At 62.0% G+C, this 57,528-nt stretch carries 47 protein-coding genes, 1 tRNA gene, 1 pseudogene and 1 riboswitch (2 of these 50 running past the window's edge); of the genes and pseudogenes, 24 read left to right on the top strand and 25 right to left on the bottom strand.

Features of this window, described 5'->3' with window-relative positions:
- Both O1Q03_RS19055 and hda read right to left on the bottom strand, forming a co-directional pair.
- On the bottom strand, positions 1–598 hold the 5' portion of the coding sequence (locus O1Q03_RS19055) for an HAD family hydrolase (RefSeq protein WP_269505383.1). Its footprint begins 80 nt before the window's first position; the window shows 598 of its 678 coding nt (coding positions 1–598); its start codon is at positions 596–598; the stop codon falls past the left edge of the window.
- 11 nt (positions 599–609) lie between these two features.
- On the bottom strand, positions 610–1,344 hold the full coding sequence (hda, locus tag O1Q03_RS19050; RefSeq protein WP_014897999.1) for a DnaA regulatory inactivator Hda: 735 nt from the start codon (positions 1,342–1,344) through the stop codon (positions 610–612).
- Between the two features lie 250 nt (positions 1,345–1,594).
- On the opposite strand from hda, the gene purM reads away from it, so the two are divergent.
- Positions 1,595–2,650: a phosphoribosylformylglycinamidine cyclo-ligase gene (gene purM, locus O1Q03_RS19045; RefSeq protein WP_269505380.1), complete on the top strand. Its 1,056-nt coding sequence runs from the start codon at positions 1,595–1,597 to the stop codon at positions 2,648–2,650.
- A gap of 69 nt (positions 2,651–2,719) precedes the next feature.
- Positions 2,720–2,809 (top strand): annotated as a pseudogene (locus O1Q03_RS19040) (DUF4440 domain-containing protein); the annotation flags it as partial.
- A 22-nt stretch (positions 2,810–2,831) separates the two neighbouring features.
- Here O1Q03_RS19040 and miaA read toward each other — a convergent pair.
- Positions 2,832–3,806, bottom strand: coding sequence for a tRNA (adenosine(37)-N6)-dimethylallyltransferase MiaA (miaA, locus tag O1Q03_RS19035; RefSeq protein ID WP_269505379.1), 975 nt, complete (start codon positions 3,804–3,806; stop codon positions 2,832–2,834).
- Positions 3,803–5,788, bottom strand: coding sequence for a DNA mismatch repair endonuclease MutL (gene mutL / locus O1Q03_RS19030; RefSeq protein WP_269505378.1), 1,986 nt, complete (start codon positions 5,786–5,788; stop codon positions 3,803–3,805). Before mutL ends, miaA begins: the two co-directional genes overlap by 4 nt.
- Before the next feature lie 172 nt (positions 5,789–5,960).
- Between mutL and O1Q03_RS19025 the strand changes: the two genes are divergently transcribed.
- A complete protein-coding gene (locus O1Q03_RS19025; RefSeq protein WP_269505376.1) occupies positions 5,961–6,644 on the top strand; it encodes a DedA family protein in 684 nt (227 codons plus the stop codon).
- 93 nt (positions 6,645–6,737) lie between these two features.
- Here O1Q03_RS19025 and O1Q03_RS19020 read toward each other — a convergent pair whose 3' ends face one another.
- A complete protein-coding gene (locus tag O1Q03_RS19020) occupies positions 6,738–7,550 on the bottom strand; it encodes a mechanosensitive ion channel family protein (protein ID WP_269505375.1) in 813 nt (270 codons plus the stop codon).
- 12 nt (positions 7,551–7,562) lie between these two features.
- Between O1Q03_RS19020 and O1Q03_RS19015 the strand changes: the two genes are divergently transcribed.
- Both O1Q03_RS19015 and O1Q03_RS19010 read left to right on the top strand, forming a co-directional pair.
- Entirely contained in the window at positions 7,563–7,742 is a 180-nt protein-coding gene (locus O1Q03_RS19015; protein WP_269505374.1) for a hypothetical protein, read from the top strand.
- A 42-nt stretch (positions 7,743–7,784) separates the two neighbouring features.
- Complete coding sequence (locus O1Q03_RS19010; protein WP_269505373.1) at positions 7,785–8,567, top strand: SDR family NAD(P)-dependent oxidoreductase; 783 nt, start codon at positions 7,785–7,787, stop codon at positions 8,565–8,567.
- Here O1Q03_RS19010 and O1Q03_RS19005 read toward each other — a convergent pair.
- The gene (locus O1Q03_RS19005; RefSeq protein WP_269505371.1) at positions 8,558–9,523 is read right to left on the bottom strand and encodes a hypothetical protein; all 966 of its coding nucleotides are present in this window, start codon (positions 9,521–9,523) and stop codon (positions 8,558–8,560) included. The two genes, O1Q03_RS19010 and O1Q03_RS19005, sit on opposite strands and share 10 nt — an antisense overlap.
- Before the next feature lie 718 nt (positions 9,524–10,241).
- Here O1Q03_RS19005 and O1Q03_RS19000 point away from each other — a divergent pair.
- The gene (locus tag O1Q03_RS19000) at positions 10,242–12,296 is read left to right on the top strand and encodes a capsular polysaccharide biosynthesis protein (RefSeq protein ID WP_269505370.1); all 2,055 of its coding nucleotides are present in this window, start codon (positions 10,242–10,244) and stop codon (positions 12,294–12,296) included.
- Here the strand turns inward: O1Q03_RS19000 and O1Q03_RS18995 are convergent.
- Positions 12,238–13,569, bottom strand: coding sequence for a capsule biosynthesis protein (locus O1Q03_RS18995; protein ID WP_269505368.1), 1,332 nt, complete (start codon positions 13,567–13,569; stop codon positions 12,238–12,240). The genes O1Q03_RS19000 and O1Q03_RS18995 overlap by 59 nt on opposite strands.
- Positions 13,570–13,693: 124 nt before the next feature.
- Here O1Q03_RS18995 and O1Q03_RS18990 point away from each other — a divergent pair, with 124 nt between their 5' ends.
- From O1Q03_RS18990 to O1Q03_RS18945, 10 genes are all read left to right on the top strand, one after another.
- Entirely contained in the window at positions 13,694–15,787 is a 2,094-nt protein-coding gene (locus O1Q03_RS18990) for a glycosyltransferase family 2 protein (RefSeq protein WP_269505367.1), read from the top strand.
- Between the two features lie 75 nt (positions 15,788–15,862).
- The gene (locus O1Q03_RS18985; RefSeq protein WP_269505366.1) at positions 15,863–16,975 is read left to right on the top strand and encodes an ABC transporter permease; all 1,113 of its coding nucleotides are present in this window, start codon (positions 15,863–15,865) and stop codon (positions 16,973–16,975) included.
- Positions 16,976–16,994: 19 nt separating this feature from the next.
- Positions 16,995–18,110: a polysaccharide biosynthesis/export family protein gene (locus tag O1Q03_RS18980; protein ID WP_269505394.1), complete on the top strand. Its 1,116-nt coding sequence runs from the start codon at positions 16,995–16,997 to the stop codon at positions 18,108–18,110.
- A gap of 11 nt (positions 18,111–18,121) precedes the next feature.
- Complete coding sequence (locus O1Q03_RS18975) at positions 18,122–18,937, top strand: ABC transporter permease (RefSeq protein ID WP_269505365.1); 816 nt, start codon at positions 18,122–18,124, stop codon at positions 18,935–18,937.
- Positions 18,937–19,593 carry an ABC transporter ATP-binding protein gene (locus O1Q03_RS18970; RefSeq protein ID WP_269505364.1) on the top strand — a complete coding sequence of 219 codons (657 nt, stop codon included), beginning with the start codon at positions 18,937–18,939 and terminating at the stop codon, positions 19,591–19,593. The genes O1Q03_RS18975 and O1Q03_RS18970 overlap by 1 nt, the downstream gene beginning before the upstream one ends.
- A gap of 51 nt (positions 19,594–19,644) precedes the next feature.
- A complete protein-coding gene (locus tag O1Q03_RS18965; RefSeq protein WP_269505363.1) occupies positions 19,645–20,199 on the top strand; it encodes a hypothetical protein in 555 nt (184 codons plus the stop codon).
- 33 nt (positions 20,200–20,232) lie between these two features.
- On the top strand, positions 20,233–24,348 hold the full coding sequence (locus tag O1Q03_RS18960) for a glycosyltransferase (RefSeq protein ID WP_269505362.1): 4,116 nt from the start codon (positions 20,233–20,235) through the stop codon (positions 24,346–24,348).
- 18 nt (positions 24,349–24,366) lie between these two features.
- Positions 24,367–25,281, top strand: a complete 915-nt coding sequence (locus O1Q03_RS18955; RefSeq protein WP_269505361.1) for a glycosyltransferase family 2 protein — start codon at positions 24,367–24,369, stop codon at positions 25,279–25,281.
- Between the two features lie 141 nt (positions 25,282–25,422).
- Positions 25,423–26,337, top strand: a complete 915-nt coding sequence (locus tag O1Q03_RS18950; RefSeq protein ID WP_269505360.1) for a heparin lyase I family protein — start codon at positions 25,423–25,425, stop codon at positions 26,335–26,337.
- 424 nt (positions 26,338–26,761) lie between these two features.
- Positions 26,762–27,988, top strand: a complete 1,227-nt coding sequence (locus tag O1Q03_RS18945) for a glycosyltransferase family 61 protein (protein WP_269505359.1) — start codon at positions 26,762–26,764, stop codon at positions 27,986–27,988.
- Positions 27,989–28,237: 249 nt separating this feature from the next.
- Here O1Q03_RS18945 and O1Q03_RS18940 read toward each other — a convergent pair whose 3' ends face one another.
- The 9 genes from O1Q03_RS18940 to O1Q03_RS18900 all read right to left on the bottom strand — a co-directional run bounded on the left by O1Q03_RS18940 (position 28,238) and on the right by O1Q03_RS18900 (position 44,399).
- Complete coding sequence (locus O1Q03_RS18940) at positions 28,238–29,404, bottom strand: nucleotide sugar dehydrogenase (protein WP_269505358.1); 1,167 nt, start codon at positions 29,402–29,404, stop codon at positions 28,238–28,240.
- Positions 29,405–29,457: 53 nt separating this feature from the next.
- Entirely contained in the window at positions 29,458–30,816 is a 1,359-nt protein-coding gene (locus O1Q03_RS18935; protein ID WP_269505357.1) for an aminotransferase class I/II-fold pyridoxal phosphate-dependent enzyme, read from the bottom strand.
- Positions 30,817–30,821: 5 nt separating this feature from the next.
- Positions 30,822–38,492, bottom strand: coding sequence for a type I polyketide synthase (locus O1Q03_RS18930; protein WP_269505356.1), 7,671 nt, complete (start codon positions 38,490–38,492; stop codon positions 30,822–30,824).
- Positions 38,493–39,082: 590 nt separating this feature from the next.
- Complete coding sequence (rfbD, locus tag O1Q03_RS18925) at positions 39,083–39,985, bottom strand: dTDP-4-dehydrorhamnose reductase (RefSeq protein ID WP_269505355.1); 903 nt, start codon at positions 39,983–39,985, stop codon at positions 39,083–39,085.
- 8 nt (positions 39,986–39,993) lie between these two features.
- The gene (rfbC, locus tag O1Q03_RS18920; protein ID WP_269505354.1) at positions 39,994–40,545 is read right to left on the bottom strand and encodes a dTDP-4-dehydrorhamnose 3,5-epimerase; all 552 of its coding nucleotides are present in this window, start codon (positions 40,543–40,545) and stop codon (positions 39,994–39,996) included.
- Entirely contained in the window at positions 40,530–41,423 is an 894-nt protein-coding gene (gene rfbA / locus O1Q03_RS18915) for a glucose-1-phosphate thymidylyltransferase RfbA (RefSeq protein WP_269505353.1), read from the bottom strand. The genes rfbC and rfbA overlap by 16 nt, the downstream gene beginning before the upstream one ends.
- Before the next feature lie 11 nt (positions 41,424–41,434).
- Complete coding sequence (gene rfbB, locus O1Q03_RS18910; protein WP_269505352.1) at positions 41,435–42,496, bottom strand: dTDP-glucose 4,6-dehydratase; 1,062 nt, start codon at positions 42,494–42,496, stop codon at positions 41,435–41,437.
- Positions 42,497–43,081: 585 nt separating this feature from the next.
- Positions 43,082–43,915: a class II glutamine amidotransferase gene (locus O1Q03_RS18905; RefSeq protein ID WP_269505393.1), complete on the bottom strand. Its 834-nt coding sequence runs from the start codon at positions 43,913–43,915 to the stop codon at positions 43,082–43,084.
- Between the two features lie 154 nt (positions 43,916–44,069).
- A complete protein-coding gene (locus tag O1Q03_RS18900) occupies positions 44,070–44,399 on the bottom strand; it encodes a carboxymuconolactone decarboxylase family protein (protein ID WP_043189451.1) in 330 nt (109 codons plus the stop codon).
- Positions 44,400–44,528: 129 nt separating this feature from the next.
- Between O1Q03_RS18900 and O1Q03_RS18895 the strand changes: the two genes are divergently transcribed.
- Complete coding sequence (locus O1Q03_RS18895) at positions 44,529–45,476, top strand: cupin domain-containing protein (protein ID WP_269505351.1); 948 nt, start codon at positions 44,529–44,531, stop codon at positions 45,474–45,476.
- Between the two features lie 326 nt (positions 45,477–45,802).
- Here the strand turns inward: O1Q03_RS18895 and O1Q03_RS18890 are convergent.
- The 9 genes from O1Q03_RS18890 to O1Q03_RS18850 all read right to left on the bottom strand — a co-directional run bounded on the left by O1Q03_RS18890 (position 45,803) and on the right by O1Q03_RS18850 (position 52,378).
- A tRNA-Lys gene (locus O1Q03_RS18890) sits at positions 45,803–45,879 on the bottom strand.
- Positions 45,880–45,992: 113 nt separating this feature from the next.
- The gene (ybgF, locus tag O1Q03_RS18885; protein ID WP_269505350.1) at positions 45,993–46,742 is read right to left on the bottom strand and encodes a tol-pal system protein YbgF; all 750 of its coding nucleotides are present in this window, start codon (positions 46,740–46,742) and stop codon (positions 45,993–45,995) included.
- A gap of 19 nt (positions 46,743–46,761) precedes the next feature.
- Positions 46,762–47,274: a peptidoglycan-associated lipoprotein Pal gene (pal, locus tag O1Q03_RS18880; protein ID WP_269505349.1), complete on the bottom strand. Its 513-nt coding sequence runs from the start codon at positions 47,272–47,274 to the stop codon at positions 46,762–46,764.
- A gap of 17 nt (positions 47,275–47,291) precedes the next feature.
- On the bottom strand, positions 47,292–48,587 hold the full coding sequence (tolB, locus tag O1Q03_RS18875; protein ID WP_269505348.1) for a Tol-Pal system beta propeller repeat protein TolB: 1,296 nt from the start codon (positions 48,585–48,587) through the stop codon (positions 47,292–47,294).
- 109 nt (positions 48,588–48,696) lie between these two features.
- Complete coding sequence (gene tolA, locus O1Q03_RS18870) at positions 48,697–49,773, bottom strand: cell envelope integrity protein TolA (protein WP_269505347.1); 1,077 nt, start codon at positions 49,771–49,773, stop codon at positions 48,697–48,699.
- The gene (gene tolR, locus O1Q03_RS18865; protein WP_269505345.1) at positions 49,770–50,219 is read right to left on the bottom strand and encodes a protein TolR; all 450 of its coding nucleotides are present in this window, start codon (positions 50,217–50,219) and stop codon (positions 49,770–49,772) included. Before tolR ends, tolA begins: the two co-directional genes overlap by 4 nt.
- A gap of 10 nt (positions 50,220–50,229) precedes the next feature.
- On the bottom strand, positions 50,230–50,907 hold the full coding sequence (gene tolQ / locus O1Q03_RS18860) for a protein TolQ (protein ID WP_034182824.1): 678 nt from the start codon (positions 50,905–50,907) through the stop codon (positions 50,230–50,232).
- Between the two features lie 130 nt (positions 50,908–51,037).
- Entirely contained in the window at positions 51,038–51,523 is a 486-nt protein-coding gene (gene ybgC, locus O1Q03_RS18855) for a tol-pal system-associated acyl-CoA thioesterase (protein WP_269505343.1), read from the bottom strand.
- Between the two features lie 108 nt (positions 51,524–51,631).
- Positions 51,632–52,378 carry an SDR family oxidoreductase gene (locus O1Q03_RS18850; protein ID WP_269505342.1) on the bottom strand — a complete coding sequence of 249 codons (747 nt, stop codon included), beginning with the start codon at positions 52,376–52,378 and terminating at the stop codon, positions 51,632–51,634.
- A gap of 180 nt (positions 52,379–52,558) precedes the next feature.
- Positions 52,559–52,659, top strand: a riboswitch (ZMP/ZTP riboswitch).
- Positions 52,660–52,796: 137 nt separating this feature from the next.
- On the opposite strand from O1Q03_RS18850, the gene glyA reads away from it, so the two are divergent.
- The 7 genes from glyA to O1Q03_RS18815 form a co-directional block, all read left to right on the top strand.
- Positions 52,797–54,044, top strand: coding sequence for a serine hydroxymethyltransferase (gene glyA, locus O1Q03_RS18845; protein WP_269505341.1), 1,248 nt, complete (start codon positions 52,797–52,799; stop codon positions 54,042–54,044).
- A gap of 6 nt (positions 54,045–54,050) precedes the next feature.
- On the top strand, positions 54,051–54,530 hold the full coding sequence (gene nrdR, locus O1Q03_RS18840; protein ID WP_006754597.1) for a transcriptional regulator NrdR: 480 nt from the start codon (positions 54,051–54,053) through the stop codon (positions 54,528–54,530).
- A gap of 153 nt (positions 54,531–54,683) precedes the next feature.
- Positions 54,684–55,247, top strand: coding sequence for a GspH/FimT family pseudopilin (locus O1Q03_RS18835; protein ID WP_269505392.1), 564 nt, complete (start codon positions 54,684–54,686; stop codon positions 55,245–55,247).
- Between the two features lie 20 nt (positions 55,248–55,267).
- Positions 55,268–55,678 carry a hypothetical protein gene (locus O1Q03_RS18830; protein ID WP_269505391.1) on the top strand — a complete coding sequence of 137 codons (411 nt, stop codon included), beginning with the start codon at positions 55,268–55,270 and terminating at the stop codon, positions 55,676–55,678.
- Positions 55,662–56,501, top strand: coding sequence for a PilW family protein (locus O1Q03_RS18825; protein WP_269505337.1), 840 nt, complete (start codon positions 55,662–55,664; stop codon positions 56,499–56,501). The genes O1Q03_RS18830 and O1Q03_RS18825 overlap by 17 nt, the downstream gene beginning before the upstream one ends.
- A 110-nt stretch (positions 56,502–56,611) precedes the next feature.
- Positions 56,612–57,157 (top strand): hypothetical protein, encoded by a 546-nt coding sequence (locus O1Q03_RS18820; RefSeq protein ID WP_442865812.1) that lies wholly within the window; start codon positions 56,612–56,614, stop codon positions 57,155–57,157.
- Positions 57,154–57,528: the 5' portion of a type IV pilin protein gene (locus O1Q03_RS18815; protein ID WP_269505336.1), read on the top strand. Its footprint extends 78 nt past the window's final position; 375 of the gene's 453 nt are visible here — the first part of the coding sequence; it begins with the start codon at positions 57,154–57,156; its stop codon lies off the right edge, out of view. Before O1Q03_RS18820 ends, O1Q03_RS18815 begins: the two co-directional genes overlap by 4 nt.

The raw sequence follows: 57,528 nt of genomic DNA, 5'->3' as shown, positions 1-57,528 counted from the left end.
CGGTGACTTTCTCGAGCAACGGGATGTCGTTGTGCGAGTCGCTGTAGAAGTAGCTGTGTTCGAAGTCGTCCCAGCGCTTGCCGAGCGACGCGAGCCACGCTTCGGTACGCACGATCTTGCCTTCGCGGTAGCTCGGCGTGCCCGTGGGCCGGCCGGTGAACGGCGAATCGGGATGCCCGTCGGTGGTTTCGACCTCGCATGCGATCAGCGTGTCGACGCCGAATGCGGTGGCGATCGGACGCGTGATGAATTCGTTGGTCGCGGTCACGACGCAGCAGAGGTCGCCGGCATCGAGGTGCTTGCGCACGAGTTCGAGCGCGGCGGGCGTCATTGCGGGACGGATCACTTCATGCATGTACTGCTCGTGCCATTGCGCGAGTTGCGCACGCGAATACTTCGCGAGCGGCGTGAGCATCGCGCACAGGTACGCATGGATGTCGAGCTTGCCGGCCTTGTAGTCGGCGAAGAACTGATCGTTCTGACGCGAGAAGCTTTCCGCGTCGACGATGCCGAGCTTCACCATGAAGCGGCCCCATTCGTGGTCGCTATCGGTCGGGATCAGCGTGTGATCAAGGTCAAAGAGTGCCAGATTAGTCATGGAAGCGCATTTTACTCGAAGCGGTTCGGGCCTGTGCCCGGTGGTGCGATGTCGTCGCCGGGACGGGCCAGCATCCGGCGCAGCAGCGGCAGCGTGACGGCGCGTTTCTGCTCGAGCGAGAAGCGGTCGAGCGCGTCGAGCAGCGCCATCAGGCTCGGCATGTCGCGGCGGAAATGGGTGAGCAGGTAGGCGGCGATGTCGTCGGTGAGCGCGATGCCGCGCTCCTTCGCCGCGAGCTTGAGCACGGCGATCTTGCCGGCATCCGACGGCGGCGACAGGTGGAACACGAGCCCCCAGCCCAGACGCGTGCGCAGATCCTCGCGCACGTCCAGCGCGAGCGGCGCCGCGGGGCCTGCCGCGACGAACGCGCTCGACGGGTGCGCGCGGACCTCGTTGAACAGGTTGAACAGCGCGACCTGCTGCGCGTCGCTCATCCGGTCGCAGTCGTCGATCGCGTAGATGCCGATGCGCGGGTCGAACGTGAACGCGCCGAGCGGGCTTTGCGGCGTGAGATAGCGCGCGTAGCCGTACGACGCGTCGCTGACGAGCGCCTGCAGCAGGTGGGTGCGGCCGCTGCCGGGCTCGCCCCAGATGTAGAACGATCGATCCGGCACGGGCCCCGCCGCGAGTGCGAGGTCGAGCTTCTGGAGCCGCGAGATGAGCTCGTCGTTCTCTTCATTCATGATGAAGTTGTCGAACGTGGCGGGCGGCGGCGTGCCGAGATCGAGCGTCAGTTGACGGGACACAACAGTCACAATGCGGGTCGGTTGAAAAAACGCGTGCCATACGCCGGGCACGCGCGCGGGGATGCCGTTCGGGTGTCTGCACGCGCGGCCGTACGCACGGCGGCACGCGCGTTTCGGCGCGGCTCGCGTAGCGATGAAAACGGGGACGTGTCGACCAAGATGCAATCCCTGACGATTCGGTGCTGGGAATTCCGGCCAACGGGCCGGCTTCGGGTAAAATCGCATTTTACCGACCTTCTCGCATTCCCCCATGAATCCTCCGAAATCCGCTCCTGACGCTCAGGGTCTGTCCTACCGCGACGCAGGCGTCGACATCGACGCGGGCGACGCCCTCATCGACAAGATCAAGCCTTTTGCGAAGAAAACCCTGCGCGACGGCGTGCTCGGCGGCATCGGCGGGTTCGGCGCGCTGTTCGAAGTGCCGAAGAAGTACAAGGAGCCCGTGCTCGTGTCGGGCACCGACGGCGTCGGCACCAAGCTCAAGCTTGCCTTTCATCTGAACAAACACGACACCGTCGGCCAGGATCTCGTCGCGATGAGCGTGAACGACATCCTCGTGCAGGGCGCCGAGCCGCTGTTCTTCCTCGACTACTTCGCGTGCGGCAAGCTCGACGTCGACACGGCCGCAACCGTCGTCAAGGGCATCGCGCACGGCTGCGAACTGTCGGGCTGCGCGCTGATCGGCGGTGAAACGGCCGAAATGCCGGGCATGTACCCCGACGGCGAATACGACCTGGCCGGCTTCGCGGTCGGCGCGATCGAGAAGAGCAAGATCATCGATGGCAGCACGATCGCCGAAGGCGACGTGGTGCTCGGCCTCGCATCGAGCGGCATCCACTCGAACGGCTTCTCGCTCGTGCGCAAGATCATCGAGCGCGCGAACCCCGATCTGTCCGCCGATTTCCACGGCCGCTCGCTGGCCGATACGCTGATGGCGCCCACGCGCATCTACGTGAAGCCGCTGCTCGCGCTGATGCAGAAGCTGTCGGTCAAGGGCATGGCGCACATCACCGGTGGCGGCCTCGTCGAGAACATTCCGCGCGTGCTGCGCGAAGGCCTCACCGCCGAACTCGACCAGAACGCATGGCCGCTGCCGCCGCTGTTCAAGTGGCTGCAGGAGCACGGCGGCGTCGCCGACGCGGAAATGCACCGTGTGTTCAACTGCGGGATCGGCATGGCCGTGATCGTGTCGGCGGCCGATGCCGACGCCGCGATTGCCGACCTGACCGCCGCCGGCGAACAGGTGTGGAAGATCGGCACCGTGCGTGCGAGCCGCGAAGGCGAGGCGCAGACGGTCGTGGTCTGACGCAACACGCAATGCATGCAGCAGGGAAAGCCGCTCGGAGTCGATCCGGGCGGCTTTTTTTCGGGGTGCCGCTCCGGTCATACGCTGACGATTTTCCGCAAGAAGGATGGTCGCCGGCAGCTGGCGCGGGATGCGAATCTCGTGACGCTCGTGCACTGAGTCGTGCACTGGAGCGCGTGCGTCAGGCTGTTGCGCGGCCGTCGAGCACGCGTTCGAGCGCATCCAGCGCGTGCGCCGTCGCGTCCGGCGCAATGCAGTCGACGACGATCCGCTCCGGCATCGCCCGCAACCACGTGATCTGCCGTTTGCACAGCTGGCGCGTCGCGAAGATGCCCTTGTCGCGCATGGTCCGGTAGTCGGTGTCGCCGTCGAGGAATTCCCATGCCTGCCGGTAGCCGACGCAGCGCATCGACGGCAAGCCGAGGTGCAGATCCTCGCGGCGACGCAGCCGTTCGACTTCGTCGATGAAGCCCGCGTCGAGCATCGCGTCGAAGCGTTGCGCGATGCGCGCATGCAGCGCCGCGCGGTCCGACGGTTCGAGCGCGACCGGCACGAAGCGGTAAGCCGCGGCCGCATCGTCCACGGGGCGCGGCGCGGCGAGCAGCGCCGACATCGGCTGCCCGCTCAGCATGAACACTTCCAGCGCGCGCTGGATCCGCTGCGAATCGTTCGGCGCGAGGCGCGCGGCGGTGGCGGGGTCGACCTGCGCGAGCCGTGCATGCAGCGCGGGCCAGCCGTCGCGCGCGGCGTCGGCATCGAGTTCCGCGCGCACGGCCGGATCGGCGGTCGGCAGGTCGTTGAGCCCCTGCGTCAATGCCTTGTAGTACAGCATCGTGCCGCCCGCGAGCAGCGGCGTGCGGCCGCGCGCGGTGATCTCGCCGATCAGGCGCAGCGTGTCCGCGCGGAAACTGGCCGCCGAATACGAGTCGGCCGGGTCGATGATGTCGATCAGATGATGCGGCACGCGCGCGCGCTCGTCGCGCGTCGGTTTCGCGGTGCCGATATCCATGTCGCGGTAGACGAGTGCCGAATCGACGCTGACGATCTCGATCGGGCGGCGCGCGGCGAGCGCCAGCGCCGCGGCCGTCTTGCCCGAGGCAGTGGGGCCGAGCAGGCAGGCGATCGTCGTCGGTTGGATCTGCGGTGAAGCGTTCATTGCCCGCGTAGGAAGAGGCGGTCGAGATCGTTCAGCGTGAGCTGATACCACGTCGGCCGGCCGTGATTGCACTGGTCCGCGCGTTCGGTCGCTTCCATCTGGCGCAACAGCGCGTTCATCTCGTCGAGCGTCAGGCGCCGGTTCGCGCGCACCGCGTGGTGGCACGCGAGCGTGCCGAGCAGTTCGTGCTGGCGCTCGGTGAGCACGCGCGAGCCGCCGAATGCGTGCAGGTCGGCGAGCACCGCGCGCGCGAGCGACTGCAGGTCTGCATCCTTCAGCAACGCGGGCACCGCACGGATCGCGAGCGTCGTCGGCGACAGTACCGCGAGGTCGAAGCCGAGCGATTCGAGCGTGTCGCGCTCTTCCTCGACCGTGCCGATCTCGACCGGCGTCGCCGTCATCGAGATCGGCAGCAGCAGCGACTGCACGGCCACCGAACGGTCGGCGAGCGCGTTCTTGAACTGTTCGTACAGGATCCGCTCGTGCGCCGCGTGCATGTCGACGATCACGAGGCCGTGCGCATTCTGCGCGAGCACGTAGATGCCGTGGATCTGGCCGAGCGCGAAGCCTAGCGGCTGCTCGTCATGCGGGCTGGCGGCGATCGGCGATGCGGTGAAGCCCGGCAGAGGCGCGGCCGGCGCACCGGCCGAATCGTGCGCGACGACGGTCGTGCCGTCCGGCGTGCCCGCGCCCGTATCCTTGCGGCCGAACAGCGCGTCGTAGAGTGCGAGCGGCTGCGCGACGGGCAGCGTGCCCTGCGTCATGCGCGCCTGGCGCATCCACGTGTTGCCCGCCGACGATGACGACGACGGCGACGAGAAGCCGCTGGCGCCCGAGCCGGTGGCCGCGCCCTGGCCGAGCGGCGTATTCAGGAACGACGCGGGGCCGGCGGGCGCCGGTTCGAGATGCGCGGCATGGCCGCCCGCGGTGGTTTCCGGCGACGCGCCCGCATGGCGGGCCAGTGCGCGCTGCACCGCGTGGAAGACGTATTGGTGGATCGAGCGCGAATCGCGGAACCGCACTTCGATCTTCGACGGGTGCACGTTCACGTCGACGGCTTCGGGCGGCAGGTCGAGGAACAGCACGTACGACGGGTAGCGGTCGCCGTGGAGGACGTCCTCGTACGCCGCGCGCACCGCGTGCGTGAGCAGCTTGTCGCGCACGAAGCGGCCGTTGACGAAGAAATACTGCTGGTCGGCGCGGCCGCGGCTCGCGGTCGGCAGGCCCGCGCAACCGTAGACGGCGAGCGGCCCGGCCTGCTCGTCGAGCGGCAGGTGCGCGGTGGCGAAGCTGTCGCCGAGGATCTTCGCGACGCGCTGCGCGGGCTCCGTCGCGTTCCAGTGCTCGACGGCCTTGCCGTTGTGCAGCACGGAGATCGCGACGTCCGGCCGCGCGAGCGCCGCGCGGCGAATCATTTCGAGGCAATGGCCGAACTCGGTCTGCTCGCTTTTCAGGAATTTGCGGCGCGCGGGCGTGTTGAAGTACAGCTCGCGCACCTCGATCGTCGTGCCCACCGCGCCGGCCGCCGGCGACAGCGCGCCGGTGGTCGCATCGATCTTCGTCGCATGCGCGACGTCGGCCGTGCGGCTCGTGATCGACATCTCGGCGACCGATGCGATCGACGCGAGCGCTTCCCCGCGAAAACCCAGCGTGGCGACCGCTTCGAGCTCCTCGAGCGAGCGGATCTTGCTGGTCGCGTGGCGCATCAGTGCGAGCGGCAGCTCGTCGGGCGGGATTCCACAGCCGTCGTCGGTGATCGAGATGCGCTTGACGCCACCTTCTTCGAGGACGATGCGCAGCGTCGTCGCGCCGGCGTCCATCGCGTTCTCGAGCAGCTCCTTGACGACCGACGCCGGGCGTTCGACGACCTCGCCCGCCGCGATCTGGCTGATCAACTGGTCGGGCAGGGGCTGGATCGCGCGCAGCGGGCGCGGAGCGGGGGCGGGCGCGGCGCCCGCGGCCGTTTCGGTGATTTCGGACATGGCCGAATTATAACGAGGCGGCGGATGCCTGCCGGCGCAGCCGACCGTTACGTTTTTTCACGGAGCCTTAAGGTAGTTTCGGTATCATGGCTCCGTGGCGCGCCCCGCCTTGTGTGGCGGGCACCTTCGCCTTTTCGGCCGCTCCGGCCCTTTCGCCTTCGAGGAATCGCATTTGGATACGCTGCTTCATTTCGTCAATCTGGTCCTGCACATCGACGCGTTCCTCGGCGATTTCATCCGGCAGTACGGCGCATGGGTGTACCTGGTGCTGTTCCTGATCGTGTTCTGCGAGACCGGCCTCGTCGTGTTGCCGTTCCTGCCCGGCGATTCGCTGCTGTTCATCGGCGGCGCATTCGCGGCGTCGGGCGACATGAACGTCGGCGCGCTGATCGTGCTGCTGCTGGTCGCGGCGATTTCCGGCAATACCGTGAACTACCTGATCGGCCGCTGGATCGGGCCGAAGGTGTTCAATACGCATATCCCGGTGCTCGAGCGCTTCCTCGATCGCGCCGCGCTGCAGAAAACCCACACGTTCTACGACAAGCACGGCGGCAAGACCATCGTGCTCGCGCGCTTCATCCCCGTCGTGCGCACGTTTGCGCCGTTCGTCGCGGGCGCGTCGTCGATGAGCGCCGCGCGCTTCCAGCTGTTCAACGTGATCGGCGCCCTGTTCTGGGTGCTGCTGCTGGTGCTGCTCGGCTACTTCTTCGGCAATATCCCGTTCATCCGTCAGTATCTGAACGTGATCGTGCTGGCAGGGATCGGCGCGGCGATCGTGCCGGTGGTGCTCGGCGGCCTGTGGAAGATGGTGCGCGGGCGGCACGCGGACCCTACGCAGAAGACGGGCGGCCGCTGACGCGGCGCGTTTCTCTTCGGCGCATCAAAAGCGTGGCGGGTGCCACGCTTTTTTTTCGCCTTCGATTCCGGCAATTGCCGATGGGCCATGCCGTCACGCGTTGCGGTGGGAGAGCGGCGTTTCGGGCGTCGGATATCCGGCCTCGCGGAACGTCTCGAGGATCACGCGGTTCGTGTCGCAGTACACCTGCCAGTAGTTCTCCGGCTGCGCGGACGGGCGCACGAACAGCAGCGGGCCTTCCGGCGTGAACTGCAGCACGCCGATGTCCGGTGCCGGCGTTTTCATCACGTTCGGGATCAACTGGATCTGCGTCTTCAGGCGGTTGATCGCATCGGCCGCATCGACGCCGTTCGCGATCTTCGCGGTCAGGTCGACGCGGCGATGCGGCGTCGCGCTGTAGTTCGCGATGTTGTCCGAGAAGATCTTGTTGTTGCCGACGATCGTCACGACGTTGTCGGCGGTGATGATCGTCGTGCCGAACAGGCCGAGCTCCTTCACCGTGCCGGTGACGCCGCCCGCGCTGATCACGTCGCCGATCTTGAACGGGCGCAGCACCTGCATGAACACGCCGGCGGCGAAGTGGGCGAGCAGGCCGCCCCACGCGGTGCCGATCGCGAGGCCGAGACCGGCGAGCAGTGCGGCGAACGACGTGGTCTGCACGCCGAAGATCTGCAGGATCGCGAGGATCAGCAGGATCGTCAGCAGCACGCCGACGACCGAGGTCAGGTAGTCGGTGAGCGTCGGGTCGACCTTGCCGCTGCGGCGCACGACCCTGCCGAGCAGGCCGGTGCCGATGCGGATCGCCCAACGGCCGACGAACCACAGCACGATCGCGGCAAGGAGATTCAGGCCGAAGTCGAGGCCGCGGGTCATCAGGAATTGCTGGGCGGTTGCCAGGTTCGGCATGGGAGCTCCTAAATGGAAAGGGCCGGCTGGCGGCTTTTTGGACCGATGGTTATAACCGAAGAGAAGGCGCTCGATGATGAAAGAGTGTTAAAGGCCCGGCGCAAAAAAGCCCGCATTGCCCGAATGTCGAATGATCGTTTGGGCAAAATATTCCATGAACGGTGCGCGCGTTCAGTGGTGCATGCCGGATAATGCTGCCGAAATTGTCACTATCCAAAGCCTTAATTCTCGATCATGGCGACACAAAAAAACGGGGTTCCGCGCTGCGTGCTGATTACGGGTGCCACGGGCGGCATCGGTTCGGCGCTGGCGGAGGAATACGCGCGAGCCGGTACGGCGGTGCTGATTCTGCACGGCCGCAATACCGCGCTGCTGCAGCGGGTGAGCGATGCGTGCACGGCGCTCGGCGCGCGCGTCATCACGGCCGCATTCGACGTGCGCGACCACGATACGCTGCGCAACTGGGTCAGCGAGATGAGCGAGACCGAAGCGCCCGATCTCGTGATCGCCAATGCCGGCGTCAATATCAACACCGGCCCCGGGCATCAAGGCGAAGCGTGGGATGACATGCACCGTCTGCTGGACGTGAACGTCAAGGCCAGCATGGCCACCGCGCATGCCGCGATGCCCGCGATGCGCGCGCGCCGCGGCGGCCAGATCGCGCTGATCAGTTCGCTCGCCGCATGGCGCGGATTGCCCGAGACGCCGAGCTACAGCGCGAGCAAGGCCGCGGTGAAGGCGTACGGAGAGGCGATGCGCGACGGGCTGGCAGCCGAAGGCGTGAAGGTCAACGTGATCATGCCCGGCTATGTCGAATCGCAGATGTGCTTCGATATGCCGGGCCCGAAGCCGTTTTTGTGGAAAGCGCCGAAGGCGGCGCGCGTGATCCGCGTCGGCCTGAGTACCAATCGTGCGCGAATCAGCTTTCCATTCCCGCTGAATCTCGGGTGTTTCCTGCTGGCCGGATTACATCCGGCCGTGTCCGGCTGGTTCCTGAGCCGGCTGGGTTACGAGTAAGCGTGAGCTTGCTCGGGCGCGGTGCGGATCATCCCGATCGGCGCCGCCTGCGCGGCAGGACGCTGCAACAGTGCCTGTGCGGCCACGCGCAGTGCATGAAGGCGGCTCGGGTCGCCGGCCAGCGCGCATAGCGCTTCCACCCAGCTTTGCGGATCGTTGTCGAGCAGCAGGCCGTTCTCGTCGTGCCGAATCACCTCGCGATACGGGCCGGCGGCGGCATACAGCCCTACGGCCCGGCAGCGCGCGATGTCGTAGGCCTTCACATGCGCGCGGGCCGCGTTGAATTCCGACGGCAGCAGCGGGGCGAGGCCGATATGGCCGTCGAGCAGCCGGCAATGGCCGCGGTAGTTTGCCCAGTCCATCGGATGCACGACCCGTGTGCGCGGCAGGCCGCGATACAGCACGTTCACCGCATGCGAGCCGATCAGCTCGAAATGGACGTTCGAACAGCGCGCGAGCACTTGCGCGATGATCGGCTGCAGCCACGAGATCTCCGCTTCGTGGGCGGCGCTACCGTGATAGAACACGAGGATCGGCGATTCCGCCGATGCATTGCGCACCCGCTGCGTGCGCGCATCCTCGGGCAGCGCGCGCGGCGTCACGAGCGTTGCCGCACGGTCCGGATAGCGATCGCGCAGCGCCTGCGTCGAAAACCAGTATTCCGTCGCGAGGTCGCGGATGTCCTCGGTATGCGCATGGCAATACTTGCGGAGTTTTTTTACGTACGGCCCCGGCAAGCCGTTCCACGACCGTGGATGCAGCAAGTCGTCGTCCATGAAATAGACGATGCGTGCCAGTTGCACGCGATGAATGCGCAGCGCCCGCGCCCATCGCGCATTCAGGTAGCGGATGATGATGACCGCCGTCCCCGGTGCGAGATCGCCCGGCTCCGGAGCCGCGCTGTCCAGGTTCCTGTAGACGATCGGCAGCCCGAGCTCCCGCAGGCGCGGCAGCACGTAATAATCCGTGGACGGATTTTCGCCTTGATGCAAAACCAGCCAGCGCTGCACCGCCGTGTTGTGACGGAGGTGAGACGGGCCGTGCGCCAATTTTCGGTATAGGAGCCTGCGCAACATCAGGATTTAAATACGTGTGGTTGGTCGGTGCGCATCGTCGCAGCTCATGGTGAATCGGTCCCGACATGAGCTGCGACTTTGTTTTTTGGTGGTTCAGGGATTTTAAAGACATTTGACTGTGCGTGCATTACCAAAGATTTCAAATTTAAATGGGGCCATCGTCGTAACGATTTAAATCCGCAAACCGACGGCGTTTATGCAGGTGGTGCGACGCGGTGTCGCGCGTGCCGCTCGGGGCCGGCCAGCGGCGGGAAGGCAGCTTCCGAGTGAATAAATCGGATTTCCGGCGGCGTCGAGCGGCCAGCCCGCTAAAATACCGGCCACGAGCTGGCCGGGTAGCGGCGAACGGTGGACAAGTACGATGCGATTGCGCGAGCAGCGCGGCGAAATGCGCGCCAATCACGTGAATTGTGTCCACGATGAGCAATGCTGCTGCCGCCGTCGGGCTGCGTGAAGCGATACTCGACTGCCCGCTCGACATGAAGAACCATGAGCACACCGATATTCCATCATTCCGGCTTCGCGGCAAAACCCTCCGCTTTCGGCAATTGCCGGATCGCGCGGGCGCTTGCGGCCATATTTGTCGAGGCTCGTGTCTTTGACTGATTTTTCTGTTGCCCGGGGCGAAGTGGCCGGACAGGCGCTGCCCGATGCGTTGGCGGGTTCGCGGCCGATTGCCTATACGCAGGCGCCCGGCGTGAACCGCATCCCGACGCTCGCCGCGTTGCTCGACGATTTCCAACTGCACTACCGGTCCGTCGGCCAGCCGGTGGCCGGCGCGGGCGTGCTCGCCTGGGGGCGCCGTCCGAGCGCAATGGCAGCGCAGCGCTATGCGCAGAAGCACGGCCTCGCCGTCTATCACATCGAAGACGGCTTTTTGCGCTCCGTCGGACTCGGCAAGGACGACCCGCCGCTCGCAATCATTTTTGACGATGTCGGGCTTTATCTCGATGCGAGCCAGCCGTCGCGGCTCGAGTCGCTGATTGCACAGCCGTTGCGCGACGACCAGATCGTGCGGGCTCGCGCGCTGGCCGCGGCGTGGCGGGATGGCCGCGTGTCCAAGTACAACCATAGTCGCGACCTGGGCCGTGCACTGCCCGACGGATGCGTATTGGTCGTGGACCAGACGCGCGGCGACGCATCGATCTCCTGCGGTCTCGCCGATGCGTCCAGCTTCCACCGGATGCTGGAGGCCGCGCTGCACGAGCATCCCGATCGCACGATTCTGCTCAAGGTTCATCCCGACGTCGTGTCCGGTCGCAAGCACGGCCACTTCGATCTCGACGCCGTGCGCGCGATGCCGCGCGTGCAGGTGCTGGACGACAACGTGCATCCGGCCAGCCTGCTGCCGCTGGTGCACGAGGTGTACACCGTCACGTCGCAACTCGGCTTCGAGGCGCTGATGTGGGGTTTGCCGGTGCGCGTCTTCGGCATGCCGTTCTATGCGGGCTGGGGGCTGACGCGCGACGCGCTGCCGGCGCCCGCGCGACGTGGTGCGGCCACGCTGGAACAACTGGTTCACGCGGCGCTGATCGATTACTGCCGCTACGTCGATCCGGAAACCGGCAAGCGCTGCGAGGTCGAGACCGTGCTGGCGTGGCTCGCGTTGCAGCGCCGGATGCGACAGCGATTCCCCGTCGATATCGATGCGTTCGGCTTTTCCGGCTGGAAGAAGGACTACGTGCGTCAATTCTTCGGCGGCAGCGTCGTTCGTTTTCGCTGGCGCGTGCCGCGGGCGATCGACCGCGCCGTTGCCACCTGGGGGCGCAAGCTCGACGATCGGCTCGCGCCCGCGTTGCCCGCGACGCAAAAGGTCATCCGCGTCGAGGACGGCTTCGTGCGCTCCGTCGGCCTCGGGGCGGACCTGACACGTCCGCTGTCGTGGGTGCAGGACGACATCGGCATCTACTACGACGCCACGCGGCCTTCGCGGCTGGAAACGCTGCTCGCGCAAACCGCGTTCACGCCCGAACTGCTCGCGCGCGCGGCGGCCCTGCGCCAGGCCATTTGCGACGCGGGCATTACCAAGTACAACCTCGCCGGACACGCGAACTGGATTCGTCCGGAGGGCAGGCGCGTCATTCTTGTACCCGGACAGGTGGAGACCGATGCGTCGATCCGCTTCGGTGCGTCCGGCATTCGCGGCAATATGGATTTGTTGCAGGCCGTGCGTGCCGCCAATCCCGACGCGTATCTGCTGTACAAGCCGCACCCCGACGTGATGGCCGGCCTGCGCAAGGAGGGCAGAGGGGAAGACGATGCGGCGCAGTGGTGCGACGAGACGATCGGGTCAGTGTCGTTTCACCAGCTGCTCGGCAGCGTGGACGAAGTCCACGTGCTGACGTCGCTGGCCGGGTTCGAAGCGCTGCTGCGCGGCGTGAAGGTGGTGACCTATGGGCAGCCGTTCTATGCGGGCTGGGGTGTGTCGCACGATGCGGGGTTGACCGAGCCGGTGCGTCAGCGGCGCAACCGTGTGCTGACGCTCGACGAACTCGTTGCCGCCGCGCTGATTCTGTATCCGACGTATGTGAGTCGAACGACGAGACGCTTCACCACGCCGGAGCGTGCGCTGCAGGAACTCGTCGAATGGCGCGCTACGCCGCGGGTGCCACGTTGGCGGCACTGGGTTGCACGGGTGTTTCGGGAGGCTTAGCGACCGGGCGCCTGCCTGCCGGCTCGATGCCGCTGCCTTTCAACGAACCGTAGATCGGAACGTTCGACCGCAGCGCGCGATCGAGCCGCGGCGGCGGATCGACGAAGGCGCCGTGGCCATTGACCTCGTCTTTCAACACGCGGCGCACGATTTCGACGCACGCTGCGTCGCGGCCCGCACGGTTGTAGAACGAGCCATGTATCTGGATGGTGGCGGCAATCGCGGCCACGAAGTCATTGAGCAGCGGCTTATTGACGCGCTCGGGTGCGGTCCAGAACGATTCCAGCGAACCCTGGTGCGTGAGCCCCGCGATGTCGTACATGGCCATGCCCAGCACTTTCACCGGGCAATTCGCGCGCAATGCATGCAGGCCCACGGTCGAATTCACCGCAATGACCCCCTTGCTGTGTTTGATCGTGCGCTTGAGGTCGCAGTCCGACACGGCAATGACGCGCGACGCCACGTCGTAGCGTTTTGCCGTGCGTGCGACGAACTTCTCCCAGCGTTCCATGCCGTTGTCGAGCGGATGCAGCTTGATGATCAGCGAGCCGTCCTGTGGAGCATGCTGCGCGAACGACGAAATGACTTCCTCGATCACTTGCCGCTGATCGCTGTACGCGGAATTGGCGCGCAGCTGGTAATCGGCCTGCATTTGCAGCGCGAGCATCCAGTAGCGAGCGCCCGAGTGACGCAATACGTCGGCGGCGGCGACCCGCGCGGGTTCCTTCAGGCGCTGGCCGATCATGCGCGGCAGCCAGCGCAGATAGTCGAGTAACGGCAGGTAATATTTGTCGGTGCGATAGAGCGGGAAAAAATATGGCACCAGCGAGGTCAGGAGGTTATAAAGCACCTCGTTGAATGCTTCTTGCCCGAAACTGTGCGAATAGTGCTTGGTGTCCGGTTTGAATGGTCCGACACGGCGGGCGATTGCGCGGATCGCCTTCGGGTCGGTCGGGAAGTGTGACAGCGTGCCCATGCCGCCGCGCTCGAGGGTGAGCCAGTCGGGGCGCAGGTAGCCGAATTCGATCGAGTACGTGCGGATGCCGAGCGACTCGGCCACCTCGCGCGCGACCGCGTGATAGGGCAGCCGGTCGGCAAAGTAGAAGATGTCGGTGATCTCGTGCCGCACCAGGTAGTCGCGCAGAAAATCCGCCCAGCGGCTAAAGCGGCCGCGGTAGTTCACCGCGCCCGGTTTGCGCCAGTACGCCCAGTCCCCCAGGGAAAGATTGATCCGATGCGTGCGCACGAGTGCGGCATCGAAGTGGTCGCTCAACTGACGCCAGAAAAGCGAGGGAGGCCCCTGGAGAAATAGTATGGATCTGCGCATGTTTGATACTTCTAGGTTTTTCTAGTCTTCCTCTGGCCGTGAATTATAATCGCGGATCCAAAGTTGCGTCATGGATAAGGCAGGTAGTGAAGAAGTGGCGGCTAAAATCGTTCAAAAGGGGAGTTGGCGTGCTGCCACGGCCTGGCTTTTAAAGGGCCAGGTGGTCGGTAATGCCAAGGCATGTGTAGCGACTGTCGTGCTGACGATGCATGATGATCGCACGCACGCGTTAAAAGTCTTAATCAGCAGTAAGGGCCATATCGAGGAGCTGGCCAAGACTCCCGCAGCCGTGCGCACTGTCCATCTGATCATGGACAACGATGAAAGCCCCGTACAAGTTCGATTTCTTCAGCATCGCCGTCTGAGTTCTGCAGAGTACCGCTTGCGGCAGCTCTGGCGGGCGGCGAACACGTTGTACAAGCATCCGCTGCGGCGTTGCGCCCGCGCAGGGCTGACGCCAGTCACGCTTTTTCGCGATCTTGATCACGCATACGACGTGGCGTGCCGCTTTCGCGCGAACGTGTATCGCGCAGGCTACGCAGGGTGGTATCAGGAGTTCTATGCTATTACCCCGGCCGACCGCGCCTTGATGGTTCGCCGAGCGAAGCGTTGGCAAGATTTACCACTATTTAATATTTCGCTTTGGGTCGGCCGGGACACTACGCAGGCTGATATCGATGCGACGCGAGCCAGTTTGCAGGCGCAAACATATCAGCACTTTAAAGTCGTGGTGCGAAACGATCTCCCGGATCATTTAACTCGATTGGTTTCGACACCGGTCGCTGAGAATTCCTGGCACCTCGTTATCCGGGCTGGAGTGACACTCGCTGAGCAGGCGCTGTTTTGTCTCGCGGATGCTGTCATCAAGACACCCGATGCCGCTGTCGCTTATGCCGATCACGACGTCGTAGGTGCTGACGGCCAGTTGTGCGATCCCGTTTTCAAACCGGACTGGTCTCCTGAGTTGCTGCGTTCCACTAACTATATCGGCGACGCCTTTGTCTGGAACGGACGGTATGCGGATCGCCTGCACGCATTCGGCGAGGATGTGACAGGTGCCGACGTCATGCATGCTTTGCTGTTGGCGCTGAGCGAACTGGGCTCGCCGATGGTTCATGTGCCCGCACCGCTCTGGCATATGACACCCCGGGATGAACACGACGATGGCGCGGGGACGGTTCGTGCGGTGGCCGCGCATCTGCGGCGCATGGGCGTGCCGGCTGAAGTCGAGAGCACGGGGCCGGGCCGTTGCCGGGTGCGTTATCCGGTAGCCGAGCCGGCACCGTTGGTCAGCATCGTCATTCCTACGCGCGACCAGTTAGGGCACCTGCGCCGTTGCATCTCCAGCGTGCTGGAAAAGACGCGCTATGGGCCGTATGAAATCCTCGTTGTTGATAATCAAAGCATCGAACCCGATACGCTGGCTTACCTGCAGAGCTTGGAGCAGGTAGCCAATGTTCGGGTGTTGCCGTTTGATGAGCCGTTCAATTACTCGCGCATCAACAACATGGCGATCGCCGAGGCGAAGGGCGAGCTGGTGTGTCTGCTCAACAACGATACGGAAGTGATTTCGCCGGGGTGGTTGGGGGAGATGGTGGGGATGTTGTTGAGTGCGAGTGGCAGCGTGGGGATTGTCGGGGCCAAGCTGCTGTATGGCGACGGTACGGTGCAACATGCCGGCGATACGGTGGGTCCCGGCGGATGTGCGAATCATTTGCATAGCGGGATAGGGCCGGACGAGCCAGGTTACGCAGGTAGGGCGCTGGTGGCGCAGGATTTGTCGGCGGTTACGGCAGCGTGTTTGCTGACGAAGAAGTCCACATATCAGGCAGTCGGTGGTCTTGACGAGATACGTCTAAAGGTGGCCTTTAATGACGTGGACTACTGTCTGCGCGTACGTGAAGCGGGATTGCGAGTGGTGTGGACCCCGCACGCCGTGCTGTATCACCACGAGTCTGTTTCCCGTGGCAAAGATGACACGCCTGCTCGGCGGCGTCGCTTTAAGGCGGAAGTGGATCATATGCGTAAGCGTTGGGCACATCTAATGCATCATGATCCCTACTACAATCCGAATCTTAATTATCAGCAGCCCGATTTCTCCTTGGGTGCTACGCCCGATATTCCGCGGCCCTGGGTAATGCGCAATCGCCTGAGCGCGCTATAGCAACAGACGGATCGTCGAATCGAGTTTTCGTGCCAGATTTTTTGAATTGCGTGAAATTATAAAGAACGCCGAGAAATGAATATCAATAGCATCAAGAATAATAGACTTTTCCTAGGCATGGTCGTGTTGCCCATGATACTGGCTATCGCATATTACGCGTTTCTGGCGCGTAATCGCTACGTCAGTACGTCCGAAGTGGTGGTGCACAAGGTAGGTTCCAACGAAGACGCGGCGGCATCGCAGATCTCCGGCTTGGCTGTATTGATGGGCGGCGGTGCTCTTAGTTCGAGCGCGGAAACGCTATACGTGCGGGAGTTTATTATTTCGCAAGATATGTTGGATATCTTGCAAAAAAAGCTGCAATGGAGTCAGCACTATTCCGGGCATACTGCGGATCTGTGGTATTACCTGTCGCCGGGAGCTTCTCGAGAAGAGATACTGAAGTACTATCAAAAAATGATTCGGGCGCAGTACGATGAAACGACTGGGCTGCTGACCGTTTCGGTAGATGCCTTTACGCCAGATTTTGCAAAGCAAACCTTGTCGGTAATCATTTCTGAAAGCGATAAATTTGTTAATGATATATCCCATCGCTTGGCGCGGGAGCAGGTGAATTTCGCTGAAGATGAAGTGGCGCGAGCTCACTTGGCCTTTGAGGGAAAAAGAAATGCGTTGCTTAAATTCCAGGGCGCCAGCAACATGCTTGATGCGCGTCAAGCGGCAAAGGCCCGGAACGAAGTTATCACTGCCTTGCAAGCCGATCTCGCGAAAGAGGACACGGTATTACGTGCGCTGAATGCAAATTTCAGCGCAGACAGTCCGCGTGTCCGTCAGCAAAAAATAAAAATTCAAGCAATCCAGCAGCAAATTTCTGCGGAGCAAGCCAAGTTGATCGCGAAAAATTCGGAGAATGAGACCAACGTTGCGGCGTCCAAGTACCAAGCGTTGGAAATCGAGGCTGGGATTGCTGAGGATGCGTATAAAGGCGCTGTCGCTTCCATGAACACCGCGCGAATCGAAGCCGCGAAAAAGCTGCGAAGTCTGGTCGTTGTCGTTAATCCGAATATGCCGGAGGAGTCTTTGTTCCCGAGGCGACTGTATAGTCTCTTTACGGTTCTGGTGATTCTTTTGCTGATATACGGAATTACGCGCTTTGTCATCGCTACGATTAAAGATCACCAGGATTAAGGGGCGGGAAGTGATTGATATGCATAAGAGAAATATTCTTTCGAAGCGTGGATGCCATTTGCGTCTCGGCTTGTTTTTCAGCGGATTCGTATTCTTGGCCGGTTGCCAAACATTGTCGGGAAGCGGTCCCCGTGTTGGCCAGATTACGGCCGAGAGTAATGTTCAAAGCGCGGATTTTCCGTATCAGCTTATCCCGCTAACGCCGCAAAACGTTGCCGCTTATGCGCGTCGGCCTGACGGGGAGCCGCTCAAGCACATCGTATATCCATCTATGATGGATGTGAGGTTGATGCCTGGCGACGTTCTCAGGGTAATGATTGCCGACGATAGTGGAGAGGCTGCCGTGTTTGCGCCGTTAGCTCAAGGCGGGACGGTCTTCGATAAGGTACTGGTGGACGCATATGGTGCAATATCCCTTCCTTATCTTGGGAAGAAAAAGGTTAGTGGAGTCAGCCTGTCCGAAGCAGAGGACATTATCCGTCGCGGCCTTAAAGGGCGGGCTGGCGAACCGCAGGTCCATGTGGAGTTGGTCAGTGATCTGTCTGGTTCGGTCCTTGTGGCCGGCGCAGTCAAGAACCCAGGGCGCTTTTCTAAGCTGAAGGGTCCGTTGACATTACTGGATGCGATTAATCAAGCCGGCGGCCCGGTTCTCGAACCATATTTGATCAACGTTGCACTTCGCACGGGCAAGACCGTACAGACGTTCAATTACCAAGATCTTTTGGCAGGTGGAAACGTTCCGGTCCCACCGAACTCTGAAATCGTACTGGACCGCGCGCGGAAGCGATTCGTGGCTATGGGTGCCGTTGGCGATCCCGGTCTGCACGATTTGCCCTCAGCGGCGCCTAGCCTGCTGGAGGTGCTGGGCTCCGTGAAGGGGCTAAGCGAGAGGAGCGCCAATCCTAGCGGCGTATTTGTGTTCCGGCTCTCCGATCGAGACGAAAGCGGAAAGAAAACCGCTCAGGTTTTTCATGTGGACATGCGGGAACCAGCATCGATGTTTTTGGCAAAAGATTTCTTGATCTTGCCGGATGACACTGTTTATGTAACTAACGCGGCTGTGTATGAGATGCAGAAAATCATTACGCCAATTGTCCAGGTGTTGTTGCTGGGTCAAAGAATAGATTCATTTTAACGAGGCGTTTTATGGGAAATCTTGAGCGCTCGTTCAAAACAAAGCGACCGCCGCTGAAGATAGCAAAGGCTGTGTTGTTCGCGTTATTTATGCGCGAAATGCAAACGCGATTCGATGGTCGCAGAATGGGGTTCGTATGGGTAATCTTCGAACCGCTGGCGATTTTGACCGTGGTTATGATTTTTCACGCTCACGTTCTCAATAATCCTGTTAAGGGCGTTGATTTCGTCGTATATATGGTTAGTGGGATTGTGCCGTTCAACTTGATGCGAAGTATCCCTTGGCGAATGATTGATTCAGTTCAGGCGAATCAAGGATTATTCGCCTACCGACAGGTCACACCATTTTCCACATTTCTCGCGCGGGTGATCGTCGAGATCTGTATATATTCGTTCGTCTATTTCGTAATATGTTTCTTCTTGGCGGTCTGGTTTGATCATGATGTCTTGATTGATGATCCTCTGGCATGGATGATCGCAATCGCGGTAGGGGTCCTGCTTTCCTTTGCGATCGGGTTGCTCTATGCCATTATCGCAAACGTAATGCCAAACAGCGGACGGATATTGAAGTTGTCGTATATTCCCATTTACGTAACCTCAGGCGTCTTTTATCCGCTTTGGCGAATGCCAAAAGAAAAAGTCTATCTTATGGCTTTCAATCCATATGTCGGCGTGATCGATAGAATTCGAGCTGGCATGATCAGTGGCTATCCCGCGACTGAAGGGTTGGGCTTGGGATATCCCTTGATGTTTTCTCTCGTTGTTTTGCTGTTTTCTATGATGGTGTACCGCCGTCGTCGACAGAATTTACGAGTGTTCAATACGTAATGATAGCTCTTGATAGACTGACTAAATCCTATGTCACGACGTTAGGTCGAAAGTATGTATTTCGCGATCTATCATTCGTCGTTCCGCCAGATAAGAACATAGCTTTGATTGGCCGAAATGGTGCCGGGAAAAGTACGTTGATGCGGTTGCTGTGCGGCACGGATGTGCCTGACAGCGGGCGAATTGTTACGGATAAGCGGATATCCTGGCCGGTTGGCCTTGGAGGCGGATTCCAAGGATCATTGACAGGTCGTCAGAACGTAAAATTCATTTGCAGAGCCCTCGGTGCAGAGGGTGATGAAATGGAAAAGATAATTGCCTACGTGCAGGAGTTCGCGGAGTTGGGTGATTACTTCTACCAGCCCGTGAAGACATATTCATCCGGTATGGGTGCAAGGTTGCGCTTCGGGATGAGCTTGGCGTTTGATTTCGACTACTATATGGTCGACGAGGCAATGTCTGTTGGGGATGCGCATTTTCGGGCAAAGGCTGAAAAGGAATTTAAGCAGAGAGTCGGGCACTCTAATCTGATCGTGGTGACGCATAACATGAATCAGGTGAGAAGTCTATGCGATATTGTTTTGCTTTTGAATAATGGAACCGTCGATGTTTACGATGATGTAGAGGAAGGTATTCGTGTTTATACGAATCTTTGAATAATTGTAAACGAGGGTTGCGCTGATTGAATTCGGCGAATGAGAGATTGCATGATCGACGATCGAAAAAACGAAATAATGGAAGAGCTTAAGCGCTATGTTCAGGATGTTGATCGGCAAAACAAGAGATTGATTGCAGCATCCAATGAACTGAAGAAGAGCTTAAGTCAACGATACTCTGAAATCGGGCAATTAGTCCGATTGCTGGAGGAGCGTGAGCGCGAGTTGGATAGAAAAGAGAGGGACATCGCGCTGTATAAAAAGCGCCTCGAGAAAATAAAGGAGACGGTTTCATGGAAGATCACCGCTCCGCTCAGAAAGATTGATATCAATTTTTTGAGTGGATCTCGGGGAAGTGAGCTGAAGCGTGGTAAGAAAATAATCGAGCGATCCGGCCTCTTTGATAGCGACTGGTATCTGAGGGAGTATCCCGACGTGGCGGAAAGCGGCCAAGACCCGATTTTGCACTATTTGATTTTTGGCGCCAAGGAAGGGCGGCGGCCGAGTGCCAATTTTATGACAACGTTTGATCCGGATGGGGTCTCCTCTGAGGGGGGAGAGAATCCATTGTTGGCTTTTATCGCCGCCGGTAAAAAACAGAAATGAACTCAATTGAATATAGATGCTGGGAGAATACTGATGTTGAATGAGTCTCGGGATTTTTCGATAGAGCTTGATGAAGACTGGTACGCGCGAGAATATCCGGATGTCGAGCTTTCGGGGCTATCCCCTGCCGAGCATTATAGAAAGTATGGTGCTCTGCTCGGGCGTCCCGCACGTCAGTCGAATATTGTCATCGCTGAAGAATCGGAGAATTCGACGTCGGGGATATTGCCCAAGCTCTTTGATGATTTGAGGCGCGTCACGACGCAACCCGTGGCGAGTGTTGACAAGAAGATAACGACTTCCCCTGTGGCTAGCGTTAAAGCAGAGGCGCGCGCGGCGACGCACGAAGTCGCACCTTCGGTCGTCGCAAGCCAATCAGCGGCGCCAAAAACAGATGGCGATAAAAAGAAAGAAACGGAGCCGGATACAAAGCCGCAACTGAAGAGCGAAAAGAAGCAAGCCAAGGCTGATCAATCTGTACAACGCGAATCAGGCGTATCTGCGGTTGTTGCAAAAACGACCAGCGGGGGAAGTAACGCACCCAAGCAAAGTTATTCTCTTGCAGAGCAGATTACTATTGCCGAATCGAGTGGCCTGGTTAATAAAAAGTGGTATATATCGGAGTATAAAGATATCGCTAGGCGTGGTGCTGAACCCGTTTCCCATTTTATAAGGCACGGCGCCCGTGAGGGCCGAGATCCCGGCCCGGCGTTCAGTACCAAATGGTACGTCGATCAGTACGGCCCCGAAATTCCGGATGGTATGAATCCATTGATTCACTACTGTCTGTGGGGAAAGTCAAAAGGATATTTGCCAAAGCCGAAGTCTCCCGATTTTAAGGTGTGGTGGATGGATGTGCATGCCTCTTCGGGAGTCGGAGGCAACTTGCCAGCCGAGGAGAATGCTCTGGCCGCACGCTCAGCCTTTGATGCGTCGAATCGGTTGAGCCAGAATAATAATTTGCCTGCGATTATTATTCCAGTTTATAACGCTCCCAACGAAGTTGAGGAGTGTTTGCGTTCGGTGTTTTTGCACACGGAAAAGGCTTGTCGCATAATTGTTATTGACGATGCAAGTCCTGATTCGCGAGTCAGGAAGATACTCAATCAATACAAGAGCAAGAGAAATTTCGAAGTACATGTAAACAAGAAGAATCTAGGATTTACGAGGACGGTCAATCGAGGAATTTCTCTGGCCGGGCGAGCAGATGTAGTTTTCCTTAATTCCGATACAAAGGTGACGCCCGGTTGGTTGCGTAGATTGAGAATTGCCGCATATTCAAGTCGTGATATCGGCACTGTCACCCCGTTTTCTAATAATGCAGGCGCGTTTTCGGCGCCGGTCGCGGGTCCGGAGGAATCGCCAGTACCTGAATGGTTGACTCTCGACGAATATTCGCGAGCAATCGCCCATGCTTCCGAGCGAGTGTATCCGGAAGTTCCGACCGGAAATGGATTCTGCCTATATATTCGGCGGGATTGTCTCGATGAAGTTGGGGAATTGGATGCAGTCAGTTTTCCGCGTGGGTATGGCGAAGAAAATGATTTCTGTATGCGAGCTGGTCGATTGGGATGGCGCCATATTATCGACGATTCAAGCTATGTTTATCATGTCAGATCGGCAAGTTTTGGGGAGTCGAAGCTTGAGCTGATGGCGGCCGGACGACGTGTCGTTGATGAGCGGTATCCGGATTATTCTTCCCGTATACGAGAAAGTTTCAACTCGCAGTCTATTAAGAGGGCACGGAGTCAAGTGAAGGTTGCGTCGGACGCTCTTGCCAGAAGAGCGGGGGCGGTACGGCCGCGAATTCTCTACGTGTTGTCGACATACACGGGCGGAACGCCGCAGACGAACCAGGACTTGATGCAATCAATTAATGATAGAGTCGAAACATTCGTTCTTCGGTGTAACAGTAAAAGAATGAGTTTGATGTACTACCAAGATGGCGAGTACATTGAGATCGCGACGCACATTCTTTCAAAAGAAATTAAAGCGTTTCCGCATCGAAGCGAAGAATACGACATTGTAATCGCTAATTGGCTTGTCAAATATGCAATTGAGCTGGTGCATGTCCGCCATATCGCATGGCACAGCTTGGGGTTGATTGAGCAGGCAAAAAATATTGGTTTGCCGGTCGTTTTTTCGTTTCACGATTTTTATACGATCTGTCCGACAGTTAACCTGCTGGACGAGACAAACAAGTTTTGCGCCGGCAAATGTTCGGCTAGCAAAGGAGAGTGCGTGCACGCGCTCTGGACGGAACCTGATTTTCCTCCATTGAAGAACAACGCCATTAATCAGTGGCGCGTTATGTTCGAAAATCTACTGAAACGCTGTGACGCATTCATAACGACTGCACCTAGCGTGAAAGATTTGATGGTCGCGGTATACCCGTTTCTGAGGGACCGTGTATTCGAGGTGATCCCGCACGGTCGAGACTTCGTGGAATTTTCGAGGATGGTTGCGGATTTTGAGATCGCAGAAAAGCTTCGAATTTTGGTTCCGGGAAATATTTCGAACTGGAAGGGGGCGGACGTCGTGATGCATCTCAGCAAATATGCCGAGTCTCATAATTTTGAGATGCATATTATGGGAAGTGCTGCTGACGAGTTGATATCGGCTCCCGGAGTCGTCTACCATGGAAAATATAAAAGAGAAGAATTCGGTGAGATCGTTCAAAAGATAAATCCGCATATTGGGGCTGTCTTCTCGATTTCTCTTGAAACGTACTGTCATACCTTGACCGAGATGTGGGCACTCGGCATTCCAGTGATTGCCTACGATCTTGGCGCGGCCGGCGACCGAATCAAGGACACGCGGGCGGGTTGGCTGGCCGAAGAGGTATCGCCTGAGGCGGCGTTGGCTACGATTCTTCGGTTGAAGAAGGATCCGGAAGATATTGCGCAAAAGAGAAATAGCGTTCTTGCATGGCAAAACGGAGAAGGCGCCTTGCATGATTGCCAATACATGGCGCATCGGTACTTTGATGTCTACCGTTCAATGATGTATGGCGGTATGCCGCGACCGAATGATAGTCGGCCAAAGGTGGGAGTTATCACGCCGAACTCGCAATTGAAAGGTTATCAATTGGAAAAGGCTCCCGCCTCAACGCACATTCGGCTTGGTGAGAAGACAAAAGACGATTTTACTCGGCTGATTCGATATGAATATATCGGCGGCGACGTTCGTGTTGATCATTTGGTATCACGTTATGATGCCGTTGTAATTCAACGGACTGCGCTGGCCCACGATCAAATCGCATCCGTCGTTGATGCTTTGGAGGCAGCAGAAAAGCCTTTCGTTTTTGAGTTGGATGATGATCTGTTGGAGCGAGCAGAACTGGATGCGCAAACAGGCGGCGAGTACGGAAAATATTTGAAACCTGTCCGTGCCTTGCTGACTCGATCGTCGTTGGTGAGTGTATCAACGCCAGAACTCAAGGCGCGATATCAGGATCTTAATGATCGAATCGTGATTGTCGAGAATGCTGTAAGCGAGAGGCTTTGGTTCACGCCTGTCCAGCCTATGGAGATTGATTTGATCGGCAATAAGGCGGCGGGAGAAATCTGGGCTGTCTATATGGGATCCAGCACGCACGGAGACGATCTCGGAATTTTAAAAAATGCGGTTCACCAGGTTAAGAGCAAAAATCCTGGCTTCCGTCTCTTTACAATTGGTGTGACTGCAGAAAAAAGCGACTGGTATGAATCAATTGCAATTCCGGCAGATAAGAGAAATTATCCGGATTTTGTGCGGTGGCTTAGAGGTGTTTTCGGTGTAATGGATTTTGGTGTTGCGCCTCTCGTCGATTCTAACTTCAATTCCGCAAAATCGGATTTGAAATTTATTGAATATTCCGCCGCGAAGCTACCTGCTTTGTGTAGTCGAGTTAAGCCATATGTCGATGTTGTTATCCACGACAGAAATGGTATTTTGGTTGAGAACAGTGACGAAGCGTGGGAGCGCGCTTTATTGTTTGCGTGTCAAAATTCACAGAAATTGTCGGAAATGGCAAGAGAAGGTTTTGACTATGCAAGGAGCGAACGTTCGGTGCGCCGTCAATTGAACCGATTTGATGCGATGCTGTATGGTCTGATTAAGGATAAGGTGCCGTCACGACGTCGAGCGGATTCAAAAAAGGCAAATTAACTTTATGGTGATCGAGTTTTGAAAATCGGAATTGCTGCCATATTTAAAAATGAGTGCGAATTCATTGTTGAATGGATCGCATATCATCGTGCTATCGGCGTTGATTACTTTCTTATTGCTGACAATGAGAGTGAGGATGGATCCGTCGAATTGCTTGGCAGTCTGGAGAAGGCGGGCCTTGTTCATGCAATACAGTTTCAAAGCCAGATTGACCAACGGCCTCAGCTTCCAGCATATTCGCATATGCTGAAAGTGTGCCACGAAGATGTAGATTTGCTCGCATTTATAGACGCGGACGAATTCATCTTTCCATTGGATGGCGGCGGCTCGATACGACCATTTTTTGAGAGAATATTTGCCGATTCCACTGTAAATGCGCTCGCCCTTAATTGGGCGACGTACGGAACATCTGGAAAGATCTTCGCTACCAACGAGTTGGTCATCGATAGATTTACGAAGATGGCGGAGCAGAATTTTGGTGTAAATAATCACTATAAAAGTGTTGTTCGACCCTCGAAGGTCGAGTTTTTCGAAAACCCTCATCATCCGAAGTTGAATGAGGGGCGTTTTGTAGATTCGGAAGGCAACGATGTGGTTTATCACGAGAGGCATGGGCACGGGTTAAGTCGAGATGTTGTGTGGGGTGGGGCGCGTGTAAATCATTATGCCGTTAAATCCCTGGAAGAATTTCTGGTTGGAAAAAGCCGAAAGGGAAGCGCAAGCAAGGCGTCAAGAGTTAAGCATGCAGATTACTTCTATCGTCACGATAAAAATGATATTGTGTCTGAGATGCCAGCGCCGCTGCGTTCTCGCGTGCTAGAGGAAATTGAGCTGATTAAGACGGTTTTGGAAAAAATCGAGAGTGATGAGGAAGGTCGGGAGAGTGAAAAGCCTGCCGCGTTGAGGAGGATTATGAAGATTATCGGACTCTGATCAAGAAGGCTGCGAGAAGGTTGGAGGTTTGTTGTTGGAGCATTGCCTCCTCCGCGGCTTTTTTTTGTTGCCTATCTGGAAGACTGTTGATAGCAAGCGGTTAATGGTTAAGTGAGTTAAATTTCAACTGGAGGTTGAGCTATGCGCAGTCAACTACTTGTAGTTCGCGATGATATCGTCACGAGTGACGGTTTTTCGAGGGGGCGGCAGTTTCGGGGTATCGGTAAGATGTTCTTGGCGATGTTCGTCTCGTTATTTGTTTTGCTTTTCGTAAGTGGACGAAGCATGGCTGCATCGGCGCTCCGGGAGGCGGATTTTGGCAATCGGGACGGCAAAGTCACCGAGTTTAATGAGCACTACCGGCTGTTCAAGCGGGAAGGGCAAATGTTTAATATGCCTTACCAAGGGCAGGCCGCGGAACCTACGGTTAGTGATAAGGCCGCGAAGATTGGCGGGCGCTCGTTGAAACTAACGATTGGGCCTTCGGCGCCTGGGCAAACAACCAACGATCGTTCGGAGTTTACTCTTGTTCACCAAGGGGATCCGTTGTCTTTGCGCCTCGGTCAGGAGCGCTACATGGGATTCTCGATTTTCTTCGATAAAAAGGCTTTTCCTCCTCCTAGGGGAGAAATTATCGTTAGCCAAATTTGGCAACCTTTTAAGGAGGAAAAGGCCGGGCCTGTAGCTTTTATCGTGATGGTTCCGGGAAAGGATGATCTCAGCTTCACTCTTGCTACTCGAGACGACACGAGCGAGAAGTCAACACAGGTCGATTTGGGGCATCCCCGTTTCGTGGAAAATCAATGGAATTCAGTTGTGTTGCATGTGCTGCCTCGGGCCGTCAATGATCCGAACGGTCCTGGCCTGATAGAGATGTGGCTTAATGGAAAATATCTTGGCGGCTCTCGGAGATATTGGGGGCATGCATCGCCCAATTTCCTTGATACCTTTGATGCCCGAGTTGGCTTGTATGGGAATCCGCAACCGGTGGCTCACACCATATGGATCGATCAGTTGCGGTGGGGTGCGTCAAAGGAAGCCGTCACTTCGAATTAATATACGTATTCTCGAATAAAGCGCCAGGCTGAAATGCTCAAGTTTGGCGGTCGTCTTAAGTGCCTAAATTGGCGATGGGGTGGCTACGGACCGGAAGTCAGTCTGTAGACGGCCCCCTTCAACCACTGATCGCGGGAGGGTCGGTTGCATGGTCGTTTGGCTAGTAACATTCGCTGACAGTCCTGCGTCGATTTCGCGTGAACGTACCCCTCGTTATGACCGCTCTGGTAGGGAGCGCCGTTGGGGTGGCGCGTAGCGACCGCGAGCCTCGGCACCCCCGTGGCCCTGTGTGGCGGCATGCTTGGCCAGCAAGCGCCAGCGGAAGCCCTCCGCGCGATCAGCGATCGGGCCCCACTGAGTTTGATGTACACTCTACAATTTTACGTTCCACGGACGTAGGTAGAAAACTACTTCCCCGAAAGTTATGGCCAACGAAAAAGAAGTAGCGCTATCTTCCATTTCACTTGCGCAGAAAAGTCTTCCTATTGTTAATGACATTAACGAGGGTTTGTCTTCTCAGGTAGATTGCGAGGTTGTCTTTTCTGCGCATGCGCTGCAAAACCCTGGCATTGGCGTTTTTGATGAATCAGATGTAGCAGAAGAGCTACAAGGGGCGGAAAGGGGGAATGCTATTTTCTTGCCTGAGTGTTGGAGAAAAAATAGCTTCGATATTGACAATCTTACCGTGGCTTTTTTGAATCGGCCATTTGTTTTTGGCGGTCGAATCAGTCGGCGCGAGGCTGGGTTTCATTTTTTTGGGCAGACGGTAATTACGTCAGATGGTAGTTTGGTCGATGGCTCTTATGGGACTATGGATGGGAACAGGGATTTGCCTGGCGATGTCCTGAGTAAGAGTGAGGGTGGGTTTAAGTATCAGGGTCCACAATTTGCGGAGGAGTTTTCCGGGACTTATTATTTAATTGGCAATGTTCATCGCCATTTTGGACATGTACTTCTCGAAGGATTGACTCGCCTTTGGGCTCTTCGCCATTTTAGTGCGGATCCGTCGATTCGGTTTGCTATATACGAGGATGAAGTAAAGCCGTTTGCGCTGAAATTGCTTGAACTGGCCGGAGTTGATCTGGCTAGAATAGTCACGATACCCAAGGCGGCAATCGTAGAAAAGCTTATAGTGCCTTCACCTTCCATGCGTTCGCATCGTTGGATTACGGCACAACAAATGGATGTCTGGCAAACGATTGCGGAGAAAGCTGCCAGCGCTTCTCGGACTGCGCCGACAAGGAAGGTGTACCTGTCGCGAAAGAGAATTCCTGACCGACCATTGGATAATGAGCTTGAGGTAGAGCATTTTTTTGTTAAGCAAGGGTTCGAAGTAATTTGTCCGGAAACGATTGATTTACATGAGCAAATCAAAACTGCGCGTGAATCCTGTATTTTGGCTGGACCTGTCGGAAGTCAAATGTATCTCGCTGCCTTCCAGCAGAAAAATACAGCACTCTTTGTGGTGGCGCCAAGAAATTTTTACCTGCGAGATGATAGCTTAGTAGCGTCAGCTAACAATGCACGTCTTCAGGTTTGTTTTGGATCGTCGATTGATTTCAAGAAGCCGAAAGAAGATCGAAGCTGGTGTATTGATATTGAGAAATTGGAGAGATCTTATTCCATTTTTGAGAATGAAATAGAGGTTTGATCTTCTGCGATCCGACTTGGCTTTCCATCGCTAAATGAACTCAGTCCGCATCGCGTGCGTTTGATACGTTATCAAGACGCCGGATTGCGGGCTGAGGGGGTTTCGCATCAAAAGGCTAGCGTGCATTTCACCGGGACGGCGTTCGCTCTGCAAATACGAGGCTGTATGGCTGCGTAGATATAGAAGAAACATTCGGCGAGAAGGTCCTGTGCGACATTGGCGAACACTTTTGAAGCCCAGTCTCCGGTCTTAGTCGCTACCAAAGAGATCACGGGTATACACTTTGCTTGCGACATCGTCCAAAGCCGAAGTCGCGCGATTACTGATAATCACATCCGATTCCGTCTTGAAAGCCTCGAGATCCTCGACTACGCGCGAATGGAAAAACTCCGACTCCTTCAGCGCTGGCTCGTACACGATGACCTCCACGCCCTTCGCCTTGATCCGCTTCATCACGCCCTGAATGCTTGACGCTCGGAAGTTGTCGGACCCGCTCTTCATGATGAGGCGATAGATCCCGACGACCTTCGGCTTGCGACGCAGCACGTCTTCGGCAATGAAATCCTTGCGAGTCGTATTGGAAGCCACGATCGCCTGAATGAGGTTCTGCGGCACGGCCTTGTAGTTGGCGAGCAGCTGCTTGGTGTCCTTCGGCAGACAGTATCCACCGTAGCCGAACGACGGGTTGTTGTAATGGTCGCCAATCCGCGGATCAAGACAAACCCCATCGATGATCTGCCGCGTATCCAGCCCGTGCGTAGCCGCGTAGGTGTCGAGTTCGTTGAAGTACGACACGCGCATCGCGAGGTAGGTATTTGCGAAGAGCTTGATGGCTTCCGCTTCCGTCGAGTCGGTAAAAAGGACGGAGATGTCCTTCTTGATCGCGCCTTCCTGAAGCAGTTCGGCGAACACCTTGGCTCGTTCCGATTGCTCGCCGACGATGATACGCGACGGATGCAGGTTATCGTGCAGCGCGCGACCTTCGCGCAGGAATTCGGGGGAGAAGATCACGTTGTCGCAATCCAGCTCCTGCCGAACGTTCGCCGTATAACCGACCGGTACGGTCGACTTGATCACCATCACCGCGCGCGGATTGATCGCCTTCACGTCCTTGATCACGGCTTCGATCGAGCGCGTGTTGAAGTAGTTGGTCTCCGGATCGTAGTCCGTCGGCGTGGCGATGATGACGTAGTCCGCGCCTTCATACGCGTCGTGCTTGTCCAGCGTCGCACGGAAGTTCAGGCGCTTGTTCGCGAGATAATCCTCGATCTCGGTATCGATGATCGGAGACTGCTTGCGATTGAGCATCTCCACTTTCTCGGTAACGATGTCCAGCGCGACGACTTCGTGGTGCTGAGCGAGCAGGATACCGTTGGAAAGCCCGACATAGCCGGTGCCGGCGATAGCGATTTTCATGAGTCGTTGTTTGATTTGGAATTGGAATGGACCGCGTACTCGATGTACCGGGACTATCGTTTCTCGAGCAACCCTTTCATTGCCTGCACGGTCTGGTCGATCTGCGCTTCACTATGCGTGCAAGCGATGAAAAACCTCAACCGCGCCGACTGCTCCGGCACCGCCGGATAAAGAATGGGCTGCACATTGATTCCTTGCTCGAACAGGGCGTCCGACCACTTGGTCGCCCGCAGCGAGCTGCCGAGAATCGCCGGAACGACAGCAATCCCCGCGCTGCTGCCCGTATCGATTCCCGCTGCCTTGGCCTGCGCCAGAAAATACTGTCCCCGCGCCTGAAGCGTGGCCACGCGCTCGGGCAATTCCAGCATGCGCTGCAGCGCCGCGAGCGAAGCGGCCGCGACCGGCGGCGGCATCCCGACGCTATACAGGAACCCGGGCGCGAGAAATTTCAAATGCTCGATGAGCGCCGTTTCGCCGGCGATATAACCACCGCAGCCGGCCAGCGATTTGCTGAGCGTGCCCATCCAGATGTCGACGGCATCGCCGGCAAGGCCGAAGTGCTCCCGAATGCCGCGCCCGGTCTTGCCCATCACGCCCAGCGAATGGGCCTCGTCCACCATCAGGAACGCCCGGTGACGGCGCTTGATGTCGACGAAGCGCGGCAGGTCAGGGTAGTCGCCGTCCATGCTGTAGATGCCTTCCAGCACGATCAGCACGCGCTCGAACTGATGCCGCTGTTCCGTCAGCAACTGCTCGAGCGCATCGGCGTCGTTGTGCGCGAACGAAAAGCGCTTCGCGCCCGACAACTGGATCCCCTGCAGCACGCTGTTGTGGATCAGTTCGTCGTGGATGACGAGATCGCGCGGCCCGAACAGGTAGCCGATCGTCGTCACGTTGGCCGCATGGCCGCTCACGAACGTGATGGCGTCGTCCACGCCGTACAGGTCGGCGAGCGCCCGTTCGAGCTCGCGGTGGATCGGGCGTTCACCCGACACCAGGCGGCTCGCGGACACCGACGTGCCGTAGCGGTCGATCGCATCCTTCGCGGCTTGCGACACGACGGGGTCGCCCGACATGCCGAGGTAGTTGTAGCTGGCGTAGTTGACGTACGTATGACCGCCAATGCTCGTCTGCGCACCGGCCGTCCCTTCATGCAGCTTGAAGAACGGGCTGCGCACGCCAAGGCGCGCGGCACCGTCGCTCATGATGCGTAGCTGTCGATAGCCGGGGTACTGGTCGAAGCGCGTATAGGCTTCCGGCACGGAAGCCGCCGTTCTGCGGCCCGCCGCCGGCGCGGCCACGGGCTGTTCGCGCCCGGCTTCCCGCAGCTTGCGCTCGAGCGCCTGCTGGATGAGCTTGTTCTTGAGTGCCGACGTGAGGCCCGGCAGTCCGGTGGTTTTGGTCTTGCTCATGTCGCTTATCGGATCATGCGTTCCGGCTTGTGGCCGGCTTCTTGTGCAGCCTTGATTTCGTCGGTGAACGCGGCGAGCGCTTCGCTGGAAACGTCCTCGGTATGCTGGGCCACGACATGCGCGACCTGTTGCGCAACCGTGTCGGGCTCGGCCGGCTCGTCGCCGCGCAGCACCTCGATCAACCGCGTGGCCAGCTTGGTCATGGTGGGGCTCTCGGAGAGCGCCATCACGGGCAGCCGCACGCCGAAGCGGCTTTCGAGCGCCACGACGAGCTCCACCCCCATCAGCGAATCGAGGCCCATATCGTAAACCGAACGATCGGGGTCGATCTTGTCCGCGGGCACGCGCAGGATCTCGCTGACTTCGTGCTTGATCATGTCGACCACGGCCGGGTGCAGTTCCTCGTCGTTCAGCGTGGCCAGCAACTCGGCGACGTCGTCGCTGCCGTCCTCGTCCTGGTGCGACGTCGCCGCGTCGCGCGCGACCCACGCGAACTTGGGCGTCTGCGCACTCGGCAGGAAGCGCGACAGCGCACGCCAGTCGAGTTCGAGCACGCCGAGGTCGCTGACGTCGCCCAGCAGCATGTCTTCCAGCGCATCGAGCGCCGTCGCGGCGGGCAGGGCACTGCCGCCCATGCGGTTTTGCAGCGCGTCCTTGACCTTCTGGTTGCGCGCGAGGAAGCCGGCATCGGCAATCGCGCCCCAGCGCGGGCTGGTCGCCGGAAGCCCGCGTGCGCGCCGCAGGCGGGCGAGTGCTTCGAGCCAGCCATTGGCGGCCACGTAGTTCGATTGCCCCGGGTTGCCGAACAGCGTCGTGCCCGACGAGTGGAACACGAAGAAGTCGAGCGGCAGCGCGCGGGTGAGTTCGTCGAGATGCAGTGCACCGACGATCTTGGGCGCCATCACGCGTTCGATTTGCGCGGCGGTTGCGCCACGCACGAGCCCGTCGTCGATGACCATCGCGGCGTGCACGATGCCACGCAGCGGCGGCATGTGCGCGTCGACGTGCGCGAGCAGCGCGGCCAGCGCGGCGCGATCGGTGACGTCGCACGCGGCGGCATGCACGTCGACGCCGCGTTCGCGCAGCGCGGCGATCGCTTCCTGCGCGTCGTCCGACGCGGGGCCGCTTCGGCTCACGAGCACGAGGTGGCGCGCGCCCTTGTCGGCCAGCCATTGCGCGGTGCGCAGGCCGAAGCCGGACAGGCCGCCGGTGACGAGGTAGCTGGCCTCGTCGCGCAAACGCAGTTCGTCCGCGGGTGCGGCGGTTTGCGCGGCCGCGCTTGCCTGCAGGCCGCGACGATAGGTCACGACGATCTTGCCGATCTGGCGCGCCTGTTGCATATGGCGGAACGCGCCGACGATATCGTTTGCGTCGAAGGCGTGATAAGGGAGCGGACGGAGCACGCCCTCCTCGAACAGCGCCATCATCTCGCCGTACAGGCGTCGCGTGAGATCCGGGCGCTTCGACATCAGCTGGTCGGCGTCGATGCCGAAGTAGCTGATGTTGTTTCGGAACGGGCGCAGGCCGATGCGCGTGTTTTCGTAGAAGTCGCGTTTGCCGAGTTCCAGGAAGCGGCCGAACGGCTTGAGCGCGCGCAGGTTGCGATTGATGGCTTCGCCCGCGAGCGAATTGAGCACGACGTCGACGCCTTCGCCATTGGTCGCGGCGAGGATCTCGTCGGCGAACTCGAGCGAGCGCGAATCGTAGATGTGCTTCACACCCATCAGGCGCAGGAAGTCGCGCTTCTCGTCCGAGCCCGCGCTCGCGTGAATCTCCGCGCCGATCCATTGTGCGAACTGGATCGCGGCGATGCCGACGCCGCCGGCCGCGCCGTGGATCAGCACGCGCTCGCCGGGCTCGAGCCGCGCGAGGTGATGGAACGCGTAGTAGACGGTGAAGAACGTGCTCGGAATGGTGGCCGCGGCCTCGAACGACAGGCTGCGCGGGATATGCGACAGCGCGCTCGACTGCGTGACGACGCGGTTGCCGAAGCTGGCCGGCCCGAAGCCGACGACGGCGTCGCCCGGCTTGTATCCGGTGACCTTGCGGCCGACGCGTTCGACGACGCCCGAGAACTCGAGCCCGAGCGTCGGTCCGGCAAAGCCGTTTTCGATCGCTTCATCGGACAGCAAGCCGAGGGTGTACATCACGTCACGGAAGTTCAGGCCGGTGGCTTCGACGCGGATCTGCAGCTCGTCCTCGCGCACGTCGGGCAGCGTATGCGCTTCCCAGCGCAGGTTGCGCAGCTGGCCGGGCACTTCGAAGCCGAGACGCAGCGCGGTCGTGGCGTCGGTCGCGGAAGCAGGCGTCGCCGGTGCCGCGGAGTGCGGGCGCGCATTCTTGCGCAGGCGCGGCGCATAGCGCTCGCCCGCTGCGCCGAGTGCGACTTCCTGTTCGGCGTCGGGCCACAGCAGCTCGCGCGCGAGCGCGTCGAGCGGCACCGGTTCGGTCTGCGGCAGGTCGACGAGGCGAACGTCGAATCCGGCGGCCTCGTTGATCATCGTGCGGCCGTAGAGCCACAGCGAAGCGTCGTTCAGCATCGCGTAGCGGCTGCTCGGCGCGCTCGGCAGGAACGGCGCGGCGCCGGCCGTCAGCAGCCACAGCGTGGTCTTCAGGCCCGCGCGCTCGCACGCCGACGCGAGCCCGGCGGCCAGCGCGCAGCGCTGCACCTGGGCCTGCAGCAGGCGTTGCGGATCGTCGCCGTCGGCGAGGGTCGCGCCGTATGCGAGGCCCGCGAGATGCACGATGCCGCGAATTTCGCCGAGCTCGGCTTGCGCGCGCTGCAGTACCGCATCCAGATGCTCGGGCGTGACGTCGGTCTCGACGCGCACCGGCAGGCGGCGGCGGCTCGACAGATGGTCGGCGAGCTTGCGTGCGGGGCCGGACTCGCCGGCCGTGTGCGCATCCGCGAGAATCAGCCAGCCGCCTTGAGGTGCTTGCGGCTGCGCGACGGCGGCCGCTTCGACGGGCAAGCCGGCCGCGAGCAGATACGGGCCGCACGCGCTTTCCGGCGCGAGTTCGAGCGGATCGTCACATTCCAGGCCGAGCTGCGCCAGCTCGGTTTGCCAATAGGCGGCCGTGCGTTGCGGCGAGACCGGCGTGCCGTCGGCGCGCTTGGCCCACCACGCGGCGTTGCCGCCGAAGATGAAGTCCATCCACGCGGCCGGCTGCGTGCCCCACAGCAGCAGCGTGCCGCCGGGCTTGAGGCGGCTCGCGGCGTATTGCAGCGCCAGCCGGGCCGCATCGAGGTTGCCGAAGTCGCAATGGAAGACGATCAGGTCGGCGTCGCGGCTCGGGCTTGCCGCGCTTGCGTCGATCGGCTGGACCGACAGCTCCGGGCAGTGCTCGCGCAGGCGTTCCGCGTGTTCGAGCGCCGCATCTTCGGAGCTCGCGTAGGTGAAGTCGGCAACCGCGAAATCGAGATGGCGGCACAGGTCGGCGGCCACGCGCGAGGCGCCGGCGCCGATTTCCACAATGCCGACGCGCTGGTCGGGCGCGCGGGCAACCAGCGCCTTCTCGAGGTGCGCGCTCAACGTGTCGGACAGCCGCTGGTTCGCCTCGTCGCCCAGCACGTAGTGCGCGAGCTCCACGGGCGTGACGTCGCGCGGGCAGACGTTGGCCCACGCGGTTTCGCCACTCAGCAGGGCCGGCAGATGCAGGCCGACGCGGCCGGTTGCGTGAACCAGCGTGAAGTAGTCGGGGTATTCGCGCAGCAGGCTGTTCCAGATGTCGCCGGTGCTGGCGCCGTCGTCTTGCGGCACATCGATCTGCCAGTCCTGCGAATCCGGCACCCGGCGTGCGCTGCGGCCGAGCGCCCAGTCGAGCAGCGGGGCGGCGTGCGGTGCGGCATCGCGACAAGCGGTGAGCGTGGCGGCATCCAGCCGGCCGTCGGTCGACAGCGTCAGCAGCGCTTCGGCGGCATAGCGGTCGCACAACGTTTCGAGCAGCGGATCGACTTCCTGCGCATAGCGTTCGAGCAGGCCGTCGGTCGCGATGGAGCGGACCGTCGCGCGCAGCGCGGGCTGCAGCACGCTGCGTCGCAGCGCGGTGTTCGCGGGTTGCTTGCTCTGCGGATGCGGGCTCGGCGTGGCGGCGTAGTCGAGGAACGACAGCGGCTCGCTGTGCGCCTTCGCCAGGCGCACGCTGCGAAAGCGCGCTTCGCTGACGGCCGCGATCTGCTGCCCGTGTTCGTCGAAGATCGCGAATTCGGCGGTGAGCGAATGCGGCGCCCGCTTCAGCAGGCGCGCACGCACGAGATGCGGTGTGCCTTGCCGGGCGCGCCAGCGCAGCCGGCCGATGCGGGTCGGCACGAATGCGATGCCTTGTCCCAGCGACGGATCGTCCTTCAGCATCTGGATGATGAGTTGGAACGTGCAGTCGAGCAGGGCAGGGTGCAGCAGGCTGTGGGGCAGGCTGTCGGCCAGCGCCTCCGGCGCGTGCAGCACGGCCACCACGCTGCGCGGCGATTCGAGCCAACCGTGCGACACGGCCTGGAATGCCGGGCCGTAGTCGAGCTCGGCCGCGCGTGTCAGCGCGAGGTGCGTCGCGCCGGTAAAGTCGGGCTCGCGCTCGGGCAGCGCAGGCGCGGTTTCGGCCAGGTGCTGCGCATTCGCGCCCGACAGCACGCGGCCGCTGGCGTGCACGGTCCACGGATCGGTGCTGCCGACCTGCTTGCTGCGCAGCCGGAAGCGCCCATCGCCTTCATCGAGCGACAGGCGGGTGAGCTTGCTCGGCGCGGCGGACAGCAGCAGCGGTGCATGAATCTCCAGTTCCTCGATGTCCGCGTGGTCGCCGGGGTGCCATTGCAGCGCGGCGGCGAGCGCGATTTCCGCGAAGCCGGAGCCCGGGAAGACGGTCGCGTGGCCGACCACGTGATCGGCAAGCCACGGCAGCAGCAGCGTATCGAGCTGGTTTTCCCAGGCGGGCTGGGTCTGCTGGCTCATCTTGTAGCCGAGCAGCGGGTGAACGCGGCGGCGGCCGAGCTGGTTCAGCGACTCGGTGGTGACCGGGTGCCAGTAGCGCTCGCGTTGCCACGCATACGAAGGCAACTTGGTACGCGCCGCGTCGGTCGGGAAGAACCGCGTCCAGTCGATTGGTGCACCGCTGATCAGCGTCTGCACGACGGCTGCGTCGATGCGTTCGGGCGCGTCGTCGGTGCGGCGGCCGGTCGGGATGCACTGACCGGTCTTGCCGTGCTGCTTGAGCGTCTCGTTGACGTAGTTGCGCAGCACGGGCGCCGGGCCGACTTCGATCAGCACGTTGCTGCCTTGCGTGACGAGACTGTCGAGCGCCTGTTCGAAGCGCACCGGCACGCGGATGTTGCGCCACCAGTAGTCGGCATCGAGCGCGGTGCCGTCGAGCTCGGCGCCTGCCACGGTCGAGAAGAACGGCACGCTCGCGCGCTGCGGGCGGATATGGGCCAACGCCTGCTTGAGCGGCGCTTCGATCGGATCCATCGCACTGCTGTGGAACGCGTAATCGAGGTCGAGCTGCTTGTAGAACACGCGGCGCTCGGCGAGCACCTGGCCGACCTGCTCCAGCGCGTGCGGTGCGCCGGCCAGCGTGGCGCCCTTGGCGCTGTTGTAGCCTGCCACGCACAGCACATCCTGCAGGCCGAGTTCGTCGAGCAGCGCGGCAGTGGCGACACCGTCGATGCCGACGGCCGCCATGCGTCCCTTGCCCTTCGTGAGCCCCTGCTGCTGGCTGCGGTGATAGATGACGGCGACGGCATCGGCGAGCGAGAGCGCGCCGCACGCCCACGCGGCGGCGACTTCGCCGACGCTGTGTCCGACGACGGCGGTGGGCCGCACGCCTTGCTCGGCGAGCATGCGCGTCACGCCGACCTGCAGCGCGAACAGCGCGGGCTGCGCGATTTCGGTGCGCTCGTAGATGCCGTCCTGCGCGTCGCGTTCGAACAATGCGTTGAGCGACCAGTCGGCGAGTTCGGCGAACACGCGGTCGATTTCGACGACCGTCTGCTTGAAGACCGGATGCGCGAGCAGCTTGCCGCCCATCCCTGCCCATTGCGAGCCGTTGCCGGAATACACGAAGACGGGGCCTTGGGCGTCGCGCACGCCGACGCCTTCGTGGATCGACGGGTTCGCCGCATCGCCGGCGCCGAGCTGCTCGAGCAGTTGCGCGACATGTTCGCCGTCGGCGCCGAACACCACGGCGCGTTTGTCGTGCCAGTCGCGACGCAGCGCGGCTTCATATGCGACGTCGTACAGCGCCGGCGCGTCCGGGCCGCGCAGCATGTCGGCGAGCTTGCGGGCGTTGGCCTGCAGCGCCGCGCTGCTGCGGCCGGTGACGAGCATCGGCACGGCGGCCGTCGTTGGCGCTGCCGCGCGCGTATCGGGCGTGCCGGCCGGTTCAGCCGTTTCAGCCGTATCAGCCGTTTCGGCGGGCGTCTGCAGGATCACGTGCGCGTTGGCGCCGCCGAAACCGAACGAGTTGACGCCGATGGTCAGCGTGCCGGTTTCACGCAGCGGATACGGCTTGGTCAGGACTTCGATGTTCCAGTCGTCGAAGCGGATGTTCGGATTGAATTCCTTGATGCCGATCGTGCCCGGCACCACGCGATGCTGGAGGCTGTAGATCGCCTTGACGAGCCCGGCGACGCCGGAGGCCGCTTCGAGGTGGCCGAGGTTGCTCTTGACCGAGCCGATCGGCAGCGGCGCATCGGCGGCGCGGCGCTGGCCGAGTGCCTGCCCGATCGCGCGGGTTTCGATCGGATCGCCGACCGGCGTGCCGGTGCCGTGGGCTTCCAGGTAGTCGATCGCGCTCGGCGGAATGCCGGCCTGCTCGTAGACCTGGCGCATCAGCGCGGCCTGGGCTTCCACGCTCGGCACGGTGAGGCCCGACTTGCGACCGTCGGTGTTCACCGCGGTGCCGGCCACGACGGCGAGGATGCGATCGCCATCGGCCACGGCCTGGTCGTAGTCCTTCAGCAGGAACAGGCCGCCGCCTTCCGAGCGCACGTAGCCGTCGCCGGATGCGTCGAAGGCCCTGCAGCGCCCGTTGGGCGACAGCATCGATGCCTTCGAGAACGTGATGAAGCCGTACGGATGCAGGTGCAGGCTGACGCCGCCCGCGATCGCGTGGCTGATCTCGCCGTTGGCGATCGCGCGGCACGCGAGGTGGAAGGCCACCATCGCCGACGAGCACGCGGTATCGACGGCCAGGCTCGGGCCGCGCAGATCGAACACGTAGGACAGGCGGTTGGCCGCGATGCTGGCCGTGTTGCCGGTCGCCATGGACGCGTCGACTGTCGCGAGGTCGTCTGCCATCCGATACGAATAGTCGGCGCTGGCGATGCCGACGAACACGCCGCAGTCGCTGCCGCGCAGCGACGAAGGCTTGATGCCGGCGCTTTCGATGCTTTCCCAGCCCAGTTCCAGCAACAGCCGTTGCTGCGGGTCCATCAGTGCGGCTTCGCGGGGCGAAATGCCGAAGAAGTCCGCATCGAAACCGGCGACGTCGCCGATCGAACCTGCTGCGAACGTGTACGCGGTACCCGGATGGTCCTTGGCTGGATGCAGGTAAGCGTCGCTGGACCATCTGCCGGCTTCGACTTCGGTGACGCAGTCCTTGCCGTTGAGCAGGTCGTTCCAGTAGTGACGACTATCTGTTCCAGGGAATCGAAACGCCAATCCGACTAAAGCGACGCATTTGCTCATGAGTTTGTATCGTTGTTACTGGCTGACTGCGTGATTTCCCTGTTAATGCATGCGAAAAGCAAGGCGGCCCGGGGGGTGAACGGCAGATGGGAGAGGAGATTGACCATGCCCGCCAGCTTTGGACATGGACGCGACCTGCGATTTTATCTTGAAAACTATCTTTCACCCTAGGACGCCGCGAAATTTGCCGGCTGGCCTGACGCGATACTGCAACGCGGCTTCGGCCGCAGAGGCGGCTCGGCGCATGAATGTAAACAGTTCTGGTCACTGCCTCATTCTTGTTTCGCCGGCCAGTCGCGCAACTGGCGCGCGTCGAACGCGTGTTTGATATGTGCGCGAATGCGCGAGCAATATTCTGAGACGGGGCGAGCGGGCGGTGGTGCCGGAAGGGGTGCTTTTTGCCGCGGACGGCGTGATGGCGTGCCGACGCTGAATTTGACGGCGTGACGCGGGCTTGAATCGGCGTGCCGTGCGCGGATATTCCCGGGCGGTGGGCAACGCTGCAACCGGAATGATCGGAATATGGATTCGGTAATAATTCGAAATAAACCGCCAGCCGCAATTCTGTGAGAAGCGGCTGGCGGCGCGCTTTAAAACTCTTTCATGCAGAGCTCGAGCGCGGTTTCCCAGTCCGGTGCGCCGAGGCCGAAGTGCTCGGCCAGTTTTGCATTCGACATGCGGGAATTGGCCGGGCGTGCCGCGGGCGTTGGATAAGCGCTCGCCGGGATCGGTACCACCGACGGCTTCTTCGGCAGATTCGACAGGCGGAAGATCGCTTCGGCGAAGCCGTGCCACGAAGTCGAGCCGCCTGCGCACAGGTGATAGACGCCGGAATGCGTGCGCCACCATTCGTCCCGGCCGGCCGTGCCGGCGCCGATGGCCTGCGCGGCGACGTTCGCGCTCAGCGCGGCGATCGTCTTGGACCACGTGGGTGCGCCGATCTGGTCGGCGACGATCTTCAGCTCGTCGCGCTCGGCGCCCAGGCGCAGCATGGTGAGCAGGAAGTTCTTGCCGCGCGTGCCGTACACCCAGCTCGTGCGGAAGATCAGGTGCGCGCATCCCGATGCCGCGATCGCCTGTTCGCCGGCGAGCTTGGTTTCGCCGTAGACGTTTTGCGGATCGACGGGATCGTCCTCGACGTACGGGCCATCCTTGGTGCCCGCAAACACGTAATCCGTCGAGAAGTGAATCAGCGCCGCGCCGATGCGCGTCGCTTCTTCGGCGAGCACCGCGGGCGCTTCCGCATTCAGGCGCGTCGCCAGCGCGACTTCGGTCTGCGCCTGGTCCACGGCCGTATAGGCGGCCGGGTTGACGATCAGATCCGGTTTGACCTCGCGCACGATCTCGCGCACCTGATCGAGGTTTGACAGATCGAGCCGGCTGCGATCGAGTGCGACGACCTTGCCGAGACCCTGCAGGCTGCGCGCGAGCTCGAATCCGACCTGACCGTTGATGCCGGTGAGCAGGATGGTCCGCTGTTCGGGGAATTGCATGGCGCCGCTCATTCGTAGCACTCGGCTGCGACGAGCCGCTTGCCGGCTGCATCTTTCGCCGCCAGCACCGGCTCGCCGTCGAGCGGCCATTGAATGCCGATCTCCGGATCGTTCCACAGCAGGCTGCGTTCGTGTTCCGGAAACCAGTAGTCGGTCGTCTTGTACAGGAATTGCGCGGACTCGGACAGCACCACGAAACCGTGCGCGAAGCCCGGCGGTACCCACAATTGACGATGATTGTCCGCCGACAGCGTCACGCCGACCCACTTGCCGAAATTCGGCGAGCTGCGCCGGATGTCGACCGCGACGTCGAACACCTCGCCCTCGACCACGCGCACGAGCTTGCCCTGCGCGTGTTCGATCTGGTAGTGCAGCCCGCGCAGCACGCCCTTCGCCGAACGCGAATGGTTGTCCTGCACGAACTCGACGCCGGTCTCGACGAGTTCCGCGAATTCGCGGCCGTTGAAGCTCTCGTAGAAGTAGCCGCGCGCATCGCCGAACACCTTCGGCTCGATGATCTTGACTTCGGGCAGCGCCGTTGCCGTTACTTGGATGGCCATGCGACTTGATCCGTGAGAATGTTCTTGAGGTATTGCCCGTACGCATTCTTCGCGAGCGGTTGTGCAAGCTTCAGCACCTGCTCGGCGTCGATCCAGTTGCGGCGGTACGCGATCTCTTCCGGGCAGGCGACGACCAGGCCTTGCCGCTTCTGCAGCGTCGCGATGAAGCTGGCCGCCTCGATCAGCGAATCGTGCGTGCCGGTGTCGAGCCATGCATAGCCGCGCCCCATGATCTCGACGTTCAGCGCGCCGTCGGCAAGATAGCGCGAATTGACGTCGGTGATCTCGAACTCGCCGCGCGGCGACGGCTTGATGTCGGCCGCGATGTCGCACACGCGGTTGTCGTAGAAGTAGAGACCGGTGACCGCGTAGTGCGAACGCGGTTTTGCCGGTTTCTCTTCGATCGACAGCGCGCGGAATTCGGCGTCGAACTCGACGACGCCGTAACGCTCCGGATCGTGCACGTGATACGCGAACACCGTCGCGCCCGCGTCCTGCGCGTCCGCACGCTCGAGCTGCTTCGCCAGGTCGTGGCCGTAGAAGATGTTGTCGCCGAGGATCAGCGCCGACGGATCGTTGCCGACGAAGTCGCGGCCGATCACGAACGCCTGTGCGAGACCGTCAGGCGACGGCTGCACCGCGTACTGGATGTTCATCCCCCACTGGCTGCCGTCGCCGAGCATCGACTCGAAGCGCGGCGTGTCCTGCGGCGTCGAGATGATGAGCACGTCGCGAATCCCCGCGACCATCAGCGTCGACAGCGGGTAGTAGATCATCGGCTTGTCGTACACCGGCAGCAGCTGCTTCGACACTGCATGCGTGATCGGATACAGCCGGGTGCCGGATCCACCGGCGAGAATGATGCCCTTGCGTGCCATGTCCGTTGCCCTTACGCGCGATGTGCGTAGTTCGTTGCGACCCACTTCCGGTAGTCGCCCGAAGCGACTTCGTCGGCCCATTCCTGGTTGTCCAGGTACCAGCGCACCGTCTTCGCGAGGCCGGTTTCGAACGTCTCGGCGGGCTTCCAGCCGAGTTCGCGCTCGAGCTTGCGCGCGTCGATCGCGTAGCGGCGATCGTGGCCGGGACGGTCGGTGACGTACGCGATCTGGTCGCGATACGAGCCGGCTGCCTTCGGGCGCGCCTGGTCCAGCAGATCGCACAGCGTATGCACGACCTCGAGGTTCTTCTTCTCGTTCCAGCCACCGACGTTGTACGTTTCGCCCGGCACGCCGCGGGCCAGCACTTCGCGAATCGCGCTGCAGTGGTCGCCGACGTACAGCCAGTCGCGCACGTTCTGGCCGTCGCCGTACACGGGCAGCGGCTTGCCCGCGAGCGCGTTCGCGATCATCAGCGGGATCAGCTTTTCGGGGAACTGGTACGGGCCGTAGTTGTTCGAGCAGTTCGTGGTCAGCGTGGGCAGCCCGTACGTGTGATGGTAGGCGCGCACGAGATGATCGGAACCAGCCTTCGTCGCCGAGTACGGGCTGTTGGGCGCGTACGGCGTCGTCTCCGAGAATTGCGGATCCGTCGCGGACAGCGAGCCGAATACTTCGTCGGTGGAAACGTGCAGGAACCGGAATGCGGCCTTTTCGGCTTCCGGCAGCGTGTTCCAGTACTGACGCGCAGCTTCGAGCAGCGTGAAGGTGCCGACGACATTGGTTTGAACGAAATCGGCCGGGCCGTGAATCGAGCGGTCGACGTGGCTTTCCGCGGCGAAATGCAGCACCGCGCGCGGCTTGTGCTCGGCGAACAGTGCGTCGAGTGCGGCGCGGTCGCAAATATCCGCCTGCGCGAACACGTGCTTCGGATTCCCCTGCAGCGATTTTAACGTTCCCAGATTGCCCGCATAGGTCAGTTTGTCGACGTTAAGAACCGATTCATCCGACTGATGCAGCCAATCCAGTACAAAGTTGGCACCGATAAAACCGGCGCCACCAGTAACCAATATCATGTAGCCTCTTTTTATGTGAATGGCAGGCAATACTGCCGTGCTCTCGTTGTGTACATCGCCCTCGGTGGACGCGGGACGAACAATATCAAGAAACTGCGCGGACCTGCCCCGAGTGGGCGGACCAGCCTGATCGCGGCGTATTCAAGGGCATCCCCGTATCGCGCGCATGTCAGCCAGGCAATCCGCATTGCAAGACTATTAATTCTCTATGCCGCGGCGCCCCGCATGGTGCCGTTTGTGCTACGCGTATCGCGACTTTCCATTGAATTCCCCGCGGCTCGCCGAACGTGCAATCGCACGCAAACATTTGCGCGAATTGCAGCAGGGAGCTGCGGCGGGACTCGGTGCCGATTACGGTGGGAGTTGTTGCGATACTTTAAAACGGCGGTAACTATAGCACGCCCGATTCGGGCTGAACGAGAGTCGTCTCGTTTATGTCTCGATTTAAGACGAACGTGTTTTTTTTACCGATACGGGTCTTTGTGATGCGCTCGCGGAAATTTCGCCCGCCGGTTGATTCGCCGAATCCGGTTCCTCCCGGACTCGTTTCGTGCGATGTGGCCGGCGTCGTGAGCGCGTTGCAGCCTACTTATGCCGCGGATGGAACGCCCGCTGCTGCACGTCGGCGCCATGCGCGACGATCGCCATGCTTTCCGGCACTTCCTCCCATGCGCCGCGCAGGTCGACGAGCGGCTCCGACACGACCATGAACGCGTCGTCGCCGGCTTCGGCAATCCGCGGATTGTGCGGATAGAGTTCGTGCAGATGCTTGAACGACGTGCTGTGAAACAGCGAGCGCGATTGCCGTTCGCTCGAATAGCGCACGGCGATGATCCGCTCGCCGTCCGTGGCGCAGATCGTCATGTTGAGCGGCTCGGCAACGCGATACCGCGCGGCCGTTTCCTCGACCACGCCCACCATGCGTTCGAGCGCCGGCAGCGGCGTCTGTTCGAGGCCGTAGGTCAGCGCGAGGCGGAACATCAGCTCGGAGTCGGTCGAGCCTTCAAGCGTCGGGAACAGCGCGGGGTCGACCTTCATCGTCAGGTCGCGGCGCAGCTTGTGGAAATCGCGGATCAGCCCGTTGTGCGCGAACAGCCAGCGGCCGTGGCGGAACGGGTGGCAGTTGGTTTCCTGCACGGGCGTGTCGGTCGCCGCGCGGATGTGCGCGATGAACATCCGCGAGCGGATCGCGCGTGCGGCTTCCCGCAGGTTACGGTCGTTCCACGCGGGATGCACGGAGCGGTAGCGAAACGGGAGTTCTTCGGGGCGGCCGTACCAGCCGATGCCGAAGCCGTCGCCGTTGGTCGTCGTCGCGCCCAGCTCCGAATGCAGGCTCTGGTCGATCAGCGAGTGCTTCGCGCGAAACAGCACCGTTTCGAGATGGATCGGATTACCCGTATAAGCGAGCCAGCGGCACATGGCATGCTCCTTCGCGATGGATCGTTCGCGCATGGTAGCCGACTTCGCGGCGCAGCCGAACGCGAGCCGCGGCGGCCGGCCGATCGGCCGATCGGCCAGGGCCGCCGCGATGGTCATGTGATGCGTCGCGCCGGGTGGCGCGCGGCTGCGATGGTCAGTCGCCGAGCGCGTCCATCACGCGCGCGGAGTACACGAGCGCCGCGCCGGCATTCAGCGCGATCGCGACGCCGAGCGCTTCCGCCACTTCCTCCTTGGTCGCGCCATGCTTCGCGGCTTCGGCCGTATGCACCGCGATACAGCCGTCGCAGCGCGTCGTGACGGCCACCGCGAGTGCGATCAGCTCGCGCGTCTTCGCATCGAGATGACCCGTCTTGGCGCCGGCGCCGGACAGCGCCTTGTAGCCGGCCAGCGTATCGGGCGACAGCTTGGCGATCTCGCCGATGCGCGTCGAGAGTTCCTTCCGATATTCGTTCCAGTTCAGCATGATGTGTCCTTTCGAAAGTGGTGGAGCGGGGCGGCGGTTGCCGCGGTCTCCGGCGATGCAGGGCTATTCTGATCGCTCATGCTGAGGGTTTCGATACGCTACAGTGTCAATTTTTAGCGCGAACGTCTCATGGACGCATTGAGTCAACTGTTGTCGCTGGGCCGCAGCCATGTCGAGCTCGACGTGCGCTGCCTGCTCGACGGCCCGTTCGCGATTCCGCACGATCCGTTGCCGCCCGGCGAGGCGGCGTTCCACCTGGTGCTGGCGGGCACGTGCCGGATCCGTACCGCCGACGGGCGCGCGCTGCAGCTGGCCGACGGCGACTTCGTGCTGCTGCCCGCGGGCGACGCGCACGATCTGTCCGATGTCGGGGGCGGCCGCGCGAAGCCGGTTGCGCCGCTGCGCGAGCCTGGCGCGGACGGCGGCGCGGTGCTGCCGGTCAAGTCGAATCTCGATCCGGGTGCACCGGGCGGCGCGAGCGTGGACGTGCTGTGCGGGCGCTTCGTCTATGCGCGCGGCGCCGGCGAATTGCTGATGCGCACGCTGCCGCGCATGCTGCACGTCGGGCTGCGCGAAGCATCGGGGCCTGCGCCGCTGCAACTGCTGACGAGCGTGCTGCGTGCCGAGGCGTCGAATGCGCAGCCGGGCGCACGCGCGATCGTGAATGCGCTCGGGCAGGCGCTGCTCGCGTACGCGCTGCGCGCATACGGCCGCGATGCCAGCGTGCCGGCCGGCTGGCTCGCGCTCGCCGCCGACGCGCGGCTCGGCCCGTCGGTCCAGGCCGTGCTGCAGGCGCCGGCGCAGCCGTGGACGGTCGAATCGCTCGGCGCGGCATCCGCGATGTCGCGGGCCACCTACGCACGGCATTTCCGCGAGAAGGCCGGGATGAGCGTCGGCGCGTTCGTCGCGCAGATCCGGATGATGCATGCGTGCGCGCTGCTGCAGGATACGCAGCGCGGACAGGCGGAGATCGGACAGGCCGTCGGCTATCAGTCGGAGGCGGCTTTCGGCAAGGCGTTTCGCGCGGTGCTCGGCACGACGCCGGGGCGCTGGCGGCGCGCGCAGCGCCGCGTGTAAGGCCGCAAGCGCGCTCGCCGTGCGGCGCGGCAAAGCTGCTACCCCGCGTTTCACCGACGTGGATTCCGCGCCGTCCGTGACGGAATGACGGCGCGCGGGGCGGGCGGCCGTTGCGGCCGCGCGTCGCGCGACGAACCTCGGCGGGCAGCAAGCGCCGGCGCACCGCGGGATTGCCGTACGGCCGATTGATTCGTGCCGGCGCGCATGACGATGCAGACGTTCCATTGGTGCAGGACGATATGCACGAGGAACGGACGTCCTGCCGCAAAAGCAACAGACGCAAAAAAGCCTCCGCGAGGGAGGCTATTTGCACTATCGAAGATAGTTGGTAGGGTGGGAGGGACTCGAACCCTCGACTCTCTGATTAAAAGTCAGATACTCTAACCAACTGAGTTACCACCCCACGTTCTTGAAACCTGTTCTGTCGGTTCGTTGCTTGTACAACTTGGCAAGCGACCCAAAGAGCAAAAGATTATAGCGACGGGTTATTGAGCTGTCAACAACCCGCCGCGATAATTATTTGATGCTTTCGAGCTTGCCCTGTGCCGTCTGCGCAGCGTTCGACCCGGCGTACTGCGACACGACCTGCTCGTACGTCTTCTTCGCGGCCGCCTTCTGGCCTTGTTCGAGCTGGTTCGTGCCGATTGCGACGAGGGCGTCGGCCGCGCGCGGATGCTGCGGATACTTGCTGACGATCGCTTGCCACGTTGCCGTGGAGCCGCGATAGTCGCGCAGCGCGTATTGCGCATTGCCGAGCCAGTATTGCGCGGTCGGCTGGTACGGGCTCTGCGGATACTTCGCGATGAAGCTGCGGAACGACGCCGCGGCAGCCTTGAAGTTACCGTTGCGGAACTGCTGCTGCGCCGCGCTGAGCGCTTCCGTTTCACCCGGCTGCACGGTGCCTTCGACACCGTCGATCGTCGCCTGCTGCGGCTCGAACTTCTTGAGCCGCGCGTCGAGATCCTGGTAGTACTCCTTCTGCTGCCGCTCGAGCGTCGTCAGCCGGTTCGTCAGATCCTCGTTCTCGCCGCGCAGCGTCGCGACCTGCTGGTTCAGCTGATCGAGACGGCCGGTTTGATCGAGGATCGTACGCTGCGCGGCCGACAACTGGCTCGCCAGGTTGTCGGTCTTGCTGCGCAGGTCGAGCACGGCGCGGCGCGCTTCGTTGTCGTCGAACACGCCGGCGTGCGCCGGCGCGGCCGACCACGCCGCGCCCGCGACGCAGAATGCTGCGGCAACGCGCAGCCAGGTTAAACGGTGCGTCATACGGCGATTCTTCCGTTACTTACTGTTGGTAGACGAGGTCGGCGCGACGGTTCTGCGCCCACGATGCTTCGTCGTGACCCGTTGCCTGCGGCTTTTCCTTGCCGAGGCTCACGGCTTCCATCTGCGAGTCGTTCACGCCGAGGAGTGCCATCGCGCGGCGAACGGCTTCCGCACGCTTCTGGCCCAGCGCGAGGTTGTACTCGCTCGTGCCGCGTTCATCGGTGTTGCCCTGGATCAGCACGTGACGCTGCGGGTGGCTCTTCAGGTACTGCGTGTGTTGCTGCAGCAGCGGCTGGTATTCGTCCTTCACCGAATAGCTGTCGAAATCGAAGTAGATGCTGCGCTTCGCGAGCGGGCTGTTCGGATCGTTCAGCGGATCGACGTTCACTTGCGCGACGTTGTCGGCGCTCGGCTGCGTGCTCATCGCACCCGCGTTGTTCGCCTTGTCGTCGAGCTTCACGCCCGACTTACACGCTGCGAGCGCGCCGATCATCATCACAGCCAGGGCCAGACGAACTTTTTTCGACATCATGGTTACTCTCCTTTTGGTCATTGCATGAAGGGCCCCCACGACGGCTCACGAACGGAGCCGCCCTGGACGGACAGGATCTGCGGCGGCGCGCTGCCGTCGGAAGGCACAGCGGCCAGTACGTTGCGCCCGCCCGACTGGGTGGCGTAGAGGAGGTACTGGCCGTTTGCCGCGAAGCTCGGCGATTCGTCGCGATTCGTGTTGGTGATGGCGTTCGCCGCGCCCGATTGCAGATCCTGAACGTACAGCTTGAAGCCCCCGCCCGTGCGGGAGATGTAAGCGAGCAGCTTGCCGTCCGGGCTGATGCGCGGGCTGGTGTTGTAGCTGCCGGTGAAAGTCACGCGCTGCGCGGCGCCGGCGCTTTCGCCTTGCGCGGGCATCCGGTAGATCTGCGGCGCACCGCCGCGATCGCTAGTGAAGTAGATCCAGCGGCCGTCCGGCGAGTAGAACGGCTCGGTGTCGATCGAGCTGCTCTGCGTGAGACGGCGCAGGCCGCCGCCGTTCGCGTTGACCGTATAGATTTGCGTATTGCCGGTGAGCGACAGCGCGACGGCGAGCGTGTTGCTGTCCGGCGACCACGCCGGTGCGCTGTTGTTGCCCTTCTGGTCGGAGACCATGTAGCGGCGGCCCGTCGGCAGGTCGTGGATGTAGACGATCGGCTTCTTGCGCTCGAACGACACGTACGCGACCTTCGTGCCGCTGGGCGACCATGCCGGCGAGATGATCGGCTCCGTGCTCGACAGCGCGATACGCGCGTTCTGGCCGTCGGAATCCGAGATCTGCAGCTGGTAGCGGTTGCCCGTCTTGATCACGTACGACAGGCGCGTGGCGAACACGCCGCGCACGCCGAGCAGCTTCTGGTAGATGTAGTCGGCGATCTTGTGGCCGGCCGTGCGCAGCGTGTTGTCGTTCGCCGTCAGCGACAGGCCGCCGAGGCTTTGCTGCTTCACGGTGTCGTACAGGATGAAGTTCACCTTGTACTGGCCGTTTCCTTCGCGATTCACGCTGCCGGCGACGAACGCATTGGCGCCCTTGGCCTTCCATGCGCCGAGATCGACCGATGCGGTCTCGGGCACGGGCGTGCTGCCCGCGTCGATATTGGTGAATTTGCCGCTGCGGGCGAGATCCGCGCGGACGATCGACGTGACCTGCTGCGGCAGGCCCGCTTCGTTCGCGAAGTTCGCGGTCGCGATGGGGAACTGGCTCGAACCAACGCCGGTGATCAGCACGTTGACCTGCGCGTTGGCGCTGCCGCCCGCGGCAATCAGACACGAGGCCACGAGTGCCCTGAAACCTAGCTTCGTCATCAAACTCATGCTTCTTGCTTCCCGTATGACTTGAATCGCTGCGCAACCGCAGAGACAGTAAAAATACCCGATTCGTTCCCGTCTGACAGCGACGCCCGGAGTGTAAGCGCTTTTGCGTTCACTCCGCCGCCTTGAAGGTAATCGTAATGTCCGGCGGGGTACGACCGTTAGAATCGGGCGGCAACGGGACCGACGCCTGGATCGCATTGACCACGGCTTGATCCCACCCCGAATTTCCGCTCGAACGGCGGATCGAAACGCTCAGCACGTCGCCCGATGGCGTACAGCGGATCGCGACGACGGTCGTCAGGCCGGCGCGCTCGCCGCCCCAGACGATGTTCGGCTTCACGCGGCGGCGCACCTTGTCAGGATAGCCGGGCGACGCGGCATTGCCACCGGAACCCGTGCCGGTGCCGCTGTGCGCGAGGCCCTGGCCGCCGCCTTCACCGGCGCCTGCCATGCCCTGCATCTGCGCGAGGCGTGCGTTCCGTTCCTGGTCGAGCTTCGCCTTCGATGCCGCTTCGGCCTTCGCGCGCGCAGCCGCTTCGGCCTTCGCTTCGGCCTTCGCCTTCGCTTTGGCCTGCGCCTGGGCTTCCGCCTTCGCCTTCGCGGCCGCATCGGCCTTGGCCTTCGCCGCCTGCTGCGCCTCGAGCTGCGCCTGCTTCTGCTGTTGAAGCTTCTGCTGTTCGAGTTTTTGCTGCTCGACGAGCTGCTGTTGCTTCAGCTTGTCCGCCTGCTTCTGCTTTTCGCGCTCGGCGGCCTTTTGCGCGGCGAGCGCGGCGGCCTGCTGGGCGGCGAGCTGCGCGCGCCGGGCTTCGTCTTCCTGCTTTTTCAGTTGCTGCGCGCGGCGCTGCTGCTGCTCGAGCAGCGCTTCACGCGCGGCCGCTTCCTGCTGCCGCTTCTTCTGCTGCAATGCGATGTCGGCCTGCTCGTCGCGCACGGGCGGAGCGGGCGGCGCCACCTTCGCGGGCGGCGGCGGCACGACGGGGCGCGGCGTGGGGACGTCGGGCACCGCAGTCCACAGCTCGGCTTCGGCGCCTGCCGGCGTGCTGTTCTGCCATTGCACGCCGTGATAGAGAAACAGCGCCAGCAGCACATGCATCAGCGCGGCGAGCGCGAACGCACGCCAGGTGCCGCGCTCGCGAGGAGGCTGAGGCGGGTAGGCGTTGCCGCGCGTGGATTGCTGCCGGTTCATTGCGATTTGACGAGGAGGCCGACGCGCTTGACGCCGCGCGCCTTCAGATCCGACATCACAGTCATGACGGCATCGTACTGCACGGTCTTGTCGGCCGCGATCACGACCGGCTGGTCGGGATGGTCAGCCTGACGGGACGCGATGAAGCTGTCGAGCTCGCCCTTGGTCATCGTGTCTTCCTGCGTCGCGCCGGAGTCGCCCTTGTACTTGACGCTCATCGTCCGGTCGGCCTTGATGTTGACGACGACGGGCGGCGTCTGCTCCTGCGGCGCGGCATTGCCGACGGTCGGCAGATTGATGATCGACGGGGCGACGAGCGGTGCCGTGACCATGAAGATCACGAGCAGCACGAGCATCACGTCGATGTACGGCACGACGTTGATGTCGGCCATCGCGCGGCGCGAACGGCCGCCGCGCATGCTGGATCGAATGGGGCTTCCTGCCATGGCGCGCTCCTTACTGGGCCTGACGCTGCAGGATGTTCGAGAACTCTTCGATGAAGGTCTCGAAGCGGATCGCGAGGCGGTCGATGTCGTGCGCGTAGCGGTTGTACGCGACGACTGCCGGAATCGCGGCGAACAGGCCGATTGCGGTCGCGACGAGCGCTTCCGCAATGCCCGGCGCGACGTTCGCGAGCGTGGCCTGCTGCACGTTCGCGAGGCCGCGGAACGAGTTCATGATCCCCCACACCGTGCCGAACAGACCGATGTACGGGCTGACCGAGCCGACCGACGCGAGGAACGCGAGGTTCGCTTCGAGCACGTCCATTTCACGCTGGAACGACGCACGCATCGCGCGACGCGCACCGTCGAGCACGAGGCCCGGATCGCTGAGGCGCTTTTCCTTCGCCTTCAGGAATTCGCGCATCCCCGATTCGAAGATCCGCTCGAGCGCGCCGATCGTATGGCGGTTGTTGGCCGCGCTCTGATACAGCGCCTGCAGGTCGCCGCCCGACCAGAAATCCCGCTCGAAGCGTTCGGTCTGCGCGCGCGCACGGCGAATCGCGAACCACTTGCGGAAAATGAAGGTCCACGACATCAGCGACAGCAGCAGCAGCAGCCCCATCACGGCCTGGGCCAGCACGCTCGCGTTGAGGACGAGGGAAATGATCGACAGGTCTTGAGAAGTGTTCATAGAGGTTTGAGTAACGTCCCATCGGGGCGCCGGGTACGCGTGCGGCGCGGCGCGCCGGTCTGGCCTGGCGCCGAACCTTGCTTAGTATCGATTCAGGAAGGCAAGTTCATGGGCCTTGTCTAAACGGTGCTCATTCGAGCTTCGTTGACAATACAGTCTGCCCGGCGTCGGTGACGGGCCCGCGATGCAGCGCGTCGAGTACGACCGGCGGGATCGCCGCGGGCCGAATGCCGGTACGGTCGACGCAGCCGAGGCGGATATGTCCGGCGACGAGCAGCGTGTTGCCACGCCATGCTTCCTGCGTGAATTCCACCGATGCGCGGCCGATGCGTCCGGGCCGGCTCGTGATGGCCAGTGCGTCGTCGAGTCGCGCCGGTGCGCGGTAGTCGAGCGACGTGCTGCGGACGATGAAAATCGCGCCGGTGTCGTCGGCGAGCCGGCGCTGGTCGATGCCGCACGCGCGCAGCCATTCGGTGCGGGCGCGCTCGAAGAACTTCAGGTAGTTGGCATAGAAAACGATGCCGCCTGCATCGGTATCCTCGTAGTACACGCGCACCGGCCAGGTAAAGCCGGAGGGCGCATCCGGGGAGCGGGTAGGCTGAGTCATGGCGCGCATTCTACCGGAACGGCGAGGCCGGATTCGTAACCGTTTCGTAACGGAATGTAGTACGTCGTATTGCACCGCAGGCCGCCGCAGGCACGGCCCGCGGTGTATCCGGGCGCGTCAGCCGCGATGGATCGCGAGACCGGCCGGCGCCTGCGCGACCGGCATCATCTCGATCGTGTTGATGTTGACGTGAGCGGGGCGCGTCGCGATCCAGTAGATCGTATCGGCGATGTCCTCGGCCGTGAGCGGCTGGACGTTCTGGTACACGTTGGCTGCCTTCGCATCGTCGCCGCGGAAGCGGACGTTCGAGAATTCCGTGCCGCCGCACAGGCCCGGCTCGATGTCGGTTACGCGCAACGGCGTGCCGATCAGGTCGGCGCGCAGGTTCAGGCTGAATTGTCGGACGAAAGCCTTCGTCGCGCCGTATACGTTCCCGCCCGGGTACGGATACATGCCGGCAACCGAGCCGAGATTGAAGATGTGGCCGCGACCGCGGGCGATCATGCCGGGCAGCAGCGTGTGCGTGACGGTGACGAGGCCCGAGCAGTTCGTGTCGATCATGGTCTGCCACTCGTCGAGGCTGGCCTTCTGGGCCGGCTCGACGCCGAGCGCGAGGCCGGCATTGTTGACGAGCACGTCGAGCGCCGCGAATTCGGCGGGAAGGGCGGCCGGGACGGCTTCGACGGCCGCGCGGTCGCGTACGTCGAGTTCGAGCGGCAGCAGTGCGTCGCCGAGTTCTGCGGCGAGTGCATCGAGGCGATCCTTGCGGCGCGCGGTTGCGACGACGCGATGGCCGCCCTTGACGAAAGCACGGGCGATGGCGGCGCCGAAGCCGGCGGACGCGCCTGTGACGAACACGATCATTGCTGCTCCTGGTCGGTAACAAAGTGGCGGATAGTATCCCGCAAGCCTACTGAGATTGCCGCACCGCGGCAAGACGGCGAAGCGTTCCGGCACGGGAGCGTAGAGTCTGGCCCTTATTATTTCGGCGCGGCTGCCGCGCGGTTGCCTATTCATGACGCATCCAATACACTAACGCGCTCATCACCCCTGCGTGACTGGCGATAGAACCCTTCGGGTTCAAGGTGGAGCATCCCACCGTGAAGCGCGGGGCGCCGTTTTTGCCGTTCGCCTGGGCAGCCGTTGTGCGCCGTTGCGTGCATCGCCGGTGGCTGTCCTGCCTCGCGTCATACGGATTCTTCCGCCACGTCGAGCTGGTTCCGCCAGCAGCGCAATGTACTCGGCCGCCCCGGTCAACCTGTACACACTTAACGGAAACCGTATGTTTGACAGAGCCCAAAGCACCATCGCGAACGTCGACCCCGAACTCTTTGCAGCGATCGAGCAGGAAAACCGCCGCCAGGAAGACCACATCGAGCTGATCGCGTCGGAAAACTACACGAGCCCGGCCGTGATGGCCGCCCAGGGTTCGCAGCTCACGAACAAGTACGCGGAAGGTTACCCGGGCAAGCGCTACTACGGCGGCTGCGAGTACGTCGACATCGTCGAGCAACTGGCGATCGACCGCGTGAAGCAACTGTTCGGCGCGGAAGCCGCGAACGTGCAGCCGAACTCGGGCTCGCAGGCGAACCAGGGCGTGTTCTTCGCGATGCTCAAGCCGGGCGACACGATCATGGGCATGAGCCTCGCGCACGGTGGTCACCTGACGCACGGCTCGCCGGTGAACATGTCGGGCAAGTGGTTCAACGTCGTCAGCTACGGCCTGAACGAAAACGAAGACATCGACTACGAAGCCGCCGAGAAGCTCGCGAACGAACACAAGCCGAAGCTGATCGTTGCAGGCGCATCGGCGTTTGCACTGAAGATCGACTTCGAGCGTCTGGCGAAGATCGCTAAGTCGGTCGGCGCTTACCTGATGGTCGACATGGCGCACTACGCGGGCCTGATCGCAGCCGGTGTGTACCCGAACCCGGTGCCGCACGCCGACTTCGTGACGACCACGACGCACAAGAGCCTGCGCGGCCCGCGCGGCGGCGTGATCCTGATGAAGGCCGAGTACGAGAAGCCGATCAACTCGGCGATCTTCCCCGGCATCCAGGGCGGCCCGCTGATGCACGTGATCGCCGGCAAGGCAGTGGCGTTCAAGGAAGCGCTGTCGCCGGAATTCAAGGAATACCAGCAGAAGGTGGTCGAGAACGCACGCGTGCTGGCTGAAACGCTGGTCAAGCGCGGCCTGCGCATCGTGTCGGGTCGTACGGAAAGCCACGTGATGCTGGTCGACCTGCGCGCGAAGAACATCACGGGCAAGGCAGCGGAAGCGGCACTCGGCGCGGCGCACATCACGGTGAACAAGAACGCGATCCCGAACGATCCGGAAAAGCCGTTCGTGACCAGCGGCATCCGTCTGGGTTCGCCGGCGATGACGACGCGTGGTTTCGGCCCGGCGGAAGCCGAGACGGTCGGCAACCTGATCGCCGACGTGCTCGAGAATCCGGAAGATGCAGCGACGATCGAGCGTGTGCGCGCGCAAGTGGCCGAGCTGACCAAGCGTTTCCCGGTCTATCGCTGATCGACGATGCGCTGCCCGTTCTGCCGGCATGAAGACACGCAGGTCGTCGACTCGCGCGTGTCCGAAGATGGCGCCGCGATTCGTCGGCGCCGTCGCTGCTCGGCTTGCGACAAGCGTTTCACGACTTACGAGCGGGTCGAGCTGAACCTGCCCGCCGTCGTGAAGAAGGACGGCAGCCGCACCGAATTCGACCGTCGCAAGATCGTCGCCAGCATGCAACTCGCGCTGCGCAAGCGGCCGGTTGCGGCTGACGCGATCGACGCGGCGGTCGCCCGCATCGAGTATCAACTGCTCGCGACCGGCGAGCGTGAAGTGCGTAGCGAGAAGCTCGGCGAACTCGTGATGAACGAGTTGCGCGGCCTCGATACGATCGCCTATGTCCGTTTCGCATCGGTATATCGCCGGTTCGAGGACGTCTCCGAATTTGCCGACGTGATCGAAGAGTTCCGTCGCGCGTCCCCCTCCAAGCCTTCGCGTAAGCGCTGACGCGCTGCGTTCGTACATCGCCTTCTCCTTGGGTTCGATTCGCGCCGATTGTGTCGGTCGCGATCGCATGTCGCCAGTCGGCCGTTCGGCCAATGGCGCGCGTCCGCACGCGTCGCTACAGTCGTCGCATCACGTTGGCGGAGGGCGATGGCGATGGGGCGGCACCGGCAGGTAGTTGAAAAAGGCAGGCGATGCGGCGGCGGATTCACGCTCGTCGAGCTGATGGTCGCGATTGCGCTCGTGGTCGGGATGGGGCTCTATGCGGCGCCTGCTTTCGATCAGTGGCGCATGCGCGAACGCGTCGATGCGCGTGCCCGAGTGCTGCTCGGCGCGTTGTCGTTCGCGCGCACGGAGGCCGCGCGTCTCGGCGTGCGCGTCACGCTGTGCAGGGCCGGCGGCGACGGTGCCTGCGTGCGTTCGGGCGAGCGCTGCGGCCCGGCGGAATGGTCGTGCGCGTGGATCGTCAGCGGGCAGTTCGACGGGCAGTCGCGCGTGCTGCGGCGATATCCACATGATGCGGAAATCGCTGTCGCGGGCGCCGCGCACGATCTCGCGTTTGCGCCGCCTGCCGGTCAAGTGATCGGCGGCATCCGTCGTTTCGAATTGCGTCCGCAGCGTGAGTCGACGGGAGACGATGCGGCACGCGTGTCGCGGTGTATCCCGATCGCGGCGGGCGGTCGCGCGCGCGTCGTCGCCGGGCGATGCGATGCGGCATGAGGTGCGGCATGAAGCACGGCATGAAGCGCATGCGCGAATCGACCCGCGGCACGTCGCTGCTCGAAGCGGTGCTGGCCGTGGCGCTGCTCGCGGTCGTGATGCTGGCGGTGGCCGGCAGCCAGCTCGCGATGGCGCGCATGCAGCGGGCGACGATCTGGCGCGAGCGTGCGCTATGGCTCGCCGATGCGCGGATCGAGCGGCTGCACGTCGCTGCAACGGCCGACGATGGCGTCGCCGCACTCGTGGCCGCATCGCTGCCGGGCGGCGCAATGACGCTGGATCCCGGCGCCGGCGACGTACGGTACGCGGTGGTCGGCTGGCGCGACGCCGGCGCTGCCGCTTCGGCGCGATGCGAAGCGGCGGGAGTGACGACAGGGCCACCGTCGTGCGTGCGGATTCCGTTTCGGGAGGCCGATGCCGATGAACGCTGATCGCCGCATTCGCGCGCATACGTTGCTCGAGGTGCTGGTCGCGATGACCGTCGGTCTGCTCGTGCTTGCCGCTGCCGGCGCGCTGTATCACGCGCAGCGCGTCGCACAGCGGCGCGCCGAGGACGGCTTCCGGATGCGCGATGCAGCCGCGACCGCGCTGACGTTGATCGGCCACCAGCTTCAGATGGCCGGCTTTCGTCCGCTCGATGTGGAAGGGGCGCCATCGTTGTCGCCGGTGTTCGGCTGTTCGGCGGCGCGCGTGCGAGGCGATGGCGCACAGGTGGGGTGCGAGGCCGTGCGCGCCGCGTCGGATGCGGTGCTGATCCGGTATGTCGGCGATACCGTGTCGACGTGGCCGACGATCGGCGCGCAGGTATCGGATTGTCTCGGGCAGGGTGTCGGCACGGCCGGTGAACGGCCGCTCGTCGAGAACCGCTTCGATGCGCACGTGAGTCCGTCGACGGGCGAGCCGGAGTTGTACTGTGAAGGGAGCGGGCGCCCGGGCACGCCGCAGCCCGTCGTGGCCGGGATCGATCAGTTGCGCGTGCGCTACCTGCGTCACGCGGACGTGCAGTTCATCGATGCAGATGCGATGCGTGCCGGCGACTGGCACGAAATCGTCGCCGTGCATGTGTGCGTGCGGGCACGCGGCGAACCGATGCGGGAACCGACGAGCCATGTCGATTGCGACGGACGCGCGGTCGTTGCGCACGATGGTCGCGCGCGTCTCGTGCTGCATCGGATCGTCGCGTTGCGAAACGCCGCGCTCGCGACGGCCGAGCGCGGCCGTGACGCAGCGCGTGCCTACGAGGTGTTCCGATGATTCGTGCGAACAAGCGTGTGAACGGACCCGCGATGCAAGGCGCGGCAGCACATGTCCGCAACGGCGCAATGGCGGCTTGTGGCACGCAATGCGTGATGGACGGCACAGGCATGAGCCGATGCGAACGGCACACGGGGTGTCGATCGGCGATCCGAGCCTGGCGCCGCGATGCCGGCCTCGCATTGCCGGCCGTGATCGCGGTGGGCGCGGCAGTCGCGGCGCTGAGCGGCACATGGTTCGAATCCGCGCTGACGGAGTCGCGCCGCGCGCGTGCATTGTCGGATCGGCTGATTGCGTTCCACGCGGCCGATGCGGCGTTGGCCGCTTGCACCGCACGATTGCTCCGCGGTACCGCGCCGTACATCGACGAAGCCGCAGCGCACGCCGAGCCGGACGCGTGGCGGCGCGCGCCGGCGCTGAGCGTCGCCGACGCGTTCGCACCGTTCGCTTCGTGGCCGATGGCCGCGCAGCCGCCGCGATGTCTGGTCGAGCTATGGCGCGGAGCAGGCCCGGCGGGGAGTCGCGCGTATCTCGTCACTGCACGTGGTGTCGGCAGCCATGCATCGAGCGTGGTCTGGCTGCAAAGCCAGGTCGCGCTGCGTGACGGCCGTATCGTTGCAGAGCGCTGGCGTCGCGTCGCGGCGGTGCATCAATGAAAGGGCGCACGCTCATGCGCTCGTCGGCGGCATTCACGCTGGTCGAACTGATGATCGTGCTCGCGATCGTCGCGGTGTTGGCCGGATGGGGAATCCCGTCGTATCGCGAGCACGTCGCGCGCATGCATCGCGCGTCCGCGGTTGCCGCGCTGTATCGCGCGGCGCAATATCTCGAGACGCTCGATGGCGCGCCTCCACAGGCGTTGCCGGATACGCTGGCGCATGCGCCGCCGGACGGGCAGCCGGTCTATCGTGTGGCACTACGCCGCCCGGGCGACGACGATGCTTCGGTGGTCTACGAACTCGTTGCGCGCCCGCTCGACACCGGCCCGATGCGCGACGACCGATGCGGCGCATTCACGCTGCGCTCG

The sequence above is a fragment of the Burkholderia sp. IMCC1007 genome (genome assembly GCF_027257875.1).
Taxonomy (GTDB): domain Bacteria; phylum Pseudomonadota; class Gammaproteobacteria; order Burkholderiales; family Burkholderiaceae; genus Burkholderia.
This window is presented reverse-complemented; position numbering and strand designations above follow the sequence as displayed.

What these genes read in the sequence shown, in the direction of transcription:
- nrdR (WP_006754597.1), top strand. Translation starts at nt 54,051, where the DNA reads ATGCGCTGCCCGTTCTGCCGGCATGAAGACACGCAGGTCGTCGACTCG.
- O1Q03_RS18900 (WP_043189451.1), bottom strand. Translation starts at nt 44,399, where the DNA reads ATGCTGAACTGGAACGAATATCGGAAGGAACTCTCGACGCGCATCGGC.
- O1Q03_RS18905 (WP_269505393.1), bottom strand. Translation starts at nt 43,915, where the DNA reads ATGTGCCGCTGGCTCGCTTATACGGGTAATCCGATCCATCTCGAAACG.
- mutL (WP_269505378.1), bottom strand. Translation starts at nt 5,788, where the DNA reads ATGTCCGAAATCACCGAAACGGCCGCGGGCGCCGCGCCCGCCCCCGCT.
- O1Q03_RS19020 (WP_269505375.1), bottom strand. Translation starts at nt 7,550, where the DNA reads ATGCCGAACCTGGCAACCGCCCAGCAATTCCTGATGACCCGCGGCCTC.
- O1Q03_RS18965 (WP_269505363.1), top strand. Translation starts at nt 19,645, where the DNA reads ATGATCGACGATCGAAAAAACGAAATAATGGAAGAGCTTAAGCGCTAT.
- rfbD (WP_269505355.1), bottom strand. Translation starts at nt 39,985, where the DNA reads ATGCAATTCCCCGAACAGCGGACCATCCTGCTCACCGGCATCAACGGT.
- O1Q03_RS18970 (WP_269505364.1), top strand. Translation starts at nt 18,937, where the DNA reads ATGATAGCTCTTGATAGACTGACTAAATCCTATGTCACGACGTTAGGT.
- O1Q03_RS18825 (WP_269505337.1), top strand. Translation starts at nt 55,662, where the DNA reads ATGCCGATGAACGCTGATCGCCGCATTCGCGCGCATACGTTGCTCGAG.
- O1Q03_RS19010 (WP_269505373.1), top strand. Translation starts at nt 7,785, where the DNA reads ATGGCGACACAAAAAAACGGGGTTCCGCGCTGCGTGCTGATTACGGGT.
- tolQ (WP_034182824.1), bottom strand. Translation starts at nt 50,907, where the DNA reads ATGAACACTTCTCAAGACCTGTCGATCATTTCCCTCGTCCTCAACGCG.
- O1Q03_RS18830 (WP_269505391.1), top strand. Translation starts at nt 55,268, where the DNA reads ATGAAGCGCATGCGCGAATCGACCCGCGGCACGTCGCTGCTCGAAGCG.
- O1Q03_RS18950 (WP_269505360.1), top strand. Translation starts at nt 25,423, where the DNA reads ATGCGCAGTCAACTACTTGTAGTTCGCGATGATATCGTCACGAGTGAC.
- ybgC (WP_269505343.1), bottom strand. Translation starts at nt 51,523, where the DNA reads ATGCGCGCCATGACTCAGCCTACCCGCTCCCCGGATGCGCCCTCCGGC.
- O1Q03_RS18895 (WP_269505351.1), top strand. Translation starts at nt 44,529, where the DNA reads ATGGACGCATTGAGTCAACTGTTGTCGCTGGGCCGCAGCCATGTCGAG.
- purM (WP_269505380.1), top strand. Translation starts at nt 1,595, where the DNA reads ATGAATCCTCCGAAATCCGCTCCTGACGCTCAGGGTCTGTCCTACCGC.
- O1Q03_RS18940 (WP_269505358.1), bottom strand. Translation starts at nt 29,404, where the DNA reads ATGAAAATCGCTATCGCCGGCACCGGCTATGTCGGGCTTTCCAACGGT.
- O1Q03_RS18975 (WP_269505365.1), top strand. Translation starts at nt 18,122, where the DNA reads ATGGGAAATCTTGAGCGCTCGTTCAAAACAAAGCGACCGCCGCTGAAG.
- tolB (WP_269505348.1), bottom strand. Translation starts at nt 48,587, where the DNA reads ATGAGTTTGATGACGAAGCTAGGTTTCAGGGCACTCGTGGCCTCGTGT.
- O1Q03_RS18985 (WP_269505366.1), top strand. Translation starts at nt 15,863, where the DNA reads ATGAATATCAATAGCATCAAGAATAATAGACTTTTCCTAGGCATGGTC.
- O1Q03_RS18850 (WP_269505342.1), bottom strand. Translation starts at nt 52,378, where the DNA reads ATGATCGTGTTCGTCACAGGCGCGTCCGCCGGCTTCGGCGCCGCCATC.
- O1Q03_RS18930 (WP_269505356.1), bottom strand. Translation starts at nt 38,492, where the DNA reads ATGAGCAAATGCGTCGCTTTAGTCGGATTGGCGTTTCGATTCCCTGGA.
- O1Q03_RS19015 (WP_269505374.1), top strand. Translation starts at nt 7,563, where the DNA reads ATGGAAAGGGCCGGCTGGCGGCTTTTTGGACCGATGGTTATAACCGAA.
- rfbB (WP_269505352.1), bottom strand. Translation starts at nt 42,496, where the DNA reads ATGATATTGGTTACTGGTGGCGCCGGTTTTATCGGTGCCAACTTTGTA.
- O1Q03_RS18820 (WP_442865812.1), top strand. Translation starts at nt 56,612, where the DNA reads ATGAGCCGATGCGAACGGCACACGGGGTGTCGATCGGCGATCCGAGCC.
- O1Q03_RS18835 (WP_269505392.1), top strand. Translation starts at nt 54,684, where the DNA reads ATGGGGCGGCACCGGCAGGTAGTTGAAAAAGGCAGGCGATGCGGCGGC.
- miaA (WP_269505379.1), bottom strand. Translation starts at nt 3,806, where the DNA reads ATGAACGCTTCACCGCAGATCCAACCGACGACGATCGCCTGCCTGCTC.
- O1Q03_RS18935 (WP_269505357.1), bottom strand. Translation starts at nt 30,816, where the DNA reads ATGAGCAAGACCAAAACCACCGGACTGCCGGGCCTCACGTCGGCACTC.
- O1Q03_RS18960 (WP_269505362.1), top strand. Translation starts at nt 20,233, where the DNA reads ATGTTGAATGAGTCTCGGGATTTTTCGATAGAGCTTGATGAAGACTGG.
- tolR (WP_269505345.1), bottom strand. Translation starts at nt 50,219, where the DNA reads ATGGCAGGAAGCCCCATTCGATCCAGCATGCGCGGCGGCCGTTCGCGC.
- O1Q03_RS18945 (WP_269505359.1), top strand. Translation starts at nt 26,762, where the DNA reads ATGGCCAACGAAAAAGAAGTAGCGCTATCTTCCATTTCACTTGCGCAG.
- pal (WP_269505349.1), bottom strand. Translation starts at nt 47,274, where the DNA reads ATGATGTCGAAAAAAGTTCGTCTGGCCCTGGCTGTGATGATGATCGGC.
- ybgF (WP_269505350.1), bottom strand. Translation starts at nt 46,742, where the DNA reads ATGACGCACCGTTTAACCTGGCTGCGCGTTGCCGCAGCATTCTGCGTC.
- glyA (WP_269505341.1), top strand. Translation starts at nt 52,797, where the DNA reads ATGTTTGACAGAGCCCAAAGCACCATCGCGAACGTCGACCCCGAACTC.
- tolA (WP_269505347.1), bottom strand. Translation starts at nt 49,773, where the DNA reads ATGAACCGGCAGCAATCCACGCGCGGCAACGCCTACCCGCCTCAGCCT.
- O1Q03_RS18980 (WP_269505394.1), top strand. Translation starts at nt 16,995, where the DNA reads ATGCATAAGAGAAATATTCTTTCGAAGCGTGGATGCCATTTGCGTCTC.
- rfbA (WP_269505353.1), bottom strand. Translation starts at nt 41,423, where the DNA reads ATGGCACGCAAGGGCATCATTCTCGCCGGTGGATCCGGCACCCGGCTG.
- O1Q03_RS18990 (WP_269505367.1), top strand. Translation starts at nt 13,694, where the DNA reads ATGGATAAGGCAGGTAGTGAAGAAGTGGCGGCTAAAATCGTTCAAAAG.
- rfbC (WP_269505354.1), bottom strand. Translation starts at nt 40,545, where the DNA reads ATGGCCATCCAAGTAACGGCAACGGCGCTGCCCGAAGTCAAGATCATC.